The sequence below is a fragment of the Actinoalloteichus hoggarensis genome, assembly GCF_002234535.1.
Classification (GTDB): Bacteria; Actinomycetota; Actinomycetes; order Mycobacteriales; family Pseudonocardiaceae; genus Actinoalloteichus_A; species Actinoalloteichus_A hoggarensis.
In genome coordinates this window covers 746,033-803,703 of record NZ_CP022521.1, presented here as the reverse complement: position 1 = coordinate 803,703, position 57,671 = coordinate 746,033, and the positions used below count along the sequence as shown (strand labels likewise).

The 57,671-nt window shown below is 72.1% G+C and carries 42 protein-coding genes, 1 tRNA gene and 2 pseudogenes (1 of these 45 cut by a window edge); 12 read left to right on the top strand and 33 right to left on the bottom strand.

The genetic code is table 11. The features are described 5' to 3' along the window. The 5 genes in view from AHOG_RS03735 to AHOG_RS03715 are tightly spaced (at most 45 nt apart) and all read right to left on the bottom strand, a layout consistent with a single transcriptional unit that may run on beyond the window. Positions 1 to 1,047, bottom strand: the 5' portion of a protein-coding gene (locus tag AHOG_RS03735; protein WP_245856547.1) for an arabinan endo-1,5-alpha-L-arabinosidase. Its footprint begins 69 nt before the window's first position; 1,047 of the gene's 1,116 nt are visible here — the first part of the coding sequence; its start codon is at positions 1,045 to 1,047; the stop codon falls past the left edge of the window. Positions 1,048 to 1,092: 45 nt separating this feature from the next. Beyond that, positions 1,093 to 2,004, bottom strand: coding sequence for a carbohydrate ABC transporter permease (locus AHOG_RS03730; protein ID WP_093940107.1), 912 nt, complete (start codon positions 2,002 to 2,004; stop codon positions 1,093 to 1,095). Further along, positions 2,001 to 2,942, bottom strand: coding sequence for a carbohydrate ABC transporter permease (locus tag AHOG_RS03725; protein WP_093940106.1), 942 nt, complete (start codon positions 2,940 to 2,942; stop codon positions 2,001 to 2,003). Before AHOG_RS03725 ends, AHOG_RS03730 begins: the two co-directional genes overlap by 4 nt. 21 nt (positions 2,943 to 2,963) lie before the next feature. Further along, complete coding sequence (locus AHOG_RS03720) at positions 2,964 to 4,283, bottom strand: extracellular solute-binding protein (RefSeq protein WP_245856546.1); 1,320 nt, start codon at positions 4,281 to 4,283, stop codon at positions 2,964 to 2,966. After that, positions 4,280 to 5,281, bottom strand: a complete 1,002-nt coding sequence (locus AHOG_RS03715; protein WP_093940105.1) for a hypothetical protein — start codon at positions 5,279 to 5,281, stop codon at positions 4,280 to 4,282. The genes AHOG_RS03720 and AHOG_RS03715 overlap by 4 nt, the downstream gene beginning before the upstream one ends. Before the next feature lie 370 nt (positions 5,282 to 5,651). On the opposite strand from AHOG_RS03715, the gene AHOG_RS03705 reads away from it, so the two are divergent. Next, positions 5,652 to 6,737, top strand: coding sequence for a zinc-dependent alcohol dehydrogenase (locus tag AHOG_RS03705; RefSeq protein ID WP_093940103.1), 1,086 nt, complete (start codon positions 5,652 to 5,654; stop codon positions 6,735 to 6,737). A gap of 352 nt (positions 6,738 to 7,089) precedes the next feature. Here AHOG_RS03705 and AHOG_RS03700 read toward each other — a convergent pair whose 3' ends face one another. Beyond that, a complete protein-coding gene (locus AHOG_RS03700; protein ID WP_093944121.1) occupies positions 7,090 to 7,818 on the bottom strand; it encodes a M23 family metallopeptidase in 729 nt (242 codons plus the stop codon). Between the two features lie 703 nt (positions 7,819 to 8,521). Between AHOG_RS03700 and AHOG_RS03695 the strand changes: the two genes are divergently transcribed. Next, positions 8,522 to 9,289, top strand: coding sequence for an IclR family transcriptional regulator (locus tag AHOG_RS03695; protein ID WP_093940102.1), 768 nt, complete (start codon positions 8,522 to 8,524; stop codon positions 9,287 to 9,289). A 243-nt stretch (positions 9,290 to 9,532) separates the two neighbouring features. On the opposite strand, the gene AHOG_RS03690 is transcribed toward AHOG_RS03695, so the two are convergent. From AHOG_RS03690 to AHOG_RS03675, 3 genes are all read right to left on the bottom strand, one after another. Further along, complete coding sequence (locus AHOG_RS03690) at positions 9,533 to 10,690, bottom strand: cystathionine gamma-synthase (protein WP_093940101.1); 1,158 nt, start codon at positions 10,688 to 10,690, stop codon at positions 9,533 to 9,535. Positions 10,691 to 10,994: 304 nt separating this feature from the next. Continuing rightward, a complete protein-coding gene (locus tag AHOG_RS29725; protein WP_245856545.1) occupies positions 10,995 to 12,221 on the bottom strand; it encodes a hypothetical protein in 1,227 nt (408 codons plus the stop codon). Positions 12,222 to 12,374: 153 nt separating this feature from the next. Further along, positions 12,375 to 13,748 (bottom strand): cystathionine beta-synthase, encoded by a 1,374-nt coding sequence (locus AHOG_RS03675; RefSeq protein ID WP_093940099.1) that lies wholly within the window; start codon positions 13,746 to 13,748, stop codon positions 12,375 to 12,377. 160 nt (positions 13,749 to 13,908) lie between these two features. On the opposite strand from AHOG_RS03675, the gene AHOG_RS03670 reads away from it, so the two are divergent. Together AHOG_RS03670 and AHOG_RS03665 are read left to right on the top strand one after the other, a co-directional pair. Next, positions 13,909 to 15,000: an SGNH/GDSL hydrolase family protein gene (locus AHOG_RS03670; protein ID WP_245856544.1), complete on the top strand. Its 1,092-nt coding sequence runs from the start codon at positions 13,909 to 13,911 to the stop codon at positions 14,998 to 15,000. A gap of 399 nt (positions 15,001 to 15,399) precedes the next feature. After that, positions 15,400 to 16,620, top strand: coding sequence for an acetyl-CoA C-acetyltransferase (locus AHOG_RS03665; RefSeq protein ID WP_093940098.1), 1,221 nt, complete (start codon positions 15,400 to 15,402; stop codon positions 16,618 to 16,620). A gap of 226 nt (positions 16,621 to 16,846) precedes the next feature. On the opposite strand, the gene AHOG_RS03660 is transcribed toward AHOG_RS03665, so the two are convergent. Beyond that, the gene (locus AHOG_RS03660; RefSeq protein WP_093944119.1) at positions 16,847 to 17,632 is read right to left on the bottom strand and encodes a Bax inhibitor-1/YccA family protein; all 786 of its coding nucleotides are present in this window, start codon (positions 17,630 to 17,632) and stop codon (positions 16,847 to 16,849) included. A 541-nt stretch (positions 17,633 to 18,173) separates the two neighbouring features. Here AHOG_RS03660 and AHOG_RS03655 point away from each other — a divergent pair. Further along, a complete protein-coding gene (locus AHOG_RS03655) occupies positions 18,174 to 19,673 on the top strand; it encodes an MSCRAMM family protein (protein WP_093940097.1) in 1,500 nt (499 codons plus the stop codon). Between the two features lie 9 nt (positions 19,674 to 19,682). Beyond that, a complete protein-coding gene (locus tag AHOG_RS03650) occupies positions 19,683 to 20,498 on the top strand; it encodes a class F sortase (RefSeq protein WP_245856543.1) in 816 nt (271 codons plus the stop codon). A gap of 518 nt (positions 20,499 to 21,016) precedes the next feature. Here the strand turns inward: AHOG_RS03650 and AHOG_RS03645 are convergent. The 10 genes from AHOG_RS03645 to AHOG_RS03605 form a co-directional block, all read right to left on the bottom strand. Beyond that, a complete protein-coding gene (locus tag AHOG_RS03645) occupies positions 21,017 to 22,765 on the bottom strand; it encodes a glycosyltransferase 87 family protein (protein WP_093940096.1) in 1,749 nt (582 codons plus the stop codon). Positions 22,766 to 23,003: 238 nt separating this feature from the next. Next, a tRNA-Leu gene (locus tag AHOG_RS03640) sits at positions 23,004 to 23,079 on the bottom strand. Between the two features lie 375 nt (positions 23,080 to 23,454). Further along, positions 23,455 to 24,603 carry an ATP-grasp domain-containing protein gene (locus tag AHOG_RS03635; RefSeq protein ID WP_245856542.1) on the bottom strand — a complete coding sequence of 383 codons (1,149 nt, stop codon included), beginning with the start codon at positions 24,601 to 24,603 and terminating at the stop codon, positions 23,455 to 23,457. A gap of 1 nt (position 24,604) precedes the next feature. Further along, complete coding sequence (locus tag AHOG_RS30210; RefSeq protein ID WP_260404188.1) at positions 24,605 to 24,733, bottom strand: hypothetical protein; 129 nt, start codon at positions 24,731 to 24,733, stop codon at positions 24,605 to 24,607. Between the two features lie 220 nt (positions 24,734 to 24,953). Beyond that, positions 24,954 to 26,279, bottom strand: coding sequence for an NAD(P)/FAD-dependent oxidoreductase (locus AHOG_RS03630; protein WP_093940095.1), 1,326 nt, complete (start codon positions 26,277 to 26,279; stop codon positions 24,954 to 24,956). Positions 26,280 to 26,327: 48 nt separating this feature from the next. Then, on the bottom strand, positions 26,328 to 27,032 hold the full coding sequence (locus tag AHOG_RS03625; RefSeq protein WP_093940094.1) for a hypothetical protein: 705 nt from the start codon (positions 27,030 to 27,032) through the stop codon (positions 26,328 to 26,330). Next, a complete protein-coding gene (locus tag AHOG_RS03620) occupies positions 27,029 to 28,480 on the bottom strand; it encodes a DUF58 domain-containing protein (protein ID WP_245856541.1) in 1,452 nt (483 codons plus the stop codon). Before AHOG_RS03620 ends, AHOG_RS03625 begins: the two co-directional genes overlap by 4 nt. After that, complete coding sequence (locus tag AHOG_RS03615) at positions 28,477 to 29,451, bottom strand: AAA family ATPase (RefSeq protein ID WP_093944115.1); 975 nt, start codon at positions 29,449 to 29,451, stop codon at positions 28,477 to 28,479. Before AHOG_RS03615 ends, AHOG_RS03620 begins: the two co-directional genes overlap by 4 nt. 154 nt (positions 29,452 to 29,605) lie before the next feature. After that, positions 29,606 to 30,094 carry a hypothetical protein gene (locus AHOG_RS03610; protein ID WP_093940093.1) on the bottom strand — a complete coding sequence of 163 codons (489 nt, stop codon included), beginning with the start codon at positions 30,092 to 30,094 and terminating at the stop codon, positions 29,606 to 29,608. Continuing rightward, positions 30,091 to 30,753 carry a DUF4129 domain-containing protein gene (locus AHOG_RS03605; protein ID WP_093940092.1) on the bottom strand — a complete coding sequence of 221 codons (663 nt, stop codon included), beginning with the start codon at positions 30,751 to 30,753 and terminating at the stop codon, positions 30,091 to 30,093. The genes AHOG_RS03610 and AHOG_RS03605 overlap by 4 nt, the downstream gene beginning before the upstream one ends. A 173-nt stretch (positions 30,754 to 30,926) precedes the next feature. On the opposite strand from AHOG_RS03605, the gene AHOG_RS03600 reads away from it, so the two are divergent. Next, entirely contained in the window at positions 30,927 to 31,457 is a 531-nt protein-coding gene (locus AHOG_RS03600; protein WP_157736612.1) for a hypothetical protein, read from the top strand. Positions 31,458 to 31,774: 317 nt separating this feature from the next. Here the strand turns inward: AHOG_RS03600 and AHOG_RS03595 are convergent, their stop codons facing one another. Together AHOG_RS03595 and AHOG_RS03590 are read right to left on the bottom strand one after the other, a co-directional pair. Beyond that, positions 31,775 to 32,524 (bottom strand): uracil-DNA glycosylase, encoded by a 750-nt coding sequence (locus AHOG_RS03595; protein WP_093944114.1) that lies wholly within the window; start codon positions 32,522 to 32,524, stop codon positions 31,775 to 31,777. Between the two features lie 59 nt (positions 32,525 to 32,583). Continuing rightward, positions 32,584 to 33,111, bottom strand: coding sequence for a DUF3995 domain-containing protein (locus tag AHOG_RS03590; protein WP_093940090.1), 528 nt, complete (start codon positions 33,109 to 33,111; stop codon positions 32,584 to 32,586). Between the two features lie 129 nt (positions 33,112 to 33,240). Between AHOG_RS03590 and AHOG_RS03585 the strand changes: the two genes are divergently transcribed. Further along, a complete protein-coding gene (locus tag AHOG_RS03585) occupies positions 33,241 to 34,719 on the top strand; it encodes a S10 family peptidase (protein ID WP_093940089.1) in 1,479 nt (492 codons plus the stop codon). 533 nt (positions 34,720 to 35,252) lie between these two features. Then, the gene (locus AHOG_RS03580; RefSeq protein WP_093940088.1) at positions 35,253 to 36,212 is read left to right on the top strand and encodes a Ppx/GppA phosphatase family protein; all 960 of its coding nucleotides are present in this window, start codon (positions 35,253 to 35,255) and stop codon (positions 36,210 to 36,212) included. A gap of 809 nt (positions 36,213 to 37,021) precedes the next feature. Here AHOG_RS03580 and AHOG_RS03570 read toward each other — a convergent pair. From AHOG_RS03570 to eno, 4 genes are all read right to left on the bottom strand, one after another. Then, positions 37,022 to 38,545, bottom strand: coding sequence for a lytic transglycosylase domain-containing protein (locus AHOG_RS03570; RefSeq protein WP_245856540.1), 1,524 nt, complete (start codon positions 38,543 to 38,545; stop codon positions 37,022 to 37,024). A 938-nt stretch (positions 38,546 to 39,483) separates the two neighbouring features. Beyond that, entirely contained in the window at positions 39,484 to 40,023 is a 540-nt protein-coding gene (locus AHOG_RS03565) for a DUF501 domain-containing protein (RefSeq protein ID WP_093940086.1), read from the bottom strand. Then, positions 40,020 to 40,469, bottom strand: a complete 450-nt coding sequence (locus tag AHOG_RS03560; protein WP_245856539.1) for an FtsB family cell division protein — start codon at positions 40,467 to 40,469, stop codon at positions 40,020 to 40,022. Before AHOG_RS03560 ends, AHOG_RS03565 begins: the two co-directional genes overlap by 4 nt. A 99-nt stretch (positions 40,470 to 40,568) precedes the next feature. Next, positions 40,569 to 41,855: a phosphopyruvate hydratase gene (gene eno, locus AHOG_RS03555; protein ID WP_093940084.1), complete on the bottom strand. Its 1,287-nt coding sequence runs from the start codon at positions 41,853 to 41,855 to the stop codon at positions 40,569 to 40,571. Between the two features lie 373 nt (positions 41,856 to 42,228). Here eno and AHOG_RS03550 point away from each other — a divergent pair, with 373 nt between their 5' ends. Then, positions 42,229 to 42,606 carry a tetratricopeptide repeat protein gene (locus AHOG_RS03550; RefSeq protein ID WP_093940083.1) on the top strand — a complete coding sequence of 126 codons (378 nt, stop codon included), beginning with the start codon at positions 42,229 to 42,231 and terminating at the stop codon, positions 42,604 to 42,606. Positions 42,607 to 43,745: 1,139 nt separating this feature from the next. On the opposite strand, the gene AHOG_RS03545 is transcribed toward AHOG_RS03550, so the two are convergent. The 7 genes from AHOG_RS03545 to mfd all read right to left on the bottom strand — a co-directional run bounded on the left by AHOG_RS03545 (position 43,746) and on the right by mfd (position 56,890). Continuing rightward, the gene (locus tag AHOG_RS03545; protein ID WP_093940082.1) at positions 43,746 to 44,693 is read right to left on the bottom strand and encodes a lytic transglycosylase domain-containing protein; all 948 of its coding nucleotides are present in this window, start codon (positions 44,691 to 44,693) and stop codon (positions 43,746 to 43,748) included. A 740-nt stretch (positions 44,694 to 45,433) separates the two neighbouring features. Then, on the bottom strand, positions 45,434 to 46,405 hold the full coding sequence (locus tag AHOG_RS29720; RefSeq protein ID WP_245856538.1) for a lytic transglycosylase domain-containing protein: 972 nt from the start codon (positions 46,403 to 46,405) through the stop codon (positions 45,434 to 45,436). A gap of 134 nt (positions 46,406 to 46,539) precedes the next feature. Continuing rightward, the gene (locus AHOG_RS03535; protein ID WP_245856537.1) at positions 46,540 to 47,316 is read right to left on the bottom strand and encodes a lytic transglycosylase domain-containing protein; all 777 of its coding nucleotides are present in this window, start codon (positions 47,314 to 47,316) and stop codon (positions 46,540 to 46,542) included. A 282-nt stretch (positions 47,317 to 47,598) separates the two neighbouring features. Continuing rightward, positions 47,599 to 51,003, bottom strand: a complete 3,405-nt coding sequence (locus AHOG_RS03530; protein WP_093940081.1) for a S41 family peptidase — start codon at positions 51,001 to 51,003, stop codon at positions 47,599 to 47,601. A gap of 180 nt (positions 51,004 to 51,183) precedes the next feature. Continuing rightward, positions 51,184 to 52,206: a nucleoside triphosphate pyrophosphohydrolase gene (locus tag AHOG_RS03525; RefSeq protein ID WP_093940080.1), complete on the bottom strand. Its 1,023-nt coding sequence runs from the start codon at positions 52,204 to 52,206 to the stop codon at positions 51,184 to 51,186. A gap of 25 nt (positions 52,207 to 52,231) precedes the next feature. Then, positions 52,232 to 53,179, bottom strand: coding sequence for a SurA N-terminal domain-containing protein (locus AHOG_RS03520; RefSeq protein ID WP_093940079.1), 948 nt, complete (start codon positions 53,177 to 53,179; stop codon positions 52,232 to 52,234). A gap of 12 nt (positions 53,180 to 53,191) precedes the next feature. Continuing rightward, the gene (gene mfd, locus AHOG_RS03515; protein WP_093940078.1) at positions 53,192 to 56,890 is read right to left on the bottom strand and encodes a transcription-repair coupling factor; all 3,699 of its coding nucleotides are present in this window, start codon (positions 56,888 to 56,890) and stop codon (positions 53,192 to 53,194) included. A 390-nt stretch (positions 56,891 to 57,280) separates the two neighbouring features. Between mfd and AHOG_RS30410 the strand changes: the two are divergent. Continuing rightward, a pseudogene (locus tag AHOG_RS30410) lies at positions 57,281 to 57,460 on the top strand (DUF4291 family protein); the annotation flags it as partial. Beyond that, positions 57,424 to 57,618, top strand: a pseudogene (locus AHOG_RS30405) (DUF4291 family protein); the annotation flags it as partial. The pseudogenes AHOG_RS30410 and AHOG_RS30405, both read left to right, overlap by 37 nt. Between the last annotated feature and the right edge of the window lie 53 nt (positions 57,619 to 57,671).

The window sequence follows — 57,671 nt, the reverse complement described above, 5'->3', positions numbered from 1 at the left end:
GTTGTTCGCGTCGTAGTAGTGGTAGACGAGCAGGTCGCCGTCGGAGTCGCGGAGCACGCTCTGCCCGCCCGGGCCGATGATGTTCTGGTGGCTGCCGAGGATCTGGGTGCCGCCGCCGCTGGTCATGGGCGTGCCGTTGCGGTCGTAGTACGGGCCGGTGGGGTTGTCCGCGCGGCCGACCATGATCCGATAGGTGCTGTCGGTGCCCGCGCAGCACCGATCGAAGGACACGAACAGGTAGTAGTCGCCGCCGCGTTCGAGGATGTAGGGCGCCTCGATCGCACCGCCCGCCGACGGCCGGGACGCCAGGTTGTGCACCGTGCGGTCGGTCGGATGCCGCAGCCCGGTGGCCGGGTCGAGTCGGATCATCTTGATCCCGGTCCAGTGCGAGCCGAGCGACAACCACCAGTTTCCGTTCGCGACCAGCAGCGACGGGTCGATGGCGTTGTGGTCGGAGCCGGAGTTCGTCGAGTAGACGACCCCTCGGTCCCGCCAGCTGCCGGGCTCCCCGCTGGTGCTGGTGGCCAGGCCGATGGCCGAGTTGTTGCTGCCGAACGTCGACGCCGCGTAGTACAGCCAGTAGGTGCCGTCGTGATACGAGATGTCCGGCGCCCAGACGTCCCCGCCCGGGCTCCGGTCGTACACCCACTGCGGGATGGAGGCCAGCGCGGCGGCGTTGCGCCGGAAGTCGACGCGGTCCGGTGAGGTCCGCAGCTGGATTCCGTCGTGGGTGGCGAAGAGGCGGTAGCCCTCCGGGGTACGGATCATGGACGGGTCGTGAGCGCGGAGATCGCCGGTGACCAGTCCGGGCAGCGGGTAGCCCTGCTGCGGGCCGGGGTCCGGGGTGTCCCGCAGCGCGTCGATCTCGGCGTCGAGATCACGCTGATCGCCGCGCGCGGCGGTCGAGACGTCGCCGGACGGTCGGCCGTGATCCGCGGCGGCGGCGGGCAGCGCCGGGACGACGAGCATCGCCAGGCAGGCCAGCACGGTGGCGGGGCGGACGGCGCGGCGTGATCGGCGATGGTGTCGTCTCTCCATTGCTGTCATGTCTTCACTCCTTCGGGAATCCATCTCCAGCGGGTCGGTTCTGGCCTACTGGCCGGAAAGACCGGTGTGCGCGACACCGCGCACGACCTGGCGTTGAAAGAGAACGAAGATGATCAACAACGGCAGTGCGGCGATCACGGAGGCGGCCATGATCTCGGCGTAGCGGAGTCCGAAGCCGCCCTCGACGGCGATCAGGCCGACAGGCAGCGTCATCGCGTTCGGGTCCGTGGTGACGATGAACGGCCACAGGAAGTTGTTCCAGGTGCTGATGAACGTGAAGATCGAGACGGCGGCCAGCACCGGACGGGACAGCGGCAGGATGATCTGCCAGTAGATTCGCCATCGGCTGGCGCCGTCCATGTGCGCGGCCTCCTCCAACTCGTGCGGGAGGCCCTGGAAGAACTTGACCATGATGAACACCATCGCGGGCGCCACCACCTGCGGCAGGATCACGCCCCAGTAGGTGTCGACGAGGCCGAGGGCGACCATCTCGGCGAACAGCGGGACGATCAGCACCTGCGGCGGGACCATGATGCCCATCACCGTCAGTGCCAGCAGCAGCCTCCGGCCGGGGAAGGTCGTCCTGGCGAAGCCGTAGGCCGCCATGCTGGAGACCAGCACCACCAGGACGGTGGTGACCGTCGCGGTGAAGATGCTGTTGAACATCCAGAGACCGACGTCGCTGCCCCCGATCACGGCACGGTAGGCGGCCAGCGTCCATTCGGTGGGCAGCCAGCGCAACGGGATCGCGGTGGTCTCGCCCTCCGGCTTGAGAGAGGTGAACAGGGCCCAGGCCAACGGCATCAGCCACAGGACGGCGAGGGCGGCCGTCACCAGGAATAACGCGATCATGCCCGGACGGAACGGGCGTCTGCGGCGCGGCGGCGCGGCGCCGGGGGTCCGATCGAGTCCCGAGTCGTCGGCGGGACGGTCCACGGGGGCTGCGTCGACGGTCATCGGTCGGACTCCTTGCGGTTGCCGAACAGCCGGAGCTGCACGAGGGCGATCACCAGCACCAGCGCGAAGAAGAGGTAGGAGATCGCCGAGGCGTAGCCGACACGGAAGTTCGTGAAGCCGATCTCGTAGACGTACTGGATGACGGGGATGGTCGAGGTGCCCGGCCCGCCGCTGGTCATCAGGTAGATCTGGTCGAACACCTTCAGCGAGGCGAGCAGCTGGAGCACCACGACGAGGCCGGTGGTCCGCCCCAGCAGCGGCAGCGTGATGCTCCACAGCCGCCGCCAGTCGCCCGCGCCGTCGATGGCCGCCGCCTCGTAGAAGTGCTGCGGGATCGACTGGAGGGCCGCGAGGTAGAGCAGGAAGTTGAAGCCGACCGTCCACCAGGTCGTGGTCAGGACGATGGAGAACATCGCCATGGACGGATCGCTCAGCCAGCCGATCCCCGGGTTGAGCCCGATCGCGGCCAGCATCCCGTCGGCCATGCCGAAGTCGGGTTGGAAGATCCAGACGAAGATCAGGGCCACGACGCTGGAGGGCAGCAGGAACGGGGCGAAGAACGACAGTCGCCAGAACCAGCGGGCCGGGGTGAGCTGATGGACGAGCAGGGCGAGCACCAGACCCACCAGCACCAGGATCGGCGTGCTCAGCAGGGTGAACCACAGGGTGTTGCCCAGTGAGGTCCACACGTCGGGATCGCGCAGGGCGTCGATGAAGTTGTCGAGTCCGACGAACTCGCCCGAGGTGGACAGCCCCGCGCTCGTCGTCGCGGTCCCCAGGCCTGCGAGCAGCGGCCACACGAGGAAGGCGACGAAGAACACGAGGAAGGGGAGCACGAACAGCAGTCCCGTCCAGTCGTGACGACGTCGCGGGGCCCCGTCGGGGCGGGACGCGGGCGTGTCACGACGGCTCGGGCGCGCGACGCTGCGCACTGCCATGGCCGTACCTCCGATAGGTGATCAGCGAGTCGGGTCAGGGGTGTCGAGCAGTCGCTGCAGCGCGCGCTTGGCGCCGTCGAGCCCCTCGCGGGGGGTCGCGCGACCGGTGAGGACGGAGGAGAAGGCGGAGCCGAACTCGATCCACAGCAGCGAGGCCGAGCCGCCGAACCAGACGGGCGGGTCGAGCTGGACGTCTTGAGCGACCGAGCTGTAGAGCGCCTGCGGGCGCATCGACAGGAACTCCTGGCTGGTGGCGACGGGCTGATAGGCGGGGATGTGCCCGCTGGCGCCCCAGGCCGCGCTCTCGCGCAGCATGTAGGCGATGAACTCGTAGATCTGCCGCTGGTGCTCCCGGTCGGAACGGTCGCTCTGATGCGGCAGCACGAAGACGTGCGAGTCGGCCTGCGCGACGTCGGTGTCGAACACCTTGGGGAAGCGGGCCATGCTGAACGGCACCCCGGTGGTCCGGAAGGTCGTCAGCTCCCACTCCCCGTTCATGTGGAAGCCGGCCTGACCGTTGCCGAAGATGGCCACCGAGCCGTTGATGTCCATCTCGCGGGCGGCGCCGCCGCTCTCGGTGATCTGCCGCATGAAGTCCAGGGCTTCGAGAGCCTTGTCGTCGTCGACCGCCGAGGCCTGGAGATCCGGGGTGAGCAGTTCCCCGTCCAGTTGGCGGTACAGCGTGTACCAGAGCCGCCACGGGGTGATGCAGTTCGCGCCGACGGTCTCGACGGCGAGGCCGTGGCTGCCGGTGACCTCGCGCGCGGCGGTGAAGGCCTCGATGACCGCCGCCGGTCCCTCGGGCGGACGCAGCTCGTCGTTCGCGTCGAGCAGCCCGATCTCCCGACAGACGTCGAGGTTGTAGTAGAGGACGAACGGGTGGGTGTCGAAGGGGATCGCGAACATGCGCCCGTCGTGCTGGGAGCGACGCCACAACTCGGGCGGGAAGTCCTCCTCGCGGATGCCGACCTCGGCGAGGAGTTCGTCGTCGAAGGGGTCGAGAAGTCCGGCGGGGGCGTAGCCGCCGAGTCGGGCGAGGTGCAGGGCGCTGACGTCGGGGGCACGCTGTCCGGCGCCCGCCATCGCGAGCTTCGTGTAGTACGGCTCGCCCCACTCCAGCGTCACGTCCTCCAGGGACACGTCCGGGTGGGCCGCGCGGTAGCCGTCCAGCATCTCCTGCATGATCACGCCGTCGCCGCCCGCGTACAGGTTCCAGTACCGCATGGTGGCCTCGGGGCCGCCGAAGAAGGTGCGGGCGCTGCATCCCGACAGCGCGCCGAGGGCGCCGAGTCCGAGAACGCCGGTGAGCAGGCCGCGCCTGCTCACCGCCGGCCCGGTCATCTCTGGACCGCCGGGTTCGCGAGGGCGGGCTCGAAACGGCTCAGGGGTCCCATGAGCCTGCTGCCCAGCGGTGACATCGCGTCGAGCAGCCCGCGCCGCTCCAGCAGCGCCAGGCCCAGTTCGGCGCGGCGGACCCGTTCTCGGGCGGACTGCTCGACGACGGCACGCAGGTGGCCGCCGGACGGGTAGACGTCGGGGGCCAGGCGCAGGCCGAACTTCAGGTAGACGGGCGCGACGAGGCGGACCAGTTCGGGGCCGTCGTAGTGCCGGACGAAGCCGCCGAGGTTGTCGGGCGACTCCAGGTAGAAGTCGATGGCGCTGCGGCCCGCCGCGCGCAGATCGGCGAGCTGGGCGAGGGTGAGGTCTCCCGGCACGTTGATCGAGTCGGCGCCGAGGTTCTCGAACAGGGCGAAGGACGCCGGGTTGGCGGGTCCGATCAGCGCGGACACCTTGAGGGTCAGCTCGGCGGGCAGCTCACCCGCGGTGCGCATCCGGTGGAGTGCCCACAGCACCCCCTCGTCGCCGACGAGCAGGCAGCGCACGCCGAGTTCGACGGCGCGCAGCGCGTCTTCGATGGACTGCTGGAGCTGTTCGGCGCCGCGTGCCCTGGGGCCGAGGTTCCCGGCCGGGGTGAAGCGACCGCCGCCCGCGTCCCAGCTCGCCCTCGGTCCGAGGAAGAGGCACAGCTCGATGTTCGCGGCGTCGCAGGCCTGGACCATCTCGGTGATCTCGGCGTCGGTCTGCATCATCACGCCGCTGCCCTGGCTGACCCGGTGGATCGGCACGGAGCGCGCGGCGGCCTCGTCGAGCACGGCGGTCAGCGCCGCGGGTCCTTCGACGGACGGAATCTCCACCCGGAAGGCGCCGCCGTCGGGAAAGCTCGCCGGTGAGGAGGGCAGTCCGTTGTCCGCCACGGGATAGCCGAGTCGGGTCAGCGACGCCGACGCGGGCGACGGCTGCGGGGTCGAACGGGGTTCGTCGGGAGTCACCACAGGCATCCATTCGATATTTCGGACCATATCTGTCCAGCCGAACACGAAGTTACGGTCGAGACGGCGAGGTCGTCAACCCCTACCGCGCCTGGTCAGTCGCCTCTCGGACGATCGACCGTCGCTCCGGACTTCGGCCTCATGGGGCCGATCCGGACACCGAGTCGGGCCGATTCGTCGAATAGCCGTCGCACGTTCGATATCTCGAACTTCACTTCCGCCGTGTCCTGTGATCTCCTTCGAAGGCATGCCCGGAGGCCCTCGGCGACCGGGGCGGCCGTCGGGTCGACCACGATCACCTCCCGGGCGCGGTTCGCGCCCGCGGGCCGGGCACGTCCGGACCACGCCGTCTCACGTCGAAGAAGGAAGCGAGAGTCCGATGAGCGACGCGGACACCACCCCGCACACCGTCGGCCACGCCGCGTCACGCCGCTGTGCGGCGGTACGGGTGGAGGCACCCCGACGGCACGGACTGATCGAGCACGAGGTCCCCGCCCCTCACGCGGGCGAGGTGCTGATCGAGGTCGCCGCGGCGGGCGTCTGCGGCAGCGACGTCGAACTGTTCGAGGGACGCAGGCCCGCGCCCTACGTCCGGTATCCCGTGATCCCCGGCCACGAATGGGCGGGCCGGATCGCCGCCGTCGGGCCCGGCGTCGAGGGTCTGCCCGTCGGCGCGGCGGTCGTCGCCGAGGGGTTTCGCTCCTGTGGGGTGTGCGTGCGCTGCCGTGCGGGCGAGCCGACCCTGTGCACGGCCGACTACGCCGAGACGGGCTTCACCCACCCCGGCGCCTTCAGCAACCTGCTGGTGGTGCCGAGCAGGCTGGTGCACCTGCTGCCCGCCGCCCTGCCACCGGGGACCGAACTCGCCGACTGCGCCCTGCTGGAACCCGCCGCCTGCGTCGCCGCGGGTCTGCTCGCCGCGCAGCCCAGGCCCGGCGGGCACGTCACCGTGCTCGGCACCGGAACGCTCAGCCTGTTGGCCGTGCAGATGCTCGCCGCCTATCGCCCCGCGTCGTTGACCGTGGTCGGACGCGGTGACCAGCACTTCGCCCTCGCCGAATCCTTCGGCGCCACGCGCTGCGTCCGCTCCGGCGACGCGGGCGGGCTCGCGGCCGTCGACGGCCGCGCCGACCTCGTGTTCGAGGCCACCGGCGCGGCCGTCATGGTTCCCTTGGCGTTCGACCTCGCCCGCCGCGGCGGCACCGTCCTGCTGGAGGGCATCGCGGGCACCGGGACGATCGAGATGGACCCCGACGTCTTCGCGCTGAAGCAGCTCACCGTGCGCGGAGTCTTCGGCGCGGGGCCCGCCGCCTGGTCGCATGCGATCGACCAGCTTCGGACGGGCGTCCTCGACCTGCCGAGCCTGGTGTCACACCGCCTGCCGCTCACCGACTACGCGCGCGGCATGGCCCTGCTCGCCGACCGACCGCCCGCGTTGAAGAAGGTGCTGTTCCTGCCCGTGTGAACCGCGTGGCTGACCGAGCGGCTCCCTGTGCGGCGCTGCCCGTGGGGCCGCTCATCGGTATGTCTTCGCGGTTCGGTTCGGGCGCCTGGCCATTCGGCTCGGCGGTCCTCCGCATGTCGCGGGCGCTCACGGGGCCGTGTGTGCCCGCTCGATGAGTGCGGTCGGGCCCGCGGGCGCGACCGTCCGTCTCCAAGCGGGCTGTGGCAGGTCCGCGCCGCTCCGAGGTGACGCCGGTTCTTCGCGTCGATCCCGCCCGGCCGTAGCCGAGCGACGAAGGCCGGTGGAACACGCCGACGCGCCCGCCAGGGCAACCTGGCGGGCGCGTGGGGTGTGTGGCTGTGTCGGGCGGTTCTTACTGGAGGGTGATGCCGCGCTCGGCGAGCCAGGGCTGGGGATCGATCTTCTGGCCGCCGACCTGGACCTCGAAGTGCAGATGCGGGCCGGTGGACTGACCACGATTACCGATCGTGGCGATCTGATCGCCCGCGGCGACCTTCTGTCCGACCGCGGCGGTGAAGGACTCCACATGCCCGTAGACGGTGATCGTGCCGTCCGGGGCCTGGACCCGAACCCACTGACCGAACCCGGTCGCCGGACCCGCGTTGATCACCGTGCCCTCGGTCGCCGCGACCACCGGCGTCCCGATCACGTTCGCGATGTCGACACCATAATGCGTCGTACCCCAACGACCACCGAACCCAGAGGTGAACGTACCCTCCGCCGGCTTCACGAAGTCCGGACGCGCCGCCGCCTCCGCCGCCGCGGCCTCCTCGGCCGCGAGGCGATCGGCCTCCGCCTTGGTCTCGTTCACCAACGACGTCAACCCACGCGCGGGATTGTCATAGAACGCAGGCAACACCGACCCGGCACCCTCCTGGACCTCCACGAAGTTCTCCGGCGTGTCACCCTCGGCGGCACCAGCCACCAACGGCTGACCACCCACCAGGAACGCACCCGCCAACACCGACGCCACCACAGCCTTACCCACACCACGACGGGAGGAACGGGTGGTGCGGGGAGCCTCAGCGGTGGTGTGCTCCGGGGTCGCCTGGGTGGTGAGCTGCCTCAGAATACGGGGCATGGTCAACCTTTCCTGCGTCTCGGGGAAACGGCACAGCCACTCGGTCGGCGGGGGGATTCCGACCGGCTCGCCCACCTACGGGGCTCCTGCTTCGCGCTTATCTCGTGACCGGACCGTGACGTACAAGCCAGACCGTAAGCGTCGGTCACCCACCGCTTCCAACATCTGTGACCCAGCACCCGGCCTGACCGCGACGGCTCACCCGAATCTCCACGGAACGTCACAACTCCAGGTCGGGCAGGTGGCCGGATCGCGAAGACCTCCGACCGGTCATCGACCCCTTAGCCCTGGCGCGACGTCCGATGAGCCCCACGACCCCCAGGAGCCACCCGTCGGCACGGCGCCTCGACGCCGGGAGGTGCCGCGGTCACGCATCGTCGCCGGGCACCAGTGAGGCAGTCCGGACAGCGCCACCCGGCCGGCCGGCGCCCAGGCACGGGGAACCCGTCAGGGCCGCACCGGCCCGGTACGAGGTGAACCGGCGGCGATCCGCGGGACGCGGGAAGGGTCGGGCGGGCAGGGCCGCAGGTCCCGCATCGGTTCGACAGCTCGGACACATTCCACGCATCGCGGCGCAACCTGGACGTCATAGAGCAGCGCGAATCCGTCGGGCTCCCGCCGTTCGACCGTCCTCGTCCGAGAAGTCGAACACGCCTCGGTAGCCTGGGAGCGGTCGGCGAGGCGGAAGGCAGGACAGAGACATATGGCGCGACACGTTCCCGCGGTGATGCGTGCGGCGGACATCCTGGAGCTGTTCCTCGGCGAGCGGTCGACGCTGTCCGCCCCCGAGATCGCGAGCAGGCTGGGACTGCCGCGCAGCACCGTGCACGAGCTGGTGACCACGCTCGTCGCGCGGGGTTACCTCGACCGTCGTCCCGGCGCCGAGACGCAGTACAAGCTCGGCTTCCGGCTGCTGGAGCTCGGCGCGCGCTATCAGCAGGATCTCGACCTGGCCACCGAGGGCGACGCCGTCGCCCGTCGGATCGCCCGCGAATGCGACGAGACCGTGCACGTCGCGGTGCTCGACGGCCTGGAGGTCGTCTACATCTGCAAGATCGACTCCACGCACTCGGTGCGGATGATCTCGGGAGTCGGCAGGCGGCTGCCCGCGCACTGCACGGCCGTCGGCAAGGTGCTGCTCGCCGGGCTGCCGCCGGAGGAGGCCGACGCGCTGCTCCGGGGCCACGAACTGCACCCGCTGACCCCGCGCAGCATCACGTCGGCGGCGGCGCTGCGTGCCCAGCTCTCCGAGGTGCGCCGGACCGGGGTGGCCTATGAGATGTGCGAGTCCAACCCGGACGTCGGCTGTGTGGCCGCGCCGGTGACCGACCATGCGGGCGTGTGGGTCGCGGCGTTGAGCATCTCGGTGCCCACCGTTCGACACCGCGAGGAGGCCTGGCCGGAATGGGAGCGTCTCGTCCGGGACGGCGCCACCGAACTCTCCCGCAGGCTGGGCAGCACGGTCCGCTGAGACAGGCCTGCCCTGAGAGGCCGCAGCTCGAGAAGCCGCACGTCGAGAGGCCGCAGTCAGAGAGGCCCCGGTCAGGGGACCTCGGTCAGTGAGGACCAGCCAGGGGGCATCGGTCCGACAGGCCGCAGAGCGAGGCCGCAGGCCCCGAGGCCGCGCCGAGGCAGGCTGACACGGTGCGGCTGCCCGGCGGCTCGGGCTCCGCCTGCCCCGAGGTTCCGGGACAGGCGGGCCGCGGGCCGCTCGTCAGCCCAGCGCCTCGGTCAGGTCGGCGATCAGGTCGTCGGCGTCCTCGATGCCGACGGACAGCCGCACCAGGTCGTCCGGCACCTCCAGCTGGGAGCCCGCCGTGCTGGCGTGCGTCATCCGGCCGGGATGCTCGATGAGCGACTCCACCCCGCCCAGCGACTCGGCGAGGGTGAAGAGCCTGGTCCGGGAGCACACCGCGAGCGCGGCGTCGACCCCGCCCGTCAGCCGGAACGACACCATGCCGCCGGGCCGCCGCATCTGCTTCATCGCGACCTCGTGGCCCGGGTGCTCGGCCAGGCCCGGATAGCCGACCCAGCTCACCGAGGGGTGACTCACCAGCAGGCTGACGATGCGCTCCGCGTTGTCGCAGTGCCGGTCCATGCGCACGGCCAGGGTCTTCAGCCCGCGCAGCGTGAGCCAGGCGTCGAACGGGCCGGGCACCGCGCCCGCGCCGTTCTGCAGGAAGCCGAACTCGGCGTCGAGCTCCTCGTCCGAGGTGACGGCGGCGCCGCCGACCACATCGGAGTGGCCGCCCATGTACTTGGTGGTGGAGTGCACCACGATGTCGGCGCCCAGGTCGAGCGGGGACTGGAGATACGGCGTGGCGAAGGTGTTGTCCACCACGAGCCGCGTGCCCCGCTCCCGCGCGATCTGCGCGAGCCCGGCGATGTCGGCGATGTTGAGCAGCGGGTTCGTCGGCGTCTCGACCCAGATCGCCCTGGTCTCCGGCCGGATCGCCGCCCGCATCGCGTCGAGGTCGCCGACCGGGACGGGAGTGTGGGTGATGCCCCACCTGCTGAAGACCTTGTCGATGAGCCGGTAGGTGCCGCCGTAGGCGTCGTCCGGGATGATCAGGTGATCTCCCGGCTTGCACAGCGTCCGCAGCACCGTGTCGGTGGCGGCCATGCCCGAGGCGAACGCGCGCGCGTAACGGCCGCCCTCCAGCGCAGCGAGACATTCCTCCAGCGCCGCACGGGTCGGGTTTCCGGTGCGCGAGTATTCGAAGCCGCCACGCAGGCCGCCCACGCCGTCCTGGGCGTAGGTGGAGGTCGCGTGAATCGGCACGATGACCGAACCGGTGGTCGGGTCAGGTTCCTGACCCGCGTGAATGGCGTTGGTGGCGAACCCGTGGCGCGCAACGCTGGGCTGACTCATCTGTCAAGGGTAACGCCGTCGATTCTGCTGAATGGAGCAACCCGACGAGGGAAGCGTGGCGAAGGCGCAGGTCGATCCGCCGTCGGTGCTTCCTGCGGCGGCCCGAGACGGCGCGGCCGCGCGGCTCCGCCCGAGACGTCTGGTCCGGCGGCACCGAGCCGAGCTGCGCCGAAGCCGCGAGGACGGCCGAGGAGATCCGGTTCCGCATCCGGCTCGCCGAAGCTTCGGCACCCGAGACGCGTGACGGCCGCCTACCGAGGGGCAGGCGGCCGTCACGAGCGTCCGAAGAGGAGGAACCGACGGGTCAGTAGCCCTGGCCCTGGCCCGGCTGCGGGAACCCGCCGCTCTGCGGCGGCGCGCTCAACTGCTGCTTGACCTTGAACTCCTGCACGGTCTTGGGCAGCCACCAGAGCACGATCGGCGCCGCGCCGAACAGGATGCTGATGATGTTGATACCCGGTGCGAGGATCATGCCGACGATGCCCGCGACCACGACGACCACGCCCGCGCCCGCGGTGGCGGTCAGTCTTCCCCAGTCCTTGCCCTGACCGGCGAACCAGCCGCCGACCGCGAGGGCGCCGTAACCCAGCATCGCCACGAGCGGCAGCCAGACGTAGGTGCCCGCCCCGGGGATGTCCCCGGTGTCCATGCCCAGGTCACGCAGTTGCTGTCTGCTCGACTCGATCTGCGAGGAGAGCGAGAGCACCTGGAAGAAGGTGATCAGGTTGATCACGAAGCCGAGGGCGCCGAGGCCGACGCTGACCCACATCGCGATCGGAAGCAGCTGCACCCCGGAACCGGCCGGGTACGCCTGCGGATAGCCGCCCTGCTGGCCGTAGGGGTTGGCCCCCCACTGCTGCTGTCCCGGCTGGCCCGGCTGCTGGCCGTACTGGCCCGGCTGGCCGTAGCCCTGCGGCTGACCGTAGCCCTGCGGCGGCTGGCCCGGCTGCTGCCCGAACTGACCCGGCTGCCCGTAGCCCTGCGGCTGGCCGGGCTGACCGTAGCCCTGCGGGGGCTGGCCGTAGCCCTGCGGCTGCCCGTAGCCCTGCGGCTGCTGGCCGAACTGACCGGGCTGGCCCGGCTGCTGACCGTACTGGCCCGGCTGGCCGTACTGCTGCGGCTGGCCGTAGCCCTGCGGCGGCTGGCCGTACTGGCCGGGCTGTCCGCCGCCGCTCACGACCTGCGTGGCGTCCGGGTTGGCGCCCGAGCCCTGTTGGCCGGGCCGGACCACCTGGGTCGCGTCCGGGTTGCCCGTCGCCCCGGCGGCCTCCTGGCCGGGCCGGACCACCTGGGTGGCGTCGGGGTTGCCGCCTGCGGGCGTGCCGCCCGCCGGAGTGGCCGGAGCGGCCTGCTGCTGTCCGGGGCGCACGACGGTGGTGCGCTCCGGCTCGTCGCCCGAGTCCAGGTTCGTCGAGACGACCTGGTTGCCCGCCGGTGTCTCTGTCGGGTTGGACGGCTGGCCCTGGCTGGGCTCGCCCCCCTGCCCGGGCTGCTGCGGCTGCGCGCCTTGGGGCGGCTGCGGAGCGCTCATCGGGTGTTCAACCCCCTAAGGGTGTTTACGAAGTCGGGTTCACGAGCCCTCGACGGCGTCGTCAGTGTGACGTCAGCCGACGACGAGCGCCCTTACGGTAACCGATGGACCCCTGCCCGCAGTCACGGATTGCGCCGAAGCAGACGGAAACGGTCACGGACGACCTGCGATGAAGCCGAGCACGTCCTGCCGCGTCACCACGCCGGCGGGCTTGCCGTCCACCAGAACGAGCGCACCGTCCGCATCGGACAGTGCCGACATGGCCGTGCCGACGGGCTCGCCCGCGCCGATCGTGGGCAGCGGCTTGGACATGTGCTGCTCGACGCGGTCGGCCAGCTGGGCCTGCCCGGTGAACAGGGCCTCCAGCAGCTCGCGTTCGTTGACCGCGCCCGACACCTCGGCCGCCATCACCGGGGGCTCGGCGTTGACGACGGGCATCTGCGAGACGCCGAACTCGCGCAGCACGGCCACCGCCTCGGCCACGGTCTCGTTCGGGTGGGCGTGCACGAGGTCGGGCATCGTGCCGTCCTTGCGGCGCAGCACGTCGCCGACCGTCGCGCCCGCGTGGTCGGGCGACAGGAAGCCGTAGGAGGCCATCCACGAGTCGTCGAAGACCTTCGACAGGTAGCCGCGTCCGCCGTCCGGCAGCAGCACGACGATCACCGCGTCGGGGCCCTCCCGGCGGGCCACCTCCAACGCGGCGGCGGCGGCCATGCCGCAGGAGCCGCCGACCAGCAGCGCCTCCTCCCTGGCCAGCCTGCGCGTCACGTCGAAGGAGTCGCCGTCGGAGACGGCGATGATCTCGTCGCAGATCTCGCGGTCGTAGGTGGTCGGCCAGAAGTCCTCGCCGACGCCCTCGACGAGGTACGGCCTGCCGGTCCCTCCGGAGTAGACGGAGCCCACCGGGTCGGCGCCGATGATCTTCACCCGGCCGCCGGAGACCTCCTTGAGGTATCGGCCGGTGCCCGAGATGGTGCCGCCGGTGCCGATGCCCGCCACGAAGTGCGTGATCCGGCCCTCGGTCTGCTTCCACAGCTCCGGCCCCGTGGTCGCGTAGTGCGAGGCCGGGTTCTCCACGTTGGCGTACTGATTGGGCTTCCACGCACCGGGGATCTCGGTGACCAGCCGGTCGGAGACGTTGTAGTAGGAGTCGGGGTGCTCCGGCGGGACGGCGGTGGGGCAGACCACGACCTCGGCGCCGTAGGCCTTGAGCACGTTGCGCTTGTCCTCGCTGACCTTGTCCGGGCAGACGAACACACACCGGTAGCCGCGCCGCTGGGCGAACATCGCCAGCCCCACCCCGGTGTTGCCCGAGGTCGGCTCGACGATCGTGCCGCCGGGAACCAGCTCGCCGGATCGTTCGGCCGCCTCCACCATGCGCAGGGCGATGCGGTCCTTCACGCTGCCGCCCGGATTGAAGTACTCGACCTTGGCGAGGACCAACGGCTCCATGCCCTCGGACAACGCCCCCAATCGAACCAGCGGCGTGTCTCCCACCAGGTCCGTCACGTGCTCGGCGTACTCCATCGCAGGCAGCCTCCCCGTCGTCGTCGAGATCGGGCCGAGCCTAGAGCAATCGGCCGAACGGCCCGGTCGGCACGTCGGCCGGGTGTTCATCGATACGACAGATGAGGTGCACGAGAAACGGGGATGATGCCAGGAGAGGACCGGAACAGGGAGCTGGTTGATGTTGACACCGAGAGTGGTGCGAGGCGCCGCACTCGTGGCCGGGGCGCTGGGCGGACTGACGGGCGCCGCGTACGGGCTGTTGTCGGGGCAGTCCCGACTCGCACGACGGGTGATCGGGATTCCGACCACCGATCCGCTTCAGGCCGACGGGCTCTACCTGCCCGACGGCTCGGGACCGTATGACGAGAACGGCAGGCGGCGAGGCGCCGACGGCCCGGCGAGAGAGGGCGCCGTTCCCGCGCCGCGGCCGACGGCCGATCCGACCGCGAACACGAAGGCGGGCTCGGCCCGCGGCGGCTTGCCCGAGCTGGTGACGTCGGGCCGCACGGGGCCGGCCGAGGCCGACTCAGGAGGACTCGCGGCGGACCCGCGTGCCGCGGACGTCCTGACCTTCGCGGTGATCGGCGACTCCTCCGCGGCGGGACTCGGCGTGTCCGTCGCCGCCGAGCTGCCCGGCGTCCTGATGGCGATCGGGCTGGCCGAGGAGTCGGAGCGTCCGGTGCTGCTGCGCACCCACGCGGTCAGCGGCTCGACGAGCCTGGACCTCGCCAAGCAGATCGACGCGGCGCTGATCGACCCGCCCGACGTGGCACTGATCATCATCGGTGCGAACGACGTCACGACGCGGCTGCCGCTGCGCACCTCGATCGCCCTGCTCGGGGTCGGCGTCGAACGCCTGCACGAGGCGGGCGTCGGAGTCGTGGTCGGCACCTGCCCGGACCTGGGCGCCATCCGACCGATCGCGCAGCCGCTGCGGGCCATCGTCCGCAACTGGAGTCTGGCGTTGTCCAAGGGCCAGCGGATCGAGGTGGAGCGGACCGGCGGCATCCCGGTTCCGTTGGCGGACCTGCTCTCCCCGGAGTTCCTGAGCAGGCCCGCGGAGCTGTTCAGCGCGGACAACTTCCATCCGTCCGCCGCCGGGTACGAGGCGGCCGCGGCGATCCTGCTCCCCGCGTTGTGCAGCGCGGCAGGCGTGTGGGACGGCGGACCGCTGCCTCGGTCGCCGATCCGTTCGTCGGCCGCGGAGGCCCGGCGGCCGACGAGTCGGATCGTGCAGCGGTTGAACCGGCGTCTCGGCCGTCCCCGCTGAACGCCGCGCCCGTCGAGCACCGTCTCCGCTGAACGCCGTGTCCGTTCCGCCGCCCGCCCGGGCAACGCCGTCGACCCCCGTGCCGCCGGGAGCCGCGAGACCCGCTCGGGCGGCGGGCACACACGCGGGAGGGCGTGCGGAGGCGGCCCGGCAGGCGGCGGGCGTCCTCGGTGTGCCGCGCGGCGGGCGTCGTCTCGGCGAGCCGGTCGGCCGGGTCCTCGTGTCTCGACCGCGGGCGGACGGCCCAGTGGAGACCGGCGTTCGGGCGTGCCCGCCGTGCCCGCCTCGGACTCGGACGCCGATCGGGTCGGATTGGTGACGGCGGTCACGGCATGAGATCGAGAAAGGTCCTACTCTTCGGTAACAAGGACCGTCTTTCGGGGACAAAGGAGTTCCGTCATGCCCGAGGCCGTGATCGTCGCCGCCGCCCGCTCCCCCATCGGCCGGGCCCGCAAGGGCTCGCTGATCGACCTCCGTCCGGACGATCTCACCGCGCAGATCGTCCGCGCCGCCCTGGCCCAGGTTCCCGAGCTGGACCCGACCGAGATCGACGATCTGATGCTCGGCTGCGGCCTGCCCGGCGGCGAGCAGGGATTCAACATGGCACGGGTCGTCGCCGTGCTGCTCGGTCAGGACACCCTGCCCGGCACCACCGTGACCCGTTACTGCGCCTCCAGCCTCCAGACCACCCGGATGGCCCTGCACGCCATCCGCGCCGGTGAGGGCGACGTCTTCATCAGCGCGGGCGTCGAGACGGTCTCCCGCTACCCCAAGGGCAACTCCGACAGCTGGCCCGACACGATCAACCCGCTGTTCACCGACGCCATCGCCAGGGGCGAGGCCGCCGCCGAGCAGGGCGCCGAGCAGTGGAGCGACCCGAGGGCCTCGGGTGAGCTGCCCGACGTCTACATGGCGATGGGCCAGACCGCCGAGAACCTCGCCCTCGCCAAGGGGGTGAGCAGGCAGGAGATGGACGAGTTCGGCGTCCGCTCGCAGAACCTCGCCGAGCAGGCCGGGATCAACGGCTTCTGGAAGACCGACATCACCCCGGTCACCGTGCCCGGCGGCACGGTGGTGACCGCCGACGACGGCCCGAGGGCGGGCGTCACCTACGAGAAGGTCGCCGAGCTGAAGCCGGTGTTCCGGCCGAACGGCCGCGTCACCGCGGGCAACTGCTGTCCGCTCAACGACGGGGCCGCCGCCCTGGTCGTCATGAGCGACGAGAAGGCCAGGCGGCTCGGCATCACGCCGTTGGCCCGCATCGTGTCCACCGGAGTCTCGGCGCTCTCGCCGGAGATCATGGGACTCGGCCCGGTGGAGGCGTCCCGGCAGGCCCTGGCCCGCGCGGGGATGACCATCGGCGACGTCGACCTCGTGGAGATCAACGAGGCCTTCGCGGCGCAGGTCATCCCCTCCTACCAGGAACTGGACATCCCGCTGGAGAAGCTCAACGTCAACGGCGGTGCCATCGCCGTCGGCCATCCCTTCGGCAGCACCGGCGCGCGGATCACGACGACGCTGCTCAACTCGCTGCGCTTCCACGACAAGCAGATCGGCCTGGAGACGATGTGCGTCGGCGGCGGGCAGGGCATGGCGATGGTGATCGAACGCCTGTCCTGATCTCGCCCACGCGGACGCGGGGCAGGCTCCCGTCGTCCGCCGGTGTGCGTCGGCGCGGACCGTTCGAGCGCCCGACGACGGGGCACGCCGCCGGACGAGGCCGCGACCGCCGCCCGTGCCCACCGCGTCGAGGGCCTCGGCGTCGCGATCGCCGCGACAGCGCCGAGAGACGACGGAAGGGCCGCCCCCGAGCGGGAGCGGCCCTTCCCAGGCGTCGCGGGGCGACCTACTCGTTGAAGTACGAGAGCAGTCGCAGGATCTCGATGTACAGCCAGACCAGCGTCATGGTCAGGCCGAAGGCGACCTGCCAGGCGTACACCGAGGGGGTGCCCTGCTGGATCATGTCGTCGGCCATCTTGAAGTCGAGCAGGAACACGAAGGCCGCGATGCCGATGCACACCAGGCTGAAGATGATGGCGAGCGTGCCGCCGTCGCGCAGCCCCATGCCGCCGGGCACGAAGAAGCCCGCGACGAGGTTGGCCAGCATGAGCACGCCGACGCCGATCAACGCGCCGACCACCCAGCGGGTGAGCTTCGGGGTGACGCGGATCGCGCCGGTCTTGTAGATCACCAGCATGCCGAAGAACACGCCCAGCGTGCCGACCACGGCCTGTCCGACGATCGCACCACCGGCCTCGCTGAAGGTGGCGACCATGCCGCTGAGGGCGCCGAGCAGCATGCCCTCGGCCACCGCGTACAGCAGGATCAGCACCGGGCTCGGCTTGCGCTTGAAGGCGTTGACCAGGCCCAACACCAGACCGGCGATCAGGCCGGGGATGGCCAGCCAGTAAGCCTGGCTCACCGCGGTCAGCACGGCGGTGACGACCAGGACGCCCAGCGTCATACCGGTCTTGGTGACCACGTCGTCGATGGTCATCGGCCGGTCGGCGGCGGCGGGCGGACCCTGCTGCCCCCCGTAGCCCTGGGTCTGGGCGCCCGGGTAGTTGTCGAAGTTCGCGTAGCCGCCGCCCGTGGGCAGGTTGCGGAACGCGGGATTGCTGGTTGTGCGCACCTGGTCCTCCTGGAACGTGCTCACGCTTTACCGGGTTCAACGGCCGAACCTGCCGCCCGGTTCCCGCTCTCGAGTAAAAGCCACTTTACTCATGGGTCTCGAGGAGTCGAGCCTCCGGTATCCGCAGGTCTGCGAAGCGGATCACGTCACCGAGCCGTGACCTCGTCGTTGCGGGGCGGACGCCGAACAGCGCTGGGTGCCCGCCGAGGCAGGGCCGGTCGTGGCGTTACTCGTCCATCATGGTGACTTCTTCGGGCGAGCCGATGACGCGCAGCCAGTCACGATCTTGGGAAACTTCCTCCTAAAGGCGGCTTGTGACACGGCGAGTAACCAGACGAGCATCACAGCGTCCCTGCATCGTGACGTCGCGTGTCGACTCGCTCGCCGGAGCCGTCGACCGATCCCCGCCTTCGAGCACCCGTCTGCGGGCCCGACCACTCGGCGTCTCGACGACCCGAACCCGCCGCCCGCCTTGCACCCGGTGAGACGGGCGAGAACCGATCAGCGACGACATGACCAGCAGCGCACCCAAGGAGATTTCATGCGGAGGAGACTGGTCGCCGGTCTTGCCGGCCTCTCGATGCTGACCGCCATAGGACTGGCCGCCGTGCCAGGCACGGCGGTCGCCGAGGTGGAGGAGGGACTCGGGCACCGCACCGCGCCTCAGCCCTATGACGGCAAACCGCAGGACTACGACTGGGTCGGGTCCTATCTGTGGAACGGCGAGCACGTCTGGTGCGTGCAGTACGCGTTCCGCGCCCCCGACTCCGACGAGGAGTACGTGGACGGCGACGATCTGCTGACCAAGTGGGGCGACCCGCTGGCGCCGGAGATCGCGTCGAACATCTCGTACCTCCTGCTGCGCTACAGCGGCACGGAGTCGGACGACGAGTCGGCCGCGTTGGCCCACCTGATGCACACCTGGACGGCATCGCCGCGCACCGACGCCGACCTCGACCCGAGCAACGGCTACACCACCATCGGGTACGACGTCGACTTCCACTACAACGAGCTGCCCGAGTCCACCCGGGCCGTGATCGATCACATGCAGGTCGACGCCGAGGTCAACCGGGGGCCCTGGACGGTCGACCTGACCGCGCCGGAGGGCGACCAGATCATCGGGACGCCCGACTCCTGGCAGATCGAGGTTCTCAACACGGCGAACGACGGTGTCGGCGGCATCCCGGTGGAACTCCAGCTCACCGACGCCGAGCTGGCGCAGCCGGAGATCACCGAGCCGCCGCGCACGGTCCTGCTCCAAGAGGAGGACCTCGAAGGCGACGAGGACGGCACCACGACGCAGTACCTGAACACGCCGGAGGACGGCTCGCCGCTGGTCTTCGACGTGATCCCCACCGGTCCGAACCCGTCCGTGGTCGCCAACGTGCAGACTCCGGCGGCACAGCCGCAGGTGCGGGTGCCCCCGGACTCGTCGAACAACGTGCAGCGCGTCGTCACCACCGGCGGCGAGGACACCGTGACCGTCGAGGCGGCGCTGGAGGCGAGGACGGCACCCGGCATCGTCCAGGTGTCCAAGGTGGACGCCGCGACCGGTCTGGCCGTCGCGGACGTCTCGCTGCGGATCACCGGCGCCGACGAGTCGACCCCCGCGATCCGCCAGGACGGCGAACCGCTGGTCGGCGAGGACGGCGAGCCGCTGGTGGTCGTCACCGACGCCGACGGGATCGCCGTCATCGAGGATCTCCAGACGCCGCAGGACATCTGTCTGATCGAGACGGCGGCACCACCCGGATACGAGGAGCAGTTCGATCCGGACGATCCGCCGACCGCCTGCGGCACCGTGGAACCGGGGCAGACGCTCAGCCTGTCCATCGCCAACCAGCCGAACCCGACGCCGACGGTGCCGAGCACCATCCCGGCGGGCGACGTCGGTCAGGGCGTGTCGGCGGCGGCGGCCACGACCGACCAGGCCAACCCGGCCGCACTGATCGGGCTGGGCGTGTTGGCGGTGATCGGCGCTACGCTGACAGGACTCGTCTGGCATCGCAGGATCGCCGGACGGGACAGCCGACGACAGTAGGCGGTCCGTGTGTCCTTGAGCTCTGACTCCTCCACCCCGGCCGCGTGGCGACGCGCGGCCGGGGTGGCGGCCGTCGGCGGTGCGGTCGGCATCGCCGGGCTGTTGCTCTTCGGCCCCTCGGCGATGGAGGTGCCCGGCACCGCCCATCCCGTCCAGCAGCCCCTGTCCCACGTGCTGGGCCACAACCTCGCCATGCCGGGCGCGGCCGAGGTGCGCTTCGGTGTGCCGCCGGAACGGGCGGCGAGCGATCAGACGATCGACGAGCAGGCCGACGACGCCGTGGCCGAGGAGGTCACGACGCAGGCCGCACCACCGCCACCGCCTCCCCCGCCGCCTCCCCCGCCGCAGGCCGCACCCGCGCCGGAGGCTCCCGCCCAGGCGGCCCAGCGTCCCGGCACGATCCGGCTTCCGCAGGGCGGCACCGCCGATCTCGTCCGACGTGAGGTCGGCCCGGACCGGGTGCTGCCGGTCCCGGACGGCATCGACCAGGCGACCTGGTGGGGCACCGGCCTGGGCGCCGAGTCGGGGGCGGCCGTCTTCGCCGGACACGTGAACTGGCAGGGCAGGCGCGGCCCGTTCGCCGAGCTGTGGGACGCCAGGATCGGTCGCGAGGTCTCGGTGATGGACCAGAACGGCCGAGCGTGGCGCTTCGCCGTGTCGGAGGTGCACACCGTCCACAAGGACGACCTGCCCGCCAGGGCGGCCGCGCTGTTCGGTCAGGACGGCCCGCACCGGATCGTCCTGGTGACCTGCGGCGGACGCTGGGAGGGCGGCGCGCTGGGCTACGAGGACAACCGGATCGTCGTCGCGACGCCGATCTCCTGACCACTCCCCGGAGCACGATCGGACCCAGGACGAACCGCCCGAGCCCCGATCTCCGGCCGGGTGGCGCCGGCTGCTCGATGTGAGGTGAGCCGGCGGCCGAGTCGGCCGGAATCCCGCGACGCCTCGTCCGGGCTGTAGCGCGGGCGTGGGACAGCCGTCTCCGGTCGGCCTCGCGGGCCCCTCGTCGAGCAGCCGGGGCCACGACGGTCGCTTCGGCGCTCGGCGGCGTTCCGGTGCGACACGTTCCCCGGCGGGCGCCGGCGGCCCCATGCGGAGTCGATCCCGTACCACCTCGCGGCCGGAGCGTCCGGCTCCTCCTCCGCCGCACCCCTCGCCGGATCGGCGCACCGCGATGACGCGGGAGTCCCGGACGCCGGCGGCACGACGGCCGGCCGATCACGACGAGGCCGTCCCGGGACGCCGACGAGGACACCGCCGAGACCGCGCCGAGGACGACGCGCCGACGGCCGTGGCGACGCCGCACCGTCGGGACGGCCGCCCCCGGCGCAGGCGCCCAATCAGGCCTCCGGTGGACGTCCGGGAGTCGCCCGGCGCGTCGCGGGTCGGGCAGGCGGCTCCGATGCCGCGACCGGGCGGCCCGGCTCGGCCCCCGGCGTCGCCGGGTCCGGCGGGGACTCGGCGACGCCGTGGTCGTTCTGGTCCGGCCCGCCCGGTCTTGCCCGACCCGCGGGGGAGTCCGTCGCCGGTCGGCCGGGTCCGCCCCGGCCCGCCGACGCGGTCACACCCGCGGGCGCGGCGTCCGCCACGACGTCCTCGTGGATCACCGCGGCCTGCGCTGCCGTGCCCCGTTCCGCCGGCCCCGGCATCGCCTGCTGCTCCCCCGCCGGGGCCTGCTCCGCAGCCGGGGCCCGCGACGTCGGCTCGGCCTGCGGCTGCGAGGGGTCGACGAGCGGTCTGCCCCAGCGCCACGCGAGGACGGCCAGCGCGCCCAGGCCGAGCAACGCCGCGAGCACGTAGTCGCTGCCGAGGACCTGCTGCCAGCCGCTCCACCCCAGGTGGTCGTCGCGCTCGTGCGGCAGCCACCAGTGCACACCGGCGATCAGGTAGCCGGCCACGAGCAGGCACAGCCCGCGCCTGCGCAGCACCGGGCCGGACCAGGGCGACGGACGGGGCACCGCCGGACGCACGGTCAGCGCGGCGGGCGGCGCCGCCGGCCTGTCGGAGCGCACCGAGCGCGGGGCCGGGATCGAGGAGCGCGGCCGCGCGGACACCTCATGCGGCATCCCGGCGGGTCTGGACCACAGCACGAGCAGTGCGGGCACCACCCAGACCCAGTGGTGTGACCAGGAGACCGGCGAGACGAGCAGTCCGACGGTCGCGACCGCGCACAGCGCGGGAACGTCCTGTCCGAGGCCGCGCAGTCGCGCCGCCACCAGCCAGCCCGTCGTCACCACGAGGACGGAGGTCAGCACCCACAGGGCGGACACCACGGTCTCGTCACCCACCAGCCTGCTGAACAGCCCCCGAAGCGACTGGTTGCCCACATACGCGGGGTCGCCGATCCGCCCGGAGTCCGCGAGCACGGTGGACCAGTAGTCGACGGACTGGGCGGGCGCGACCAGCCAGCCCGCCCCGGAGGCGCCGAGGAAGCCGATCGCCGTCCAGCCGACCGAGCGCCAATCCCGTCGGGCGAGGAAGAACAGCACGAAGACGGCGGGGGTGAGCTTGATCGCCGTCGCCAGGCCGACCAGCAGTCCCCTCGGCAGCAGTCCGGCTCGCCCGAGACAGTCCCAGGCCACCATGCCGAGCAGGACCGTGTTGATCTGGACGAAGTCCAGGGTCTCGGCGACGGGTTCGAGGAAGGTGGCGGCGGCGGTGAACGCGGCCGCCGAGGCGAGGGCCGCGGGCCGGCTCTGGTCGTAACGCCGGGCGATGAGGAACAGGGTGGACAACAGCGCACCCGTGCCCAGCACCGTGAGCAGGTACGCGCCCGAGAGGAGCGATCCGGCGAAGACGCCGACGAAGAGCAGCGCGGCGAAGGGCGGATAGGTGAAGGGCAGTTCGATGCCGGGCGCGGCGATGCGCGTCCCGTAGAGATCGCCGCCCTCCAGCAGCAGCCGGGCACCGCCGAAGTACACGCTGGCGTCGACCAGCGCGGAGTCGCCGATCAGGCGTGCGACGTTGAGGACGAGGACGACGGCCGACAGCACGATCACGAGAATCGGTCCGGACCGCGCCCGCGCGCCGAGGCGGGCTGCTCGGGACGACACGATGCCGTCGGCGGCGACAGGTGTGGTGAGCGGCATGACTAACGCTGACTACCCTGCGCGACGGCTCACCGGTCCGACTTCGGGTCATACACGCCGGGCGGGGTTGCCGATCACACCCGTTCGGGTGGAACCTGCTGGTACAGGGATCAATGGAACGAGCCTGGCTGCCGAAGAAGGAATTGCGCCGCGTGACGGGCCGACCCCCGCGCGCGGTGCGCAGCCGCCGCTTCGTCGGCACTCACCACGTCACCACGTGGCGCACCACCAGGGATGCTGGTGCCCCCGGTCGGACTCGAACCGACACTGGGACCCTTTTAAGGGGCCTGCCTCTGCCATTGGGCTACGGGGGCAGCGTCGAGCATGGGGTGACCTCCAGGGTGCCTGGCCTGGCTGCCGGTCGAGACGTGCGCCTGCGCCGGGCGCGGCGACGGCACCGCAGGCCTGGGCGGCCCGCGCATGACGACCGCGAGCGACGACACCCCGGCCGGTGAGTCACCGTTCACCGACAGCGCTGACGTCTTCGACGCCGCCTGCCTGGTTCAGGCATCACCTCCTCCGGCCCGGCCGGACTCGACGACCCGCATCGCGCGGGTCGCGGCCGCAGCCGTGACGACACTGATCGGGCGAAAGCGTAGTACCACTCGAAGCCGCCGAACATGGTTATGTGGAACTTCTGTGAAAACGTTTCCTGGATTACGCTCGGCGCGTACTCTCTTGCGCCGCGCTCACCGAAGGCGTTCGGCGCGGCGCAGCTCGTCGAATCGGCCGACGATCCACCGATTGACGGCGTCCGAGACGCTGGTCTCACCAGCGCGATTCTCGAACCAGCGCCAGTCGCAGCTGACGTTCACCTCAAGGAAGACGTGTTCGCCCTCGACCTCCAAGAGGTCGAAGGCCGCGACGTCCAGGCGCCAGCGGGCGGCGAGGGCGCGTAATCGATCGGCGACGTCGGGGGCGGCTTCGACAGGGGTGACCGCGACGGCGTCCGGGTCCTGCCAGAGCTGCGCCGGGTCCAGCTTGTCCACCCGGTAGGCGATCAGTTCCCGGCCGACGACGAAGACCCGCAGCTCGGCGTCGGCCGCCAGGTACTGCTGCACGATCACCGGGGCCGGTTCGCTCAGCTCCCCGGCCCTGCTGGTGTCCAACGGCCGAGGGAAGAGCCCCTGCAGGGAGCCGGGGCGAGGTTCGAGCAGGTGTCGTCCCGCCGTCTTGACGATGCACCGGGCGCCGCCGGGCCGGTTGCGGGCGGGCCGGGTGGTGACGACGGTCCGGGGCACGGCGAACCCCTCGGCCTGGGCGTCGGCAAGCTGGGTGAGCCGGTCGAGCCGGGCGCTGCTGCGGGGTTCGTTGACGTGGCCCCAGTCCGGCCGCACGGTGAGCCAGTCGGCGACGGCGGCCCACTGGTCCAGGGCGTAGGAGCCGTAGAGCGAGCGGGGGTCGACGGGCAGGGCGGTGAGGTCGAAATGGCGGCGCCACACGAGCAGCGGGCGCAGCAGCCATTGGTCCAGCTCGATCAGCGGAGTGTCGGGGTAGACGGTGAGCGCGAGGTCGAGGCATCGGTCGGCGTCGATGCGCACCATCCGGATGTCGTGCTCCGCGAGGGTGAGCGACAGCTCGTTCATCTCCATGTCGGCCGCCCTGGCGAGGACGAGCACGCAGGGTTCCGGGCTGCCGTCTCCCGGCTCGACAAGACCCGCCCGGTACATCCGTTCCTGGAAGTCGAGGCAGGCGTTGGGAGCGCGGTAGTGGTATTCCTGGCCCTGTAACAGCAACGGCGTGGCCAGCGGGGTCGAGACGGGCTTGACCGTGACGGCGTCGGCGGTGGCGTCGGGCGGGAGCGGCAGCGCTGCCTGCTCCCACTCGGCGTCCGCCACGTCAGTCGTCCTTCTTGCGGAAGATCTTCCGCTCCCTGTCGAAGGCCTCCTGGTACTCCGCCAGCGGTCCGTCCGTGACCTCGCCCCGCCGGAGGAGTTCAGCCAGTTCCTTGAGCGTCATGACGGTCACCCCCATCCTCGAAGCGCGAGCCGGCGACGGACCGGCAGAGGTAGTTTCAGCTTCACCTTACGCAGTGTCAAGCTGACCTCAGGAAGCCTTCGCCTATTCGGCCCAATAAGACGAGCCGAATGCAGCAATCCTTACGGAAAGTGTCAACACTGCCCCACACGGAGAGAGATCGTCCCCCATTCGTGCAGCGCTGGACCATCAGGGTGATGAACGAAGAAGGTCACTTCGACGCCGCACGAGCGAACTCAGCCTTGGGCTCCTGCAACTGCCCCATGGAGATGACCTCGCGCCGGAAGAGCAGCGCCAGAGTCCAGTCGATCACGATGCGCGCCTTGCGGTTGAAGGTGGGCATCCGACTCACATGGTAGGTGCGGTGCATGAACCAGGCGGGGAAACCCTTCAACTTGATCCCGTAGACGTCGGCGACGCCCTTGTACAGGCCGAGGCTGGCCACCGACCCTGCGTACTTGTGCCGGTACGGCGTCGGCTCCCGTCCCCGCAACGAGGCGATGAGGTTGTCCGCGAGCTGCTTGGCCTGCCGCACGGCATGCTGTGCCGACGGGCTGCACGTCGCGTTCGGGTCCTGCTCGGTCTTGGAGAGATCCGGCACCGCGGCGCAGTCGCCCGCCGCCCACACCCCCGACAGACCCTCCACCCGCAGATCGGCGGTGCAGCGGACCCGGCCGCGTTCGTCCCGAGGCAGGTCGGTGTCGGCGAGCACCGGATTGGCCTTCACGCCTGCCGTCCACACGATCGTGTCCGTGGCGAAGGTGGTCCCGTCGCTGAGCCGGACGTCGCCGCCGGTCATGTCGTCGACCCTGGTGTCGAGGAAGACCTTGATTCCCCGCTCCTCCAGCCGCTCCACCGTGTAGACGCCCATGCGCGGGCTGACCTCGGGCATGACCCGGTTGGTCGCCTCGACCAGGATCCATTGCAGGTCGGACGGCTTGATGGTCTTGTAGTAGCGCGTCGCGTAGCGGGCCATGTCCTCCAGTTCGGCCAGCGCCTCGATGCCCGCGTAGCCGCCGCCGACGACCATGAAGGTCAGCAGCCGACGCCTGCGCTCGCCCTCGGCCATGGAGGAGGCGTCGTCCATCCGGGAGAGGACGTGGTTGCGGAGGAAGATGGCCTCGCCCACGGTCTTGAACGAGTTGCCCTGGTCGGCCAGGCCCGGAATCGGCAGCGTGCGGGCCACCGAACCCAGGGCGACCACGAGGACGTCGTACTCCAGCTTCTCGACGTGCCCCTCGGCCATGTCCACCGTGACCGTGTGCTTGTCGTGCTCGACCTTCGCGACCCGCCCGGTGACCACGTGACACCGCTTCAGGGTGCGCCGCAGCGGCACCACCACGTGGCGCGGCTCGATCGAGCCCGCCGCGGCCTCCGGGAGGAAGGGTTGATAGGTCATGTGCGGCTGTGGGTCGATCACGGTGACCGACGCCTCCGCCGCCTTCAATTTGGTCTGTAGGCGCAACGCTGTGTACATTCCGACATACCCGCCACCCAAGATCACGATCTTGGTGGGTGCCGCCTTCTTACCAGCCATGTCGATGATGCTGCCACCAGGTGGCGCCGACGGCTTGACGTGGCACCTCTAGCTGTGATTCCGCTCGCCGGGCAGCTGCGTCGGCAGGTTCGGGGATCGGCGCGGTGCCAGGACCCCGACGACGGCCAGACCTGCGGCGGAGAGCAGCCCGGCGATCTCGAGCCAGGCGGGCAGCACCGTCGACGGCATCGTCCACACCACCAGCACCAGTCCGGCGGCGACCAGCTGGACGACGGCCGCCCGCAGCAGCGCGGGACGCAGCGCGGCCGGGCGAACGCGCGAGCGCCAGGGCAGCACGGCGGCGACCGCGGCCAGCAGATGCGTCAGGTGCAGCAGGGGCATCAGGATCAGGACCTCGGGACGCAGCGGATCGCCGCCGTTCGTCGTCACGCCGAGCACCGCGACGACGATCAACACCGCGGGCGACGCGGAGGCGGGCAGCACGGCCGTCAGGGCGGCCGAGGCGACCAGCACCCAGGTCAGCACGGGCCCGGCCCCGTCCGAGGACACCACGACGCAGACGACGGCGGCGACGACCGCGAGCAGCAGCCGCAGCAGCGGCCCCGGCAGGCCGAGCCCGCCCGTCGCCGAGGCGGGCGGTCGTGTGGCCGACGACGCGGCGGGGGACGGCGTGACGGCGTCGCCCGATCCGATGACGCGGGGTTCGGCGGCACCCGGCTCGACGGCACCCGATCCGACGTCACCCGGCTCGGCGGCACCCCGCCCCCGAGCCGCCCGTCTCGCGCGGCTCACCGTCTGCCTCCCCGTCGGCGGGCGCCCCGCAGCGCGGCCATCGCCTCGGCGCCGTCGGAGTCCCATCGGACGACCCGCACGCCGTGCTCGGCCAGCGCTCGCAGCCGCCCCGCGTGCTCCAGCGTCAGCACCGTCCGCACCGCCGCTCCCCAAGGCATCGAGGCGTCCGAGGTCAACGGACCGGGCAGCACGTCGACGCCGAACACCCGGCCTCGGCGGGCCGCCTGACCGGTCGACGTCACCACCGCGTCATCCAGGAACGGCGACAACACGATGAGCACCGCACCGGCCGGGACCTGACGTGGTCGCAGGATCGGCTGCGCCGCCCAGCCCGCCTGCCGCGCGCAGGTCGCCAGCGCACCCCGCAGCCGCAGCAGCTGACGCCGTCCCGCCGCGCACGGCACCGACAGCTGCGGCCTGCCCAGGTCGATCAGCCCGACCCGGTCGCCCTGCCGCAGGTAGGCGGCGGCCAGTGCACTCGCCGCCCGCACGGTCGCGTCGAGGCTGCCCGTCGTCGACCGCGCCTCCGACGGCGCCATCCAGTCGCCGATCTCGGCGCCGACGTCGATCCGGGTGTCCACCGCCAGCACGATCTCGGCATCGGCCTCGGCGTGCCGCTCCCGCACATGCCAGCCCACACCGCCGCGCAGGGGGTCGAAGGCACCGCTGCGCGCCGACACCCGCCAGTCGATGCGCCGCAGCCGGTCGCCCGGGCGGAAGGGTCGGATGTCGCGAAGCTCGGTGCCGTCGCCCGGCTGCACCGAACGATGCACGCCCACCAGGCCCGCCGCTCTCGGCGGCAACGGACCAGCGGGCAGGGCGACGACGGGCGGCAGCACGGTCCGACGGATCTCGACGCCGGTGACCGGGCCGTAGACGAGCAGGGCGTCCGGGCCCGCGAACAGGTGGTCCGGCCGCAGCTCCACCGCGTCGCCCCACCGACGCCGCGGCAGCTCCGCCCGCCACGGGCCGCCGTCACCCGGTAGCACGTGCACCGTCTCATCCGCCTCGCCGACCGCCGCCCGCAGTGCCGCGGCGGCCGCCGTGAGTCGACGACGCCCGCCCGGCCGAACCTCGGCGGTCGGCGGAGGCCGGTCACGGCGCGCCGCGGGCAGTCGGACGGCCGTCCATTCGACGTCGCCCGTCACCTCGATCCCCACTCCGGCCGACGTCGACTCGCCGACTCGCGGCGGCGGATGCACCCACAAGGTCGGCTGCTCGGCGGGCGGCCGGGCGCCTGCCAGCGCGAGCACCGTCGACAGCAGCAGCGGGGCACCGAGGAGCACCGGCTCCAGCCGATGCAGCAGCACGCCGACGCAGATCAGCCCGGTGCCGAGCACCAGGCCCCGATACAGGGCGTCGGTCGGCTGCCAGCGGCTGCCGGTGCGCCTGCCCAGGCCGGCGCGCAACCGGTCGAGCCGTGCCGTCTCTCCCGGCGCCGTGGTCACGATCGTCTCGTCCCCTGCCTGCCGGTGGCCGGACCGGGCACCGACGTGAGCAGTTCGGCGACCACCTCGACACCGGTCACACCGGTCGTCCAGGTCTCGGGTCGCAGTGTGATCCGGTGCGCGAGGGCGGCCACCGCGCACTCCTTGACGTCCTCGGGCAGCACGAACGTCCGTCCGTCGAGCACGGCGAGGGCCCGCGCGACCAGCACCAGGGCCAGGGCGCCGCGCGGCGAGGCGCCGACCTCGACCGCCGGATGCGTCCGGGTGGCCGAGGCCAGCTCGACGCAGTACCGCAGCACGTCGGAATCGACGTCGACGGTCTCGACCCCGGCCTGCATCGCCGTGAACTCCTCGGCGCCGACGACCGCGGGGAGCGTGGTCTCCTCCTGCCGTCGGGCCAGCCTGCGGCGCAGCACCTCCGTCTCCTGCTCCGCCGTCGGGTAGCCGACGTCCAACCGCAGGAGAAAGCGGTCGAGCTGCGCCTCCGGCAGCGGATAGGTGCCCTCGTACTCGACGGGATTCGCGGTGGCCAGCACATGGAACGGCCTGGTGAGACGCATCGTGGTGCCCTCGACGGTGACCTGCCGTTCCTGCATCGCCTCCAGCAGCGCCGACTGGGTCTTCGGCGGCGTCCGGTTGATCTCGTCCGCGAGGAGCAGACCGGTGAAGATCGGGCCCGGCCGGAAGACGAACTCGCGGGTGGTGGGGTCGAACAGAGAGGAGCCGGTGATATCGGCGGGCAGCAGGTCGGGGGTGCACTGGAGACGACGGAAGTCCAGTCCGAGCGTCTGGGCGAGGCTGCTCGCCAGCAACGTCTTGCCCAGCCCGGGCACGTCCTCCAGCAGGACGTGCCCGCCCGCGAGCAGGGCGGCCAGGGTCAGCCGCAGGCTCCGGCCCGCCCCGACGACGACGGACTCCACACCGGCGCGCACCGCCGCGCCGACGGCGGCGACGGCGGCGACGGCGGGCACGTTCGGGGGCCGGACGTTCTCGGTCACCTCGGGCACCTGTCCTCTCCTCGGCTCGGATCTGTTCGGCACCGGCGGGCGGCGGTCGTCTGCCTCGGCCGCCGCCGTGTCCCGGCTTCAGGGCCTCGTGCCCGCGGCGTCCCGACGGGCCCCGCCGTCACGACGGCCCGGCCCGGCCGTCGTCGAGCTCGGCGAGCAGTGCCGCGAGCACTCGAGGGGCGGGCAGCGTGGCGGCGGGGTCCGTCAGGAGCCGGTGCAGTCGGGGGTCCAGGGCGGCGACCGCCCTCGGGTCGTGGAGATCGGTCACGCCCGCGGTCTCGGGACGGCCGCGCAACGCGGTCAGCGCCACCGCGCGCAGCCGAGGCTGGAGCCTGGTGCGAAAGCGACGTCGATCCGCCGAGGCCTCCGTGAACCGACCGGCCAGCGTCGCCGCCTGCACGAAGCGGATCGAGTCCTCCGGCGGCCGCGTCGGCTGCCACACCGCCGCCGCGGTCCGTCCCACTCGCAGGCTCAACAGCAGCCAGCACAGCGGCGGCAGTGCCACCGCGACCGCCCAGCCCGCGGGAATGCCCGCGATCAGCACCAGCAGCAGCGCCGAGGCGGCCAAGAGCAGTACTCCGCCCACGAGGACGGCTCTCGGCTTCATCGGCGGGTCCGATCGGCGGTCCGAGCCGCGTCGTCCAAGGCCGCGGCCACCGCCGTCAACGCGGCGCGAGCCCGGACGACGTCGTCGGGAGAGGTCCGATACGCCGGGTCGAAGCGGGCACGGTGGTAGAGCGCCCGCAGCTCGGCGACCGGTGCCTCGGGCACGGCACGCGCCGCGACCAGTTCGGCGGCGAACTCGCTGGGCGTCTGCGGGGCGCGGCGGCGGGTTCCCGCCTCGGCCGCCGCCTGTTCGAACAGCCGCCAGGCCTCGACGACGCGGTCGCCAGGCGACCCGGCGGCCTGCTCGTCCAAGACGTGCAGTGCCGCCCGGACGCCGGCCGCCGACACGGACGCGCCTGCGGGCGACGGGTCGGCGGGCGGCTGCTCGTCGGGCGGAGCCTTCCTGCGCGGGCCGCGTACTCGGGTCCGACGGTTCGGCAGTCGGAAGGACAGCAGGATGCCGAGGAGACCGACGATCACCAGCACGAGGATCACCAGCAGGAACAGTCCGAATCCCGCGCCGATCCACTCGTTCGACTCCGGCCGGGGGGTGACCTCGTCGGCGTTCGGCGGGGCGGTGGTCGGTGCCTCGGTGGTCGCCGGGGGCGCCACGAGCCCGCCGTCGTAGGGGATCCCGCTGCGTCCTCGTGCCGCCGCCATGGCCACCAGGACGAAGCCGACGGCCGAGATCAGCAGGATGGGACGCGGTCTGATCAGCGGGCTCCGATCGTCGAACGAGTCCGGTCACTCTATCGCCCGAGGGCCGACTCCTCCGGCATGATCGGCGGCACGAGCGCGCGGCGTCGACCGCGCGAGGACGGGAGGTGGCTGCCGTGAGCCCAGCGTTGCCCGGTGATCCCGAGTATCTGCGCGTCGCGCGCGTCCTGCGGATCGTCGGGGTCGGCGAGGGCATCGCGGGGGTGGCGGCCCTGCTGGTCGGACTGTGGCTCGACTCGATGGTCACGATGATCATCGGCGGCGGGCTCGCGCTCAGCTTCGTCGCGCTCTCCTTCGTCACGGCGCGGCTTCGCCGCCCGCACGACGCCTACCTCGCCGAGCACCCCGATCCGGACCCGCCCGTGCTGCGCGAGGCCACCGGCGACGAGGAGGACGCGGACTGGTCCGCGCTCGACGTCGCCGGTCGCGATCGGCTGCTGTCGCTGGCGGTGGCGGCGCTGGCCGACGTGGGACTGGCACCCGAGCCTCGCCCGGACGCGACCGCCGTGGCCACCAGGGTGGGCGTGGTCGGCCTCGGCGCGCTGGTCGCCGACGTCCGGCATCGACCTCAGGGCGACTGGCCGGAGTCGGCACGGCGCTGGGCCCGCCGGGTCGAGGCGGCGCGCCGGCCGCCCTCCACCGACTGACGGCCGTCCCGCACGCCGGCCGCCGGGGCGGGCCGGCCTGGAACGGAACGGGACCGAGCCGAGACGCATCGAGGCGAGTCAGACCGGCTGAGCAGGGCTGACCGGGCCGAACCGGGCACGCGAGCACTCGGCACGGCGACGACCGGCGCCGGAACACCGGCGTTCGGCGACGGTGTCGGCGACGCCCGTGACGCGGCGAGGATCCGGTGCGGCACGCGGGCGGCGCTCGCCTGACCGCCCGCACGCGAACCGGCCGCACCACGGCCGGCAAGCCGACGTGCCTCGGGCCGACCCTCTCCGCCGTGCCCGGCCCCGCGTCACCCGGTCGTCGTGGCCAGTCCGGCGGCCTGTGCCGCCGAGGCGAGCACCGTCCGCAGCATCGGCGGCGTCAGCGTCCCGGTGAAGGTGTTCTGCTGGCTGACGTGGAAGCAGCCGAACACGGTGAGGTCGGACCCGCCGTCGCGGGCGGGAAGAACGATGCGCACGCCGTGGCCGAACTTCGGACGCGGCACCGGCACCTTCCAGTCCGCGGCGAGGATCGGGAACAACGTCCGCCAGGCGAACCCGCCCAACGCGAGGACCGCCCGTAGGCTGGGCCGCAGCAGCTCCAGTTCACGGCGCAGCCACGACCCGCAGCGATCGCGCTCGGCGGGCGTCGGCTTGTTGTCGGGCGGGGCGCAGTGCACCGGAGCGGTGATCCTGGTGCCGATCAACCGCAGGTCGTCGTCGCGGGCTGTGGAGACCGGCGCGGAGGCGAGTCCGACCTCGTACATGGCGGCGTAGAGGAAGTCCCCCGCCCGGTCGCCGGTGAACATCCGCCCGGTGCGGTTGCCGCCGTGGGCGGCCGGGGCGAGCCCCACGATCGCCAGCGGCGCGTCGTCGGCCCCGAAACCCGGCACCGGCCTGCCCCAGTAGGTCTGGTCGGCATAGGCACGACGACGGTCCCGCGCCACCTGTTCCCGCCACGCGACCAGGCGAGGGCAGGCGTCGCATCGGACGACGAGTTCGTCCAGCTCGGCGCGGCTGGTCACACCGGGCGCCAGCCTGCCGGGGTCCATGCGGCTCATCACAGCATCATCGCGGGTTCGCGGCACCGACGGCAGCGTCGGCCGGGTGCCCGGGGTGGTCAGGCCGCGACGTCCGCCGTCCGCGCGGTCCGTGCGTCCCGGCTCCGCCACAGGGCCGCCCCGAGCAGCAGGCCCCACGCCAGGAACCACGGGTCCCAGAGGAAGCCGTGCCAGGCGAGAGCCGTGCGATCGACATCGGGCCCCGCTTCCAGCACACCGCCGAGGACGAGCAGGGCGGCCCCGGTGAAGACCGCGCCGTAGAGCGTCAGCACCACGGAGGCCGCCCAGCCGAGGAAGCGCCCCAGCCTGCGCAGCGGCCGAGGAAGCGCGACGTACCGCAGGACCAGCGGTGTCACGGCCACCCCGAGCTTGACGAGCGCCGCCGCCCAGACGAGCAGGACGAGAACGGAGCCGTTCGTCTCCGTGGGAACCATCGCGCCCCCGGCGACGGTGTCCAGCAGCCAGGTCCCGCCCAGGCCCCAGTAGACGCTGAAGGCCGCATGGCCGAGGCCCACCGCAGCGGCGGCCCAGGACAGGACTCCCCCCGGGTGTCGACCGGCCGTCGAGCCGCTTCGCGGTGTCGCCATGAGGTGCCTCTCCTCGAGGTACGTTCCACGAACGAGAATGCCGCCGCTCGCCGCCTGGAGATCCTCGCAGACGACCGGTCGCCGACATTGACCCTTTGGACTGCTAACCACTTCTCGTAGGCTGCCGCCATGGCGAAGAAGGAGACAGCACACGACGTGGAGGCGGGCCCCGAGGCCGCGGCGGCAACACCCGTCGAGCCCACCGACGACCTGGTCACCACCAGTCACACCCTCGTCGCGGGCGGCAACGAGCTGGCGTACACCGCGACGGCGGGCCGGATCGTGCTGCGCGAGGAGGTGCACACCGACGGGAAGTTCGACGGCCACCAGGCCAAGGCCGAGGTGTTCGTCACGGCGTACACCCTCGACGGAGAACAGCCCGCGAACCGACCGATCACCTTCGCGTTCAACGGCGGTCCCGGCTCGTCCAGCGTGTGGCTCCACCTGGGCGTCCTCGGCCCGAAGCGCGTCGTCATGGGTGACGCGGGCGAACTGGCGCCCCCGCCCTACGGGCTGGCCGACAATCCGGAGTCGCTGCTGGTGCACAGCGACCTGGTGTTCATCGACCCGGTGTCCACCGGGTTCTCCCGCGCGATCAAGGGCGGCAAGCCCGCCGACTACCACGGCTTCCAGGGCGATCTGGAGGCCGTCGCCGAGGTCATCCGGCTGTGGACCACCCGTCACCAGCGCTGGATGTCGCCGAAGTACCTGGCGGGCGAGTCCTACGGCACGCTCCGGGCCGCCGCCCTCGCCGACCACCTCCAGAGCCGCTACGGCATGTACCTCAACGGGCTGCTGCTGATCTCCACGGTGCTGGACATGGGCACCATCCGCTTCCAGCCGGGCAACGACCAGCCTTATCCGCTGTTCCTGCCGACCTACGCGGCCATCGCGCACTACCACGGCCTGCACGGCGACCGCCCGCTGTCCGAGGTCGTCGCCGAGGCCGAGGACTACGCCGAACGCGACTACCCGTGGGCGCTGGCCAGAGGCAACCGGCTCAGTGACGAGGAGCGCGCCGAGGCGGTACGCCGGATCGCGAGCCTCAGCGGGCTGAGCGAGGACTACGTGGACCGGGTGAACCTGCGGATCGAACACATCCGCTTCTTCACGGAGCTGCTGCGACACCGCCGCCAGGTGGTGGGCAGGCTCGACGGCCGCTTCGTCGGCTGGGAGCCGGACTCCGGCGGCGAGATGTTCAGCGCCGACCCGAGCATGAACGCGATCGTCGGCCCGTACGGCGCCGCGCTGAACCACTACCTGCGTGCCGAGCTCGGTTACGAGAACGACCTGCCGTACGAGATCCTCACCCGCCGAGTCCAGCCGTGGTCGTACTCGGAGTTCGAGGGCTCCTTCGTCACGGTGGCGCCTCGGCTCTCCGCCGCGATGCGTGCCAATCCGCACCTGCGGGTCCACGTCGCCAACGGCTACCACGACGGGGCGACGCCGTACTTCGCCGCCGAGCACGTCTTCGCGCACCTGGAGATTCCGGCCGAACTCCAGGAGAACATCGAGTTCAAGTACTACGAGGCCGGGCACATGATGTACGTCCACGAGGCGAGCAGGCTCGCGCAGTCCGCCGACCTCGCGGAGTTCGTCACCCGCTGATCGTCGGGGGACCACCGACCCGTCCGACGCGGGCCGGTGGTCCCGGCGATGTCACGCGAACCCGCACGGCGGCTGCTCAACAGGCCGTCGGCCGCGGCGAGCGGGCGATCGGCGCGTAGGCAGGCAGGACGCACAGGGCAAGGGCCGGGACCGCCCAGACCGGACAGGCGGGCAGGAAACGAGGTGACCGGTGCTCACGCACAGGTGCACGGGCTGAGCAAAGCCGACTCTCGCGCGCCCGCACGCAAGCAGCTCGCCGAAGAAGCCGACCTTCTCGCCGGGTGGCCGGGCGGATCGGTCCGCAGGACCTCAGGCCTGGGCACCCGGTCGGCGGCCGCAGCGGTGCGGAACGGCGGGATGTCGCCACCGAACCAGCACACCCGCCGGGGACGTCTCTCCTCCGCTCTTCCCGCGCGGCTCGCACCAGCCGTGACACGAGGTCGAACCGCTCGAACGCGCGATCCCGACCAGGGCCGGCATCCCGAGACAGGGGACACTGTCGAAGGACGTGAACCGACGAAGGAGGAGCCGCGATGGCCCGGGTCGCTGCGATCGACTGCGGTACCAATTCGATCCGACTGCTCATCGCGGACGCGACGCGAGCCGACGGGGGCCGCCCGATCCTGCACGACGTGCGGCGGGAGATGCGCATCGTCCGGCTCGGTCAGGGTGTCGACGCGACCGGCCGCCTCGCACCGGAGGCCCTCGAACGGACCCGGGTGGCCCTCGCCGAGTACGCCGAGTGGATCCGCGACTCCGGCGTCGACCGGGTGCGGATGACGGCCACCTCGGCGACTCGCGACGCCGCCAACCGCGAGGACTTCTTCTCGATGGTGCGGGCGACGCTCGGAGTGGACGCCGAGGTGATCTCCGGCGACGAGGAGGCCCGGCTGTCCTTCGTCGGGGCCGTCGGGGATCTGTCCGCCGAGCAGGGTCCGTTCGTGGTCGCCGACGTGGGCGGCGGCTCGACCGAACTGGTCTACGGCACGTGGGACGGCGTCCGCGCCGACGTCGTCGCCGCCCGATCGGTCGACGTCGGCTGCGTGCGGCTCACCGAGCGGTGCCTGCACTCGGACCCGCCCGCCGAGTCCGAGGCCGCCGAGGCCCGACGAGTCGCCGCCGCGATCCTGTCCGAGGCGTTCGACGACGTCGACGTCCGCGATGCCCGGACCTGGGTCGGCGTCGCGGGCACGGTGACCACGCTGTCCGCGATCGCACAGGGCCTCAAGGAGTACGACCCGACGCGCATCCACCTCTCCGAGCTGTCCACCGGACAGATCGAGCAGACCACCGCGGACCTCGTGGCCGCGAGCCATCCGGAACGCGCCGCCATCCCGTCGATGCATCCCGGCCGCGTCGACGTCATCGCGGGCGGCGCGATCGTGGTGGCGACGCTGGCCGAGGAGATCGCCGCGCGCGCGGGCATCGATCGGCTGACCGTCAGCGAGCACGACATCCTGGACGGCATCGCCCTGTCCCTCGCGGAGGGCTGAGCGACGACGGGCGGCGGTCGAGTCCGGGAGGACTCGCCATCGGCCGGGGAGGCCCGCGACGCCACCGAGCGAAACAGCCTCGCGAGCAGGCACCAGCAGGCCAGGCCTGTCTCCGAGGAAGCGTTCGATCCGGGTGTCGAAGTCCGTGGAGAGGAGACGGCCGTCGGCGTCGGCCGCGTACTGGCCCACGACGCCGGCCGACCCGGCGCCCCGGTGTCCACCAGACGGCTGTAGCCGAGCACCACCGAGCCGGGGACGGGTTCGCCTCGGCGCCCCGCCGCCGATGACGGGACGTCGTTCGCCGGCCGCCGACTTCGAGCGCTCCTCCGACCGGCGAGGCTCGGGCGCGGCACCCGCGCGGCACTCGCATCGTCGTCCGAGCGTGGGTCAGAGTCCGGTACTTCGTCGAGGCGTGGTGACGTCACCGAGGGCACGTCGGCCGCACCGAAGCCGGACCGCGGTTCCGCCATCGCCGTCCCGACGGGCGCGCATCACCTCCGCCGCCAACACCACCCGGCCGAGCGGGCCGCCGCGCGACACCGGGCCGGACACAGCCCGAGGCGCCATCCCGGCGGGCAGGCCCGCGACACCGCCGACGCTCACCGGCCCGCGACACCGCCGACCCGAACAGGATCGGCGCGGGCGCGGCGGGCGTCGCCGATGCGCGAGGCGCCCGCCACCGACCCGGCAGGATCGTCGTCCTCGGTGCGCTGTGAGAACTCCTCAGCCGTGCTCCACCCGGAGTGACGGCCCAGGACCGCCGGAGCGGGCCCGGACTGCGCCGCCCCGAGTGTGCGGATGCCCGGGTGTCAGCGGCGCGGGAGCCGCGACATGGTCTTGCGGGACGCCGAGGAGACCGTGGCCGCGACGGAGCCCTGCGGCGCCGAGCTCGAGCCCGGTTCGGTGGGCGGCTCGGTGGGATCGGTGGACTCGCACTCCGTCGGCGGCTCCGTCGGCTCCTCGGTGGTCGTCGACTCCCCCGACTCGGTGGTCTCCGGGTCGCTCGGCGCCTCGGGATCGCAGGGGGCGCACGGGTCGTCCGGGGCGGGCGGCTCCGCGGTCTCGTCCCCGTCCGGGTTCTCCGGATTCTCGGGGTCCTCCGGGTCCGTGGTCGGCGGCTCGCACGGTTCCGTCGGATCCGTGGGGTCGGTCGGGTCCGTGGGGTCGGTCGGGTCCGTGGGGTCGGTCGGGTCCGTGGGGTCGGTCGGGTCGGGCGTCCACGGCGGCTGCGGCGTGGTGGTGGTCGGCGGCCGGGGCTCCTCCGAAGAGGACGGCGGCTGCTCCGATGACGACGGCGGGCGCTCCGATGACGAGGGCGGCTGCGGCGGGTTCGGCGGCGCGGGCGGCCGGTTCGGCGCGTCCGGTCGGTTCGACGGCGGGTTCGACGGCGGGTTCGGGTCGGAACCACCGCCCGGACCGCGCGGCGGCGGCGTGACGTTCTCCAGCGGGTTCACCCCCGCGGCGTAGGCCCGCGCCCAGTACAGGACGTTGGCCACGTAGACGTCGGACCGGTTGTAGCGGAAGATCGCGGTGCGCAACTGTGCGTCGTCCCGCAGGTTCAAGCCGCCGGAGCACAGGTACCGGCCCGCGGCCAGCGATGCGTCGAACACGTTGTGCGGATCGGACACCCCGTCGCCGTTGCCGTCCGAGGCGTAATGCGCCCAGGTGGACGGGATGAACTGCATGGGCCCGACGGCGCGGTCCCACACGGGGTCACCGTCGAGCCTGCCGCCGTCGGTGTCGCGGATGGCCGCGACGCCGGGTCCGCCGTTGAGCTGCAGCCCGATGATCGGCGACAGGGTCGTGCCCTCGGCGTCGACCATGCCGTGCCGCGCGTGATTGGACTCGATCCGGCCGATGCCCGCCAGCAGGGACCACTCGATCCCGCAGCCCGGCATCGTCTCGGCCAGCGTGTCCTCGGCGGCGAGATACGCCTCTAGGACGATTCCGGGAATGCCTCTGGCATGCACGCCGGGGCCGATCACCGACGCACCGTCGTCGTCCCGTGAACCGGGCCCGCCCGAGGAGGCCTGGCTGTACTCGGGGCTGATGTGCGTACCGCCCGGCAGCCTGCCGCCGACCCCGTAGCCGCCGCCGTCGTCGGGATGACGCAACAGGTTGATCAGACTGTCCACATCGGACAGCGCGAGTTCTGTGACGTCGTCGTCCTGCCGGGAGAGGCCGGGTGAGGAGTCGACAGCGCCGAGCGTCGCGGGCAACAGCATCGCGGCGAACAACACGGCGGCCGACGCGAGCTTGTGGCGCGGCCTTCGCCGCGACCACCACCAGGTGCGGGTCGCATCGCCGTCAACCTGCTGCGCCGGGGTTGTCACCAGGACTGCACCTTCCTCGCGCGCCGAGCCGATCACCGAAGACACCGAGTATTTCAGCTCACCGGGCGGCGGTTCTCAACCTTCGGCAGAAGAACCGACTGCCCGGCGACCAGGAATCGTCACCGAGCGGACACCCGGAGGGAACAGTCGCACACGCCCGGGCGTGGCTCGAATGATCTCATCACATCGTCGGAGCCGTCTGCTCACGGTGAAGTGGCGCTCCTGGACGCGCCGTCAGGCGACCCTCTGACACGGGCGTCGTCCCACGCCGACGTCGGGCCTCGCTCTCGACCGTCGACCAAGGACTCGGCAGACTCCGAGGCGTTCGCCCGTTCCACCCGACGACCGTGCGGCGACCGGGTGGCGGCTCTCTGCCGGTCGACGACCGCTGGCGAGAAGCCACGGCGGCGGGCCGCCCAAGCACCTCAGCGGCGGGCCGCCCAAGCATCCCAGCGGCAGACCGCACAGGCATCCCAGCAGCAGACCGCCCAAGCACCACGGTGGCAGACCGCCCAGGCATCCCAGCAGCAGACCGCCCAAGCACCACGGTGGCAGACCGCCCAGGCATCAGCAGGCCGCCTCGGCGTCTGAGGCCATGGTGATCGTCATCAGCCGTCGGCGTGGTGCGGCGTTCCAGCCCTGCGGCTCCAGACGACCCGGTTCTCCCCAGGAGACCCGGTTCTCTCCAGGATGGGCGCGTCGAAGCGCGGGGGTCGGTGGACGCTCGGCGCCCCTGCGATGCCCGGGCCACCGCACGAGGACGACGTCGAAGCCCGACCGGCCCGCACCCACGCCTGCACGGGCGGACACAGCCGATCACGCGGCTGCCCGGTCCGCCGTCGCTGCCGGGCCACCGGCGTGAGGCGGAGGCGGAAGCGGAAGCGGAAGCGGAAGCGGAAGCGGAAGCGGAAGCGGAAGCGGAAGCGGTCAGAACGTGCTCAGGACACGCCGGAATCCTCGCCGCCGGAGGTAGCCGCGCAGTCGCCCGCAGGCCACGACTCGGCGAGCCGATCCAGCACCTCGTCCCCGAACGGATTCACACCGGGGCCGACAGCCAGTCGGTGAGCCAGATGCACGTGCAGACACTTGACCCGCGTCGGCATCCCGCCCGCGCTCACGTCGGTGCCCAACGGCTCGATCGCGTCGCGCTGCGCCAGATAAGAGGCGTGCGCCCGCTGATACGCGACCGCCAGCTCCGGGTCGGTGTCGAGACGCTCGGTCATCTCCCGCATCAGCCCCGACGTCTCCAGCGTGCTGGCGAGGCTGGTGAGCCGGGGGCACGTCAAGTAGTAGAGCGTCGGGAACGGGCTGCCGTCCTCCAGCCGCGGGCTGGTCAGCACGACCGCCGGATGCCCGCTGGGGCAACGGGCGGCCACCGCCAGCAGCCCGCGCGGCGTCCTGCCGAGCTGAGCGGCGACAGCGGCGCGATCGCCGTCCGTGGCCCTCGTCGCTCCGGGCACCGATGATCCGACGCTCATTCCCCGCCTCCCGTGATGGAACGCCACAGCCTGGCGAACCAGGGCGCGTCCTGTTGCTCCGGCTGTTGATCGGCGGAGTTCTCCGCCTGTTCTCGCAGCTCAGCTGGGAGCTGCACGATGTAGGGCGTCTCGCCGGGCCGCACGTAGCGCAGCCGGCGCCTGGCCTCGGCCTCGATGTGGGCGGGATCGGAGAGCTGGTCGCGACGCTGCTCCAGCTCCCCGCGCTCCTGCTCCAGCCTGCTGCGCAGCTCGGCTGCCTCGGTCATCTCGGCCTGCTGCGTGAAATAGGTGCGCAGCGGCACGGCCACGCTCAACGCCAGCGCGCACACCACCAACGCGAGGATGGCCGCGCGGCGGGTGGACGCGAGCCCGAACGCGCCGCCGGTGCCGGTACGCCGGTTCACACGGCGACGGACCCGGCGGCGCAGGGTGCTGGCGATGTTCACCTGTCTGGTCCTGGTGGTGCGCCGGGCGCGATCGGCCGACCGCGTCGGCGAGGACTCGCCTCGTCCACGCGGTCGGTCCCGCTCGCGCCTGGCCATGCCTCAGGCTCCCGGAGTGAAGCGGGGGAAGGCAAGCTCCCCGGCGTACCGCGCGGCGTCGCCCAACGCCTCCTCGATCCGCAGCAGCTGGTTGTACTTGGCGACCCGCTCGCTGCGAGCCGGAGCGCCGGTCTTGATCTGACCGCTGCCCACGGCCACCGCGAGGTCGGCGATGGTGGTGTCCTCGGTCTCGCCGGACCGGTGGCTCATCATCGTCTTGAAGCCGTTGGAGTGGGCCAGGCTCACCGCGTCGAGCGTCTCGGTGAGCGTGCCGATCTGGTTGACCTTGACCAGCATCGCGTTGGCCGCGCCCTCATCGATGCCGCGTGCGAGCCGCTCCGGGTTGGTGACGAACAGGTCGTCGCCGAGGATCTGCACCTTGTCGCCGATCTCGGTGGTCAGGTGGGTCCAACCCTCCCAGTCGTCCTCGGACAGCGGGTCCTCGATCGAGACCAGCGGGTAGGCGGCGACCAGCTCCGCGTAGTACGCCGACAGCTCCTGCGCGGAGAGGGTGCGCTTCTCGAAGGTGTAAGCACCGTCGGAGTACAGCTCGGTGGCCGCCACGTCCAGGGCGAGGACGACGTCCCGACCCGGACGGTAACCCGCCTTCTCGATGGCCGTGGTGATCAGGTCCAACGCCTCGCGGTTGCTGCCGAGGTCCGGGGCGAAACCGCCCTCGTCGCCCAGGCCGGTGGCCAGCTGCTTGCTCTTGAGCACCGACTTCAGCGAGTGGTAGACCTCCGCGCCCCAGCGCAGCGCCTCGCGGAAGGACTCCGCGCCGATCGGCGCGATCATGAATTCCTGGACGTCCACGTCGTTGTCGGCGTGGGCGCCGCCGTTGAGGATGTTGAACATCGGCACCGGAAGCAGGTGCCCGTTCGGCCCGCCGACGTAACGGAACAGCTCCAGGCCGCTGGAGTCCGCCGCGGCCTTGGCCACCGCCAGCGAGACGCCCAGCGTGGCGTTGGCGCCGAGCCGCGACTTGGCCGGGGTGCCGTCCAGGTCGATGAGCTTCTGGTCGACGATCCGCTGCTCCATGGCCTCGAGGCCGGTCAGCTCCGGGCCGATCTCGTCGAGCACCGCCGTGACGGCCTTCTCGACGCCCTTGCCGTTGTACCGGGCCTTGTCGCCGTCCCGAAGCTCGACGGCCTCGTGCTCTCCGGTGGAGGCGCCGGAGGGCACCGCCGCACGGGCCACCGTGCCGTCGTCCAGTGCGACCTCGACCTCGACGGTGGGGTTGCCGCGCGAGTCGAGGATCTCTCGGGCGCCGACCTGTTCGATGACTGCCACCTGTGCTCCTCACCCTGAGTGAAACTGATCGGCGTCGAGCCTAGCCCGCGAGTGGTCCGGGGCTGCCGAAGGCAGGCGTCTCACCCGCCACGGCCGCCCTTAGGCGCAGGTCCAGGCCGGGTGATCGATCAAGTGTGCCCCCTGGTCATCGGGTGCGCCACGCTGTGCGGGCACCGGGCCTCGAACGGACGACGGTCCGCCGCGTGCACGGGCGTCCACAGCGCCCCACGGCGGCCCCGCACCGACCGCTCCCCGAACCGGTGCGTCCCGGTCGAACAGCCGAAGAGACCACTCCGGGTGACCGCTGCCCCACCCCAGGCCCACCGGATGGCGGACGTGGAACAGCGCCGGCCCGCGTAGCGTTGAGTCGACCATGAGTAGCGAGGACATCTTCGACGCCTTCCGCCGGGCCGAGGCGCTGCTCGCCGATCGGCGCCCGCTGGAGGCGCTGCGCGCGCTGCGTCCGGTGCTGGCCGAGAACCCCGCCGCCCGCAGCGTCCAACTTCTCGCGGGCCGGGCCTATCTGCACACCGCCCAGTTCCACCGGGCCGAGGCGGCCTTCACGACCGCCCTCGAGCTCGATCCCGCCGACCACTACGCACGCCTGGCCCTCGGCCGCACGCTACAACGACAGGGCAGACTCACCGAGGCGCTGGCACAGATCCGCATGGCTGCGGCGATGCATCCGACGCCCGAGTATCAGGACGCGCTGGGCGAGGTCAGCGCGCGCGTCGCCCTTCAGGACCGCTGAGCCTTCAGCACCATCGCCCGTCAGCATCACCGGGCCTGTCAGCACCATCGGGCCCGTCAGCACCACCGGGCCCGTCAGCACCACCGGGCACCGGCCGACACCCGGAGCCCACGGCTCCGGGTGTCGCGTCCAGCGCCGAGGGCGGGGCTGAAGAACTGAGGTCACGATCCGACGTCCCACCGCCGCGGTCCATGACCAAGGCCGGACCGACAGCCGGGCACGACCATCAGAAGCCGACATCGGGCGCCGGGCGACGCCGGCGCCCTCGTGCTTCGCTCTGAGCGGGAGAGCGTCTTCCCGGAGTCAGCGAGAACGCGGTCTTCGAGCCACGCCGGCCGAGACGGAGCAGCAAGACGGCCCGCAACGACGGGTCTGCGTGCGGGCCGGCAGGCATCCCGGCCAACCCGCCCCGACACGCCGACGGTGCGACGCACGCCCTCGCCGTCCCCCGGGGCCGCCCCACACCCCCACGGGTGAGAGCCGACGTCATCCCCCTGCCACCAACCTCGGCCGATCGTCTTCACACCGGGAGCGATCCGACCTCCACCCGCATGAAAGGCACGTCCCCTGCTCCCGTTCACCAGACAGCCGTCGATCGATCTCCAGATACGTGGAGAAGCATCCGGGCCGATCCTTCCGCGCCCGCCGGAGTCCGACCCGACCCACGTGTGTGGCGAGCACGCCGTGGAGTTCGCGTACAGACATCGTCTCGCCGACCGACCTCCACGTGTGCGGCGAGCACCGTCGGTGTTCCGCGCACGGGTCCGCGGCCGGGGCCGGCCCCTCACGTGTGTGGAGAGCAGCCCTTCGTGACCTCGGTGTTCAGGAACCGGTTCCACCGTTCTCGTTGCCGTGCACGAATACGGATTCCACACCCTCGCGGAGTTGCGCGCCTTCGTCCGGACGAGTCGGCATCCGCGCAGGCCGCTGGCACAGGGAGGGAGGCATGGGACAGCGCCGCCTGCGGCGGGCGCGTCGCCCCACCAGAGTGACGGGCACCCACGCTCGATCAACCGACTCTCCCTCCGCCCTCGGCTCGCGACCGCGCGGGCGATCGGGTCGTCCGCCTCCGCGTGCCGGGCCCCTACGGGCCTCGCGCTCCGTCTGATGTCGACACTGCGTCGACCTCGATGGTCCGGTCACTCCTCGGGGACATAACCGGCATAGGTCTCGGCCAGGTTGAAGACCCGCTGTCCGTAGTCGACGGAGTTGTTGTAGGTCAGGACCGCCGACCACCAACCCGTCGGGGTGTTCAGGTCACGGCCCTCGGAGCAGAGGTAGGTGGCCGCCGACAGCGCCGCGTCGTCGATGTTCTGCGGGTCGGCCACGCCGTCGCCGTTCCCATCGCGGCCGTACAGCTCCCAGGTGGTCGGCAGGAACTGCACCGGACCCATCGCCCGATCCCAGACGTCGTCACCGTCCAGCTCGCCGCCGTCGGTGTCGGGAATCGCCATCACGCCGGGCGAGCCGTCCAGCGGCGGGCCGTAGATCGGGATCGTCGGCCTGCCGTCCTCGCCGAGTTCGGCTCCTGCGAACCGACCGTGGTCGGACTCGACACGGCCGATCCCGATCAACATCGTCCAGGAGACACCGCACGAAGGCTGCTCCACCCGCAGGTGCGCGTCGGCGTTCGCATAGGCCCGCAACGCCCGGGGCGGCGCGTCGATGACCGTGGCCATGTCCCGAGCCCACACGTCCAGCGGGTTCGACGACGTCTCGACGGACTGCTCGGTGTCGCCGGGCTCGCCCTGCGCCGACGGGGGCTCCTCGCCGTCGCCGCCGGTACCGATGGACTCGAGATCCGGGGCGGGCACTGCGGCGGGCTGCGGTATCGACACTTCCGGCTGGACGGGCGCGGGCGTCACCGGTACCCGAGGCGGCGCGGGCGGCGGACGCTGCATCTCGAGGCCGTGGTCTGGCTCCGGCTCCGGCTCGGGAGTGACCCGTTCGCTGTTGACGGCCCAGATGGTGAGGCCGATGAAGCCCACCAGGATCACGAAGACGAGCAGGCCGCCGATCACCGCCGCCCACCGCAGAGGGTAGGACGACGGCCCGATCTCTCGAAGAAAGGACCTGATATCGGCCATATCGCGAGGCTACGACGCGACCGATATGCCCGATTACCTCCGGATCGACAGTCAGGCACGAAGACGATCGACACCCGCCAGGAGCGACGACGGAAACGTGATACAGGACACGCGAGCCGTCCGTGACTTCCACGACATCATCGGACACCGAGAGTCATCCACACGCCTGGCATCACGCCACACCGGGCGATCCACGCGGCCCCGGCCGCGGAAATTCCAGCACCCCGCATGCCGTCGCCGGACGAGTGTCCGAGGATCTACGCCCGACGCGCATCATCGATACAGCCGCATCACTCGGGCATGCGTGCACTCCTGATTCCACACGGGAAGCGGCAGCCGCAGAAGGTCGAGAACACCACGATCCGCACAGGCGCCTCATCGCCGAGTCCGCGACAGCGGCCGGGACGGAGACAGCAGTGGGGACGGCGACCGCGGCGGGGACGGCGAGGACGACGACGGCCATGGAGCGGGCGAGCGCCATCAGGACGGTGATCGCCACGAGGGCGGTGAGCACGTGAATGACCATGACACGACTATCGAACACATGTTCTATCAAGGCAAGATATCGATCGGGTGGTGTGCCCCGCACGGACCGCGCCACGCCCGCCCGAGCTCCCGCCCCCAGCGCCCATCGCTCGCCGCAGCACGAGCCCGCCCCGTCGACCCACCAGGCCCGCCCGGCCCATCACCGGCGCGGCGGCCCTAGCCACCAGCGCCTCCTCCGGCCCGCCGGGGCGACGTCACGACTCGCCGCCGTCCTCCGCCGGCTCCTCCGCCAGGCTGTAGCCCGCATAGGTCTCGGCGAGGCCGAACACCCGCCTGCCGTAGTCCACGGAGTTGTTGTAGGTCAACACCGCCGACCACCAGCCGTCCCCGGTGTTCAGATCCCGTCCGGCGGAACAGAGGTAGGTGGCCGCCGACAGCGCCGCGTCGTCGATGTTCTGCGGGTCGGCCACGCCGTCGCCGTCGGCGTCCCGGCCGACCAGCTCCCAGGTGGTGGGGAGGAACTGCATCGGTCCCACCGCCCGATCCCAGACGTCGTCACCGTCCATCTCGCCGCCGTCGGTGTCGGGGATCGCCATCACGCCGGGCGAGCCGTCCAGTGGCGGGCCGTAGATCGGAATCGTCGGCCTGCCGTCCTCGCCGAGCTGGGCGCCGCCGAATCGGCCGTGGTCGGACTCGACACGCCCGATGCCGACGAGCGTGGTCCAGGACAGCCCGCAGTCGGGCTGCTCGGCCCGCAGCCGGGCCTCGGCATTGGCATAGGCCCGCAACGCCCGGGGCGGCGCGTCGACGACCGTGGCCATGTCCCGAGCCCAGGCTTCCAGCGGATCCCGTCGCTCCAGCGCGGACTCCTCGCCTGCGCCGTCCGCTGTGGACTCCTGGTCTTCCTGCTCCGCCTCCGCGCCGGACTCGGCGGCGCCCTCGATGACCGCGAGGTCGGGCGCGGGCACCACGGCCTGGGGCGGGGCGGCCTCGCTGGGCTCGACCGGCGCCGGGGTCACCGGGACCCTCGCCGGGCGTGCCGGTCCGGTGTCGAAGTCCACGTCCAGGGCGAATCGGTCGCTGCTGACGAACCATAAGCCGAGGGCGATGAAGCCCCCGACGAACCCGAGTACCAGCAGCCCGCCGACGAGACCCGGCCATCTCGACCTGCGACGAGCGGACGGCTTCGGTGTGGGCGTGCTGGCCTGCGACCAGAAGTCGGACACCCGCTCAGGCTACGGGGCGCCGGGATGCCCGGACTGCCACCGGGCCGGAACGGCTGCCGCGCCCGCCGACCGACGGCTGAGGACGCCGCCGCGTCCGACGATGCCCTTTCCGACGCGGCGGCGGACCGAGGTGCTCAGTCGTTGGCCAGTACCGCGCGACTCATCCGGCCGTACTCCTCGCCCTGCGCCAACACCGCCTCGGCGTAGCTGCGGCTTTCGTTATAGGTCAGCACCGCCCGCCACCAGCCGGTCGAGTCCGTGAGGTCGCCGCCCGCGTGGCACAGGTATCGCGCGGCGGTCAGCGCGGCGTCGTCGAGGTCCTGCGGATCGGCCACGCCGTCGCCGTCGGCGTCGGCGCCCCAGCGCTTCCAGGTCGTCGGAATGAACTGCATCGGTCCGACGGCCCGGTCGTAGACGGTGTCGCCGTCCAGCTCGCCGCCGTCGGTGTCCCGGATCTCCTTGACTCCGGGGCCCCCGTCGAGCGGAAGACCGATGATCGGCGTCGACGGACGACCGGTGTCGTCGAGGGTGGCCCCGCCGAAGCGGCCGTGATTGGACTCCGACAGGCCGATCCCGGCCAACACGGTCCAGGTGACGCCGCAGCCGGGGTTCTCCAGCCGGACGACCTGGGCCGCGTACCCGTAGGCCTCCAGGGCCGCCCTCGGGATGTTGAGCGGATCCGCCAGGCTGTCCGCCCAGTCGGCGAGCTGCTCCTGCGGCCGCTCGTCGAGCAGCATGGGTCGCAGGTGGTCGACCGGGATCACCTCCGGCACCTCGGCTCCCCGGTCCGGCGGCGCGGTCCGAGGCATCTCCAGCGCCATGGCCTGGAGGCGATCGCCTTCGGCCCGGTCGGGAGCGCTCATCATGTTGACCACGACGGCGATGACCGCCAGACCGACGCCTGCGACCACGAACCGGGTCCAGCGTCCTCGAGCGGGTGGCTCGGGTGACGGTTCCGGCTCTGTCGACGAGACCGACATGAGTACGTCCTCCTAGTCCGCCGCAGGGTGTATGCCCGGCTCCATTCGGGACCGAGCGCGAACACCGCCGGAGGTGTCCTTGCGAAGTGCGCACACGACCCACGAGACGGTAGCCCGTCGACCATCCGGCGAGAATAGACCGAACGAACCAACGCGCTCCCCCGAACGGGCGCTTCGGGGGAGCGCGTCACGGTCGTCGTGCCCGGGACCGGATCAGATCGGCGGCAGCGTGGGGCGCACCGCCGCGGGCCGCCCGGCGAGGCTCTCCACGGCGAGTCGGACGGCCGTGTCGAGCTGCGGGTCCTCGCCCCGAGCCCAGTGCTGCGGGGCCCGGACGACCTCGATGTCCGGCTCGACGCCGCGGTTCTCCATCTCCCACCCCTGCCCTTCGATCCAGGTCGCGTATCGGGGCTGGGTGACGACGGTCCCGTCGACGAGGTGGTAACGCATGTCGATCCCCACCGTGCCACCCCAGGTGCGAACCCCGACCACCGGGCCGAGTCCCAGCGCCTTGATCGCGCCGGTGGCGATGTCGCCGTCGGACCCGGAGAACTCGTCGGCGACGGCGACCAGCGGCCCGCGCGGCGCGTGCTGCGGATAGGTCCAGCCGTAGGCCCCGTCGTCGGCGACCTGCCAGCCGATGACCTTGCCTGCCAGCTTCTCCACCACGAGCTGCGAGGTGTGGCCGCCCCGGTTCTCCCGAAGGTCGACGATCAACGCCTCGCGCTGCGTCTCCACCCGCAGATCACGGAAGAGCTGTGCCCACCCGAGGGCCTGCATGTCGGGGACGTGCAGATAGCCGACGCGGCCGCCGGAGAGCGCGCGGACGTGGGCCCGCCGCCGGAGGACCCAGTCCTGATACCGCAGCGGCTCCTCGTCGCCCACCGGAACCACCACGACCCGACGGGGTTCGGGCCGGGGGTCGCTCTGGTCGGCGGGACGGTCGCTGCCCGCCGCCACCGTGGGGCCGTCCTGGGCGGGGCCGAGAAGCAGCTCCACGGGTTGATCGGCGGTGCCGACCAGCAGCGGGGCAGGCCCGGTCGTCGGGTCGACCGGCCTGCCGTCGACGGCCAGCAGCACCTCGCCGGGTCGGGCCGCGACACCGGGGGCGGCCAACGGCGACCTGGCCTTGGTGTCGGAGATCTCGCCAGGCAGGATGCGCTCGATCCGCCAGTGTCCGTCGGCCGTGCGTCGCAGGTCGGCGCCGAGCAGGCCCTGCCGGGTCTTCGGGTCGCCGCCCGTGTCCTTGGGCAGCACGTAGGCATGCGAGGTGTTCAACTCGCCCTGGACCTCCCAGAGCAGGTCGACGAAGTCGTCCGCGCTGCCGAGCCGGTCCACCAGGGGGCGGTACCGGGCGGTGACCGCGGCCCAGTCGACGCCGCCCATGTCGCGACGCCAGAAGTGATCCCGCATCAGTCGGGCTGCCTCGTCGTAGGCCTGCCGCCATTCGACGGTCGGCGTCACCTCCACGCGGAGCCGGTTCAGGTCCAGCGCGAGCGATTCGTCCGGCCCGGTGCCCTCTCCGCCGGCCTTGCGCTCGGCGGAGACGACCCTGCTGGTGGAGCCGTCGGTGAAGATTAGCCGGGTGCCGTCGCCGCTGACGCGGAAGTCGTCCAGTCCGTCGACGAGGACCTCGGCCTTGTTCCGGCCGAGGTCGAAGCGGACGAGTTCCGATCGGGAGGGTGCGGTGTCGGCCGGCGACTGCGCGTCGCCCAGCGTCCCGGTGAGCGGCTCCGAGATCCACAGCAGTCCGCCCTTGGCGGCGGCCAGCGAGTGGTACTGGCCCGCGCGGACCGGGAAGGGCACGACGCGCTGTGCCAGTCCCGCCACGTCGACCTCGGTCCGGGGCACCTCGGCGGCCTCGGTCGGCTCGGCGCCGTCCTCGGTGCCGGGGCCCGCGGCGCGACCGTGCAGGCTGGGCCCGAACGGCGACGGGGTGTGGGCGGACAGGGGGACGAGGTAGGGCCTGCACGCGGCGATGAACGCCAGGTCGAAGTCGTGCTCGTCGTAGAAGGGGTCGAAGGTGCGCAGGGAGAGGAAGGCCAGGTGCCTTCCGTCGAGGGTGAACACCGGTTCGAGGTCGACGAAGCGGAGATCGGTGACGTCGACGATCGTGGCGGACTCGTTGTCGGACCGCCGGTACAGGCGGATGCGACGCAGCGGATAAGGCCCGGGCTCCGACCAGGCGAGCCAGTCCGAGTCCGGGGAGAAGGCCAGGCCGGAGACGTCGCCCTCACGACTGGTGGTGACGGTGCGGACGGTGCCGTCGGCGAGGTCGACCAGCAGGAGTCGACCGTCGTGGGCGGCGACGGCCGCGGTGCTGCCGTCGGGCGTGACGGCGAGTTCCAGCACTCGGCCCAGCGCGCCGTGCGCGAGCCGCCGTACCGGACCGCCGGGCGCGTCCGGGGAGGCGGGCACCACCTCCAAGGCGTCCTCACCGCCCGCGTCGGTGACCCAGACCGCGCCGACGCTCTCGGTCGCGGCGGCCGGCACGGCGGGGATCCGTGCGCGCGTGCCCGGCTCGGCGGCCAGCACCGTCGCGGGGCCGTCGAGATGGGTCAGCCGGTGCACGGTGCCGCGGACCTCGACGACGCTGGATCGGCCGGTGCGGTCGACGGCGAGTCCGCCGAGGTCGCGAGCCGGGTCGATCGGATGAGGCCGGAGCGGGGCGGCCGGGCCGCCGGTACGGACCTCCAGCCGACGAGGCGTGTCCTCCAGCGAGTCGAGCAGCCACAGCTCGCCCGCGTGCTGATAGACGACCCTGGTCCCGTCGGTGGTGGCGTTGCGCGCGTAGAACTCGGCGTGGTCGGTGTGCCTGCGCAGCTCGGTGCCGTCCGGCAGGCACGAGTAGAGGTTGGCGACGCCCTCGTGGTCGGACAGGAAGGCGACGCGATCCCCGATCCACAGCGGACAGACGAGACTGGCCGTGACCTCGGGAAGCAGCCGAGCGAACTCGCCGTCTCCGGTGCGGTCGATCCACAGTCTGCCCGCGGCGCCGCCGCGATACCGCTTCCAGCGCGCCGGTTCGCTGGAGAGCACGGAGGAGAGCAGCACGCCGCCGCCCGTCGCCACCGTGAGACTCGCGGCGCCCATGATCGACTCGCCGGTCGCGCCCGCGATCGGCTCCAGCGCCCCGGCTTCCGGCAGCACGGGTGCACTACGGGCAGCGGCCTCGAATCGGGTTCCGGGGGCGAAGGCGACCCCGCCGATCGGGCCGTACGGCAGACGCGTCGCAGGCCCGCCGTCCAACGGCACGGCATGCAGCCAGGTCTGCCGCATGGACGGCTCGCCCGCCTCGGTCGTCGCGAGGACCAGCGGCTCCTCGCTCGGGAGCCAGCCGCGTACCGCCGTCTTCGCGCCACCCCAGTAGGTGAGCCTGCGGGCGGCGCCACCGGCGGTCGGCGCGACCTGGATCTCCGGCTCTCCGCCGTCGAGCCTGCTCGTCCAGGCCAGCAGGGAGCCGTCCGGCGAGAAGCGGGGGCTCGCGGCGGGGACGCGATCGGCCGACACCCGCCAGGCCCGTCCGCCGTCGACCGGTGCCAGCCAGACGTCGTCCTCGGCGACGAAGGCGATCAGGTCGCCGTGCAGGTGGGGCGTTCGAAGATATCCGGCGTTCATCGCTCGACCTTACGCAGCGAGCCTGCGCAAGATCACACCATTCCGCGTGCCGACCCCCGACCGCGAGCCTGCCCACGCCGAATCCCTCACGGATCGTCGTGCGCGACGGCCCGGCCGACGGCGCCCGCACGATGCCGGGACCTGTGTCCGCCTCGGCCGCCCGCCGCGATCACCGACGCCTCAGGCGTCGGCGGGCCAGTGCCTCCGCCAGTCCGTCACGGTCAACCCGGCGGGATCGAGCCCGGCGGCCCTGGCCGAGTCCTCCGCCGCACGCACCCGCGCGGCGAACTCGCGGGCGGCCGACCGTATCGCGCCCTCGGGATCGACGCGCTCACGCCGAGCGAGCACGGCGGCACGGAACAGCCGCTCGCCGACGGACTCGCCCGAGGGCAGCAGGTCGTCGGGCAGTCGCGCCCGGCCGGTGCGCTGGCCGAGCTTCGCCGCCAGAGCGACGGCGGGCTGGCCGAAGGCGACGCCGTCGATGCTGGACGTGCGCTGCTTCTCGACCTGCTTCAGCTCTTCCCACCGGCCCTGCTGAGTCACGGCGTCCACCACCTCGTCATCGGTGCCCGCGAAGACGTGCGGATGCCTCCCGACGAGCTTGGCGACCAGGTCGGCCGCCACGGCGTCCACGTCGAAGGGCTCGCTCGGGTCCTCGGCCGCGATCCTGGCGTGGAAGAGCACTTGGAGCAGGACGTCGCCGAGTTCCTCCCGCAACGCGGGCCGGTCCTCGTCCTCCAGCGCCTCCAGCAGTTCGTAGGCCTCCTCGACGAGGTACTGGCGCAGCGACAGATGGGTCTGCTCGGCGTCCCACGGGCAGCCGCCGGGCGACCGTAGACGGTCCATCACGTCGACCGCGTCGAGCAGCCGCGCGCCGGGCGGCTCGACACCGGCGACGACCGGGGCGCCCGCGTCGACCAGCGCCCTGGCGGGTGCGGACCCGAGATCGTCGGTGATCAGCACGATCGCCGCACGGCGGGCGTGTTCCGTCAGTTCCTCGATCGCAGGCGAGGCAGCCGCGGCCAGCTCTTCTCGCGTCGGTCCCGGCAGTCCGGGATCTGCGTACACCTCGGCGGCGGCACGCAACGACGGCAGGGCGGCGGCGGGCAGCACCGCCCCGAGCCGCGGCGTGATGAGCACCACGGTGGTGCCCGCGAAGAGGCTCGAGGTCACGTCGGGTGCCGTCGTGGACGTCGTCGTCATGCGGTCGTGGTCACCGAATCGGCGATCAGTCGCGCGGCGCGGACGCGGCCAGCGGGAAGATCAGCCCGCCTGCCTCTCCCTCGGACGGCGCCACCTGCACCGTCGTCGGGTCCCACACGCCGTACCGGGGGTTGACCTCGACCTGCGCGTCCTGAGCGGCCGCGCCCAGCATCCGGAGGCCGAACTGAGCGGTCATCGACGGGTCCGCCTGGCCCGCGGCCGCCGGGTCGGAGACCTCCGCGATCTCGCGCTCGTGGATCACCGCGACCATCCACTGCCCGCTCTGCGGCTGGGTCTCGAAGGCCACCACGTTGCCCGCCGCGGTGCCGAACAACGCCGTCGCGGCCAGTGCCGGGCTCTCGGCGGGGGTCAGCGGCTGCCCCATGCCGCCGGGCAGGCCTGCCCCGCCGCTCTCCTCGATGATCTCGCCGACGCGGTCGGGCTCGGCGGCGAGCTGTTCCGCCAGGTCGACGGCCTGCTCCCGGCTGGTGGCCTGCACGAAGTCGAAGACGATCCGTACCCGTCCCAGGTACTCCTCGCCGACCTGGCTCAGCAGCAGCTGGTCGGTGACGTCCGCGCGAAGGCTCTCCTCGGTGAAGGGCGTGCCCATCACCGCGGCCTGCGCGCCGCCGCTCTGCTCGATCATCGCGTCGACCTCGCGGTCGTCGACCGAGATGCCCTCCTGCTCGGCGAACTCGCTGATCAGCCGGTGCCGCACCGACAGGGTGACGATGCTGCGTGACACGTCGTCGACCTGGCCCTGCTGGATCAGCTGCGTGCGCAGGTCGGGCTCCCGCTCGTAGATCGCGTCGAGCCTGGTCTGCACGTCGTCCAGTGAGATCACCGTGTGATCACCGACGATCGCCGCCGCGCCGGTCCTGCTCGGCTGGGTCGAACAACCCGTGAGCAGCAGGCCCGTCACCGCGGAGAGCGCAACGATCAACCGAACGGGGCGTCCCGGAAGAGTCCTCACGAGAACACCTTCTCACGAACGGTTGCCCGCGGATGCGGCAGCCGGCGCCGGAACTCCGGCCATCGCGGCCAGGAAACCCTCCGCCCAGGACAACAGCGCCTCGTCCCGCAGCGGCGGCGCCCCGATCCGGCCGCCCGCGCCGCCCTCGGTGGGACGGGGCAGCGAGACGAGCCGCAGGGCGGGCTTGTACGTCGCCTTCGGGTACAGGCGGTCGAGCCGCACGATCTGCGAGTCTCGCAGCTCCAGCGGCGCGAAGCGGACGGCGTTGCCCTGCAAGGTCACCTCGGTGATGCCGTGACGCCTGCAGAGCTGCCGGAACGCCGACACGGCGAGCAGCCGGTCCACCTCCACCGGCGGCGGCCCGTAGCGGTCGACCAGTTCGGCACGGACCGCGCGCAACGCCTCGGCGTCGGCGGCGACGCGCTCCCCGGAGTCCAGCGGCGAGTCACCCGCCGCCGAGGCGATCTTGCGGTACGCCTCCAGGCGCAGCCGCTCGCCCGACACGTAGTCGTGGGGGATGTGCGCGGTGACGGGCAGGTCGATGCGCACCTCGGCGGGCTCCTCCACGACGTCGCCGTCCGAGGTCGAGCCGGTCTGCTTCCGGAATGCCGCGACGGCCTCGCCGACGAGCCGGACGTAGAGGTCGAAGCCGACGCCCGCGATGTGCCCGGACTGCTCGGCGCCCAGGATGTTGCCCGCGCCCCGGATCTCCAGGTCCTTCATCGCCACGGCCATGCCCGAACCCAGCTCGGAGTTCTGCGCGATGGTCGCCAGCCGATCGTGCGCGGTCTCGGTCAGCGGCTTCTCCGGCGGGTACAGGAAGTAGGCGTACCCGCGTTCCCGTGCCCGCCCGACCCGGCCGCGAAGCTGGTGCAGCTGGGCCAGCCCCAGCATGTCGCCGCGCTCGACGATCAAAGTGTTGGCGTTCGAGATGTCCAAGCCGGTCTCGACGATCGTCGTGCACACCAGCACGTCGAACTCCCGCTCCCAGAAGCCCTGGATGACCTTCTCCAGCCGGTCCTCGTTCATCTGGCCGTGCGCGGTGACGACCTTCGCCTCCGGAACCAGCTCCCGCAGCCGCTTGGCGGCCTTCTCGATCGAGGACACCCGGTTGTGCACGTAGAAGACCTGGCCGTCGCGCAGCAGCTCCCGGCGGATCGCCGCCGCCGTCTGCTTCTCGTCGTACTGGCCGACATAGGTCAGCACGGGATGCCGTTCCTCCGGCGGGGTGAGGATGGTCGACATCTCCCTGATGCCCGCCAGGCTCATCTCCAGCGTGCGCGGGATCGGCGTCGCCGACATGGTGAGCACGTCGACGTGGGTCCGCAGCGCCTTGATGTGCTCCTTGTGCTCGACGCCGAACCGCTGCTCCTCGTCGACGATCACCAGCCCGAGGTCCTTGTAGCGGATGCCGGTCTGCAACAGCCGGTGCGTGCCGATCACCACGTCCACGTCGCCGGCCGCGAGGCCGTTGATCACCTCGTCGGACTCCGTCTTGTCGGTGAAGCGGGACATCCCCTTCACCACGACGGGGAAGGAGCGCATCCGCTCGCTGAAGGTGCTGAGGTGTTGTTGGGCGAGCAGCGTCGTGGGCACCAGGACGACCACCTGTTTGCCGTCCTGCACCGCCTTGAACGCGGCGCGCACGGCGATCTCGGTCTTGCCGTAGCCGACGTCGCCGCAGATCACCCGGTCCATCGGCACCGCGCGCCGCATGTCCCCCTTGACCTCGTCGATCGCGGCGAGCTGGTCGATGGTCTCGGTGTAGGGAAAGGCGTCCTCCAGCTCGCGCTGCCAGGGCGTGTCCGGTCCGAAGGCATGGCCGGGGGCCGACTGCCGGGCGGCGTAGAGCTGGACCAGCTCGGCGGCGATCTCCTTCACGGCCTTGCGGGCCCGTGTCTTGGTCTTGGCCCAGTCGGAGCCGCCGAGGCGGTTCAGTGTCGGCAGCTCCCCGCCCACGTACCGGGAGACCTCGTCGAGCTGGTCCGTGGGCACGAACAGCCGGTCACCGGGCTGTCCGCGCTTGCTGGAGGCGTATTCCAGGACCAGATACTCGCGGGTCGCGCCCGCCACGGTGCGCTGCGACATCTCCACATAACGACCGATGCCGTGCTTGTCGTGGACGACGTAGTCGCCCGCGCTGAGGCCCAGCGGGTCGACGGCGTTGCGCCGTCGAGACGGCATCCGCCGCATGTCCCGCGTGGAGGTGCCGCCCCGGCCGCCGGTCAGGTCGGCCTCGGTGAGCACCACGAGCAGCGGGTCCGCCGCGATGAAGCCGTCCTCCATGGTGCCGCGCACGATGGAGACCAGTCCGGCCGCCGGTGCCTCCGGAAGTCCGTCGGTGATCAGCCGGACCGGGACGTCGGCGTCCCGCAGCTGCTCGGCGGCGCGCGAGGCCGTGCCGGCGCCGGGGAACACCAGCACGGCCGCCCCGCCGGCCGCGGTGTGGGCACGCAGGTCCGCGAACGCGCGCTCGACCTCGCCGCGATAGGCCTCGACGGGACGGATGTCCAGGTGCAGGGCGTGCTCCCCCGCGACCAGGCCGGTCTCGGCGTCGGCCTCGGCCGAGTCGGCGTCGCCCGCGGCGTCGAGATACAGCTGGCTCAGCGTCCACCAGGGGCGGCCGGAGGCGGTGGTGTGCTGCTCGACCTCGTCGAGGTCGCGATAGGCGGAGGCGCCCAGGTCGATGGGCGCCCCGCCGCCGCCCGCCGCCGTCATCCAGGAGGCCTCCAGGAACTCCTGTCCGGTGCGCACGAGGTCGGCGGCCCGCCCTCGGATCTTCTCCGGATCGGCCAGCAGGACGTGCGCGGAGCGCGGCAGGAGGTCCGGCAGCAGCGCCAGCTCCCCCTCACAGAGCGCGGGGATCAACGCCTCCATGCCCTCCACCGGAATGCCCGCCGCGATCTTGTCCAGCATCTCGGAGAGCTGGGCGTCGGCCCGATGGTCCTCGGCGAGCGCCTCCGCGCGGGCCCGGACGGACGCGGTGATCAGCAGCTCCCGGCAGGGCGGGGCGAGCAGTTCGGCGACCGGCTCGGGAAGCGAGCGCTGATCGGCGACCGCGAAGGCGCGGATCTCGGATACCTCGTCGCCCCAGAACTCCACCCGCAACGGGTGCTCGCAGGTGGGCGGGAAGACGTCCAGGATGCCGCCGCGCACGGCGAACTCGCCGCGCTTCTCCACCATGTCGACCCGGCTGTAGGCCAGGCTCGCGAGGCGCTCGACCTGCTCGGCGAAGTCGTGTTCCTCGCCGACGCGCAGATGGACGGGCGCGACGTCGCCGAGGCCGGGGGCCAAGGGCTGGATCAGGCTGCGGACGGTGGTCACGACGACCCGCAGCGGTCCGGTGTCGGGCGAGCCCGGCTCGGGGTGGGCGAGCCGGCGCAGGACCGCGAGCCTGCGGCCCACGGTGTCGGCCCGGGGCGAGAGGCGTTCGTGTGGCAGCGTCTCCCAGGACGGCAGTTCGGCGACCACGTCGCGACCGATCAGGTCGCCGAGCACGGCGGCGCTCTCCTCGGCCTCGCGGCCGGTCGCGGTGACCAGCAGCACCGGACGGTCGGCGCCCCGCTCGGCGGCCAGGGCCGCGGCGACCAGGGTCCGCAGCGCAGGCGGGCCGCCGAGTTCGACGGTGGCCGAGCCGCCTGCGTCGACGAGGTTCTGGAAGGGCTTGCTGCCCAGGAGGGCGGTGAGCAGCCCGGCGAGCGGAGCGGACACGACGGGAGATCTCCTCAGGCGCTGGAAACACGACACACCCCTGCCCTGGACGAGCCGGGGAGGGGTCTCGTCGACCAGGGTACGGGTGACGAGCCACGCGGGGCAGCGGATTACCGCCCGCGTTCGCCGTGTCGGCGACGTCGGTGGGGCGGCGTCGCGGGCGGAGAGCGCGAGGTCACACCCGGTTCGGCACCGGGCGGGTCGACGTGCGGCAGGCCTGTCGGTGGCGGCTCGGCGTGCGGCGGCTCGGCGGAGTCCCGGTCGTCGACGGGCCGATCGGGCGTCGGCGTGACACCGGGCCCCGCGTCCTCGGCGGCCGACCCGGCCTCACCTTCGTCGAACCGTTCCGCCGGTACCGGACGACCCGGATCAAGCCGCCGTTCCTCTCCGATGATGCACCGCAGCCGTCGGGCTACGAAGCCCGATCAGGAGGTCGTCCTGGCTATCACGCTGCGCCGGCCGGGTTTCGAGTGGGCGCTCGCGCACTCCTGCCCGAACTCGTTCCGTGCGGGCGCGGACGCCGACCGTGCCGCGTGGCAGGCCAGGCCGGCCGCTTCGCCGGTGCGCGTCCGGTGGACTCCGATCGTGCCGTGCGGCTGGAGCGGCGGGCGGCGCGGATCGGGCTCGGCCCCGAGGCGGTCTCGCACTATGTCGACGAGTGGGTCGTCTCGCTGACGGATGTGATCCCGCAGGCCACACGGATTCATCGGCTGGTCACGGCGGCCGACCACGCCGCCGCGGCGTGCGCTGCCGTCCGTGGAGCGGCCCTGTCCGCGGAGAC

Bases quoted from the DNA above. Each gene is read 5' to 3' on its own strand.
- AHOG_RS03730 (WP_093940107.1), bottom strand. From the start codon at position 2,004: ATGACCGTCGACGCAGCCCCCGTGGACCGTCCCGCCGACGACTCGGGA.
- AHOG_RS03725 (WP_093940106.1), bottom strand. From the start codon at position 2,942: ATGGCAGTGCGCAGCGTCGCGCGCCCGAGCCGTCGTGACACGCCCGCG.
- AHOG_RS03720 (WP_245856546.1), bottom strand. From the start codon at position 4,283: ATGACCGGGCCGGCGGTGAGCAGGCGCGGCCTGCTCACCGGCGTTCTC.
- AHOG_RS03715 (WP_093940105.1), bottom strand. From the start codon at position 5,281: ATGCCTGTGGTGACTCCCGACGAACCCCGTTCGACCCCGCAGCCGTCG.
- AHOG_RS03705 (WP_093940103.1), top strand. From the start codon at position 5,652: ATGAGCGACGCGGACACCACCCCGCACACCGTCGGCCACGCCGCGTCA.
- AHOG_RS03700 (WP_093944121.1), bottom strand. From the start codon at position 7,818: ATGCCCCGTATTCTGAGGCAGCTCACCACCCAGGCGACCCCGGAGCAC.
- AHOG_RS03695 (WP_093940102.1), top strand. From the start codon at position 8,522: ATGGCGCGACACGTTCCCGCGGTGATGCGTGCGGCGGACATCCTGGAG.
- AHOG_RS03690 (WP_093940101.1), bottom strand. From the start codon at position 10,690: ATGAGTCAGCCCAGCGTTGCGCGCCACGGGTTCGCCACCAACGCCATT.
- AHOG_RS29725 (WP_245856545.1), bottom strand. From the start codon at position 12,221: ATGAGCGCTCCGCAGCCGCCCCAAGGCGCGCAGCCGCAGCAGCCCGGG.
- AHOG_RS03675 (WP_093940099.1), bottom strand. From the start codon at position 13,748: ATGGAGTACGCCGAGCACGTGACGGACCTGGTGGGAGACACGCCGCTG.
- AHOG_RS03670 (WP_245856544.1), top strand. From the start codon at position 13,909: ATGTTGACACCGAGAGTGGTGCGAGGCGCCGCACTCGTGGCCGGGGCG.
- AHOG_RS03665 (WP_093940098.1), top strand. From the start codon at position 15,400: ATGCCCGAGGCCGTGATCGTCGCCGCCGCCCGCTCCCCCATCGGCCGG.
- AHOG_RS03655 (WP_093940097.1), top strand. From the start codon at position 18,174: ATGCGGAGGAGACTGGTCGCCGGTCTTGCCGGCCTCTCGATGCTGACC.
- AHOG_RS03645 (WP_093940096.1), bottom strand. From the start codon at position 22,765: ATGCCGCTCACCACACCTGTCGCCGCCGACGGCATCGTGTCGTCCCGA.
- AHOG_RS03630 (WP_093940095.1), bottom strand. From the start codon at position 26,279: ATGGCTGGTAAGAAGGCGGCACCCACCAAGATCGTGATCTTGGGTGGC.
- AHOG_RS03610 (WP_093940093.1), bottom strand. From the start codon at position 30,094: ATGAAGCCGAGAGCCGTCCTCGTGGGCGGAGTACTGCTCTTGGCCGCC.
- AHOG_RS03605 (WP_093940092.1), bottom strand. From the start codon at position 30,753: ATGGCGGCGGCACGAGGACGCAGCGGGATCCCCTACGACGGCGGGCTC.
- AHOG_RS03595 (WP_093944114.1), bottom strand. From the start codon at position 32,524: ATGAGCCGCATGGACCCCGGCAGGCTGGCGCCCGGTGTGACCAGCCGC.
- AHOG_RS03590 (WP_093940090.1), bottom strand. From the start codon at position 33,111: ATGGCGACACCGCGAAGCGGCTCGACGGCCGGTCGACACCCGGGGGGA.
- AHOG_RS03585 (WP_093940089.1), top strand. From the start codon at position 33,241: ATGGCGAAGAAGGAGACAGCACACGACGTGGAGGCGGGCCCCGAGGCC.
- AHOG_RS03580 (WP_093940088.1), top strand. From the start codon at position 35,253: ATGGCCCGGGTCGCTGCGATCGACTGCGGTACCAATTCGATCCGACTG.
- AHOG_RS03565 (WP_093940086.1), bottom strand. From the start codon at position 40,023: ATGAGCGTCGGATCATCGGTGCCCGGAGCGACGAGGGCCACGGACGGC.
- AHOG_RS03550 (WP_093940083.1), top strand. From the start codon at position 42,229: ATGAGTAGCGAGGACATCTTCGACGCCTTCCGCCGGGCCGAGGCGCTG.
- AHOG_RS03545 (WP_093940082.1), bottom strand. From the start codon at position 44,693: ATGGCCGATATCAGGTCCTTTCTTCGAGAGATCGGGCCGTCGTCCTAC.
- AHOG_RS03530 (WP_093940081.1), bottom strand. From the start codon at position 51,003: ATGAACGCCGGATATCTTCGAACGCCCCACCTGCACGGCGACCTGATC.
- AHOG_RS03525 (WP_093940080.1), bottom strand. From the start codon at position 52,206: ATGACGACGACGTCCACGACGGCACCCGACGTGACCTCGAGCCTCTTC.